This window comes from Halorubrum alkaliphilum (assembly GCF_017873815.1).
GTDB classification, from domain to species: Archaea; Halobacteriota; Halobacteria; order Halobacteriales; family Haloferacaceae; genus Halorubrum; species Halorubrum alkaliphilum.
On sequence record NZ_JAGGKQ010000007.1, the window covers coordinates 54,733 to 110,671 of the forward strand.

The window sequence follows — 55,939 nt, forward strand, 5'->3', positions numbered from 1 at the left end:
TCGAACACGCCGACGACGTCCACGGACTCGACCAGAGCATCCACCAGATGGAGAAAGCGTTCGAGAAGTTCGGCAAGCGTGATCGCGTGAACTTCTACCGCGGGGACGCCGAGCGGCTCCCCTTCGTCGACGACACGTTCGACATCGTCTGGTCGTCGGGCTCGATCGAGTACTGGCCGGACCCCGTTCAGGGGCTCGCGGAGCTACGCCGCGTCGCGAAGCCCGGCGGCCAAGTGCTCGTCGTCGGTCCCGACTACCCGCACAACCGCGTGTTCCAGCGCATCGCCGACGCGATCATGCTGTTCTACGACGAGGAGGAGGCGGACCGGATGTTCGAGGAAGCCGGCTACGAGTCGTTCGAACACCACATCCAGCAGGCGACGCCCCGGAGCCCGCGAGCGATAACGACCGTCGCACGGGTCCCTGAGTCGTAGAACGGTTCGAGCCCCCCGCCGACCGCGAGGGGCCACGTTGGTGTTATAAGAACCGCCGAGAGCCCTCGTCGATCACCCCGGGTCAACGGTCGCCCGCATCGTCGCTATCGGCTGTTCCCGGACGGAAAGCCGTATCTCAACGACGTCACCGGCCCCCGGCGTCGGCTCGTTCGTCCCGGCGACCGCGAACGACGCGGATCCCCCGACGACCCATTCGTCGTCGCTCGCAGTGTTGAACGGTCCGTTCGGACCCGGACGGAACCCCGACGCGGAGAAGAACGGTACCGGGGGCTGTCGGGCCAGCGGCTCGTCGTTCACCGACACGTGGACGGTCAGATCGTCGACCGGAACCGGGTCGCCGCCCTCGTGTGTGAGCGTGAGCTGCGTACCCTCCGCCGAGAGCGAGAACGTCGCGGTCGGCGCGGGTTCGGCCGGCGCGTCGAGCGCGGCGGTCACCACTCCGCCGGCGAGGAGGACGGTGATGGCGACGAGGAGCACGCCCGCGAGGGGTGCGACGGCTCTGGACGCCGACCGAAACCGGGTCGCGAGTCGAGACCGGATCAACACGGAACGACTGGCCCGGTATCGGTTAAAAAGGGTCGTGTCGCGCCGTCCACGTCGGATCGTGATCAGGGATCCGGTAAGCGATGGCGGGAGTGAGTCTCTCAGATCGGTGGGGGCGGGATCGTGTTTAAAAAGACCGTGAGCGGCTGCGACGACCGTTTATAAATGAACAACTGGGTGGCGTCGCCGACGCGTAGCGCCGGCTGTAAGCGAGAGCTTCGCTCTCGCTGGAGTCAGGGGGATCTGAGGCGCGGTTGCTGTGCGGGCTGAGGCTTTGGAGGTGTCCACCGTCGATCCACAGTCGTCGACTTATAAACGAATCAGCTGGGATCTGGACGCATCCCGTACGCGATCGGTTACTTACAAAAAGCCGCCAGCAACACCGCTATTTCACTTATAAACACTCACTCCGCCGTATTGCGAGACGTACTCCCGGTCTCGCTCACGGAACGGTCCGCAACGGCCCACCGTTTCGGACCGCAGAACCGACGGTAACGGTCTGCTGGGGCCGATACCGCTCACGTTCCGCCGTCGGAACCGTCGATGTCGTCGGTACCGCCGGAGTCGTCGACATCGTCGGTGAGACGTGGGAGTTCGAGCGGTTGTATTCCGTCCACCACGGCGACCCGCGGTTCGTCGATCACCGTGATCCGGTACGCTCCAGTCGGGGAGAGCGTCCGAACGACGCCGTTCTCGTCGGTCGTGCCGATGGAATCGCTGTCCCCGCCGCCGACGCTCTTCGTCACCGTAACGCCGGACACCGGATCGCCGCTCTCGGCGTCGTTGACGGTCACCGTTACCGGTCCGCCGGAGTAGCTCCGGTTCACGGTGACGTCGAACCCGTCCTCGGTGAGCGAACCGGTTTCGGTGTCGGGGAACCCGTCGAGATCCATCCACTGGTGTTCCACGAACACCCGCTCGCTTCCGCCGCTGACGAACGCTCGAAGCGTTCCGAACTCGTGGGGGACGGTGATCCGCTGGACGGACCCGGCACCGAACGCGTCGGGCTCACGAAGCGCCGCCGTCTCGGGATAGCTCGCGCTCGCGATGTCGATCGCGGCTTCACTGGAGAGGGTTCCACCGCCCCGGTCCCACCGATCCCGCCGGAACGACTCCCGGACGTACTCTCCGTCCTCGATGGTGGCGAGGACGACGGCGTTTGGCCCCGACTCGACGCGGATCTCGGTGTCGTCCGCGTCCCCGCGGACGGTCCGGACCGCCCGGTCTCGAACCGGACCCTCGTACACTTGCAGTTGGACCTGTAACTCGTCGAGGCGGCTCGGCGCGCTGAAGCCTTCCGTCTCCTCGGACAGTTCGTCGAGGACGTCCAGCCGGGCGTCGAACTCCGTCGCGACCGCGGCGATACGGACGAGTTCGTCGAGCAGCTCCCGGTCGGTGAGGTCGCCACTCGCGTGCGCATCGATCGCGGCGGTCTGGCGGCTGTCGAGGCTCACCTCGTCCTGTTCGACCTCGTTGATGGCCGCGAGGATCCGGCGCTGGCGCTCCGCGTTCGTCTCGGCCGACTCGATCCGCTGGATCGTGGTCTCGGTCCGGATCGCGGCGTCGACCTCGCCGGCCGCGAGCCCGACTGCCGTACCGAAGTTCGCGTTACGGTGATGATCCCCGGTCGTCGGGTCGATGCCCGGTGGCGTTGATAACACGCGGAACGTACGGCTCTCCGGATCGACCGATGTCGTGTCGGTCGGCCCGTCGATGGCGTTCGCGGTCGTCGAAACGTAATCGCCGTTCACCGTTCCAGCATCGTCGGCACCCGTCGCAGCGGGCGAGACGCCGCCGGCGACGGGGGCGACGAAGAGGAGAACGGCGACGACGACGACGGGGAGGGCTCTCATCATCGACCGGTTTGCCGTCGAGAAGTAAAAAGCCACCTCAATGGGGTGGTGGGTCCCGCATCACAGGAGTCGATACCGGCCGCGGGACTCCGATACGTCTCCGTTCCGGACGAGTTTCTCCAGGAGGTTGCGGGCGGCGTCCTCCGTAACGCCGTTCTCGGTCGCGTGCGCGACTATTTTGGACTCCGTCGGCACGTCCACCTTCCGGACGGCCTCACGGACCGTCTCCTTGCGAGTTCGTGAGGACCCACCGTCCGACCCGCTTCCGGCTTCGAACACCGCGTCCGCGTCGAGTCCAGACTCCTCGAGGTATTCTCTGTCGTCGATCCCCGCCTCCTCTACCGCTCGCTCGAGTTCGGCCACGTGGTCGACGGCAGCAAACGCCTCGCTATCGCCGCGCTTCTTCGCGAGCAGCGCCGAGCGCGCCTCGCGAGCCGCCGCGCGGTCGTCGGACTCGAAGAGCCGCTTGAGCTTCGCCGTCCGATGCGTCTTCCCACATCGTGAACAGCGAGCGGAGTCGTTCGTCCGAGGATCGCGGAGGAGCCACAGGTTGCCACACTCGTTACAGCCGACGACCGCGTACATACCCGCGGGTTCGGACGGCCGTATGTTGAACTCTCGGGTTCGGACGCCCCGTGTCGGCCCTCGATCGGAACTGGCGGTTGACCTCGATCAGCCCCGTGCGTCGTCACCGTCACTCGATCCGTCGTCTCCGCCGTGTGGTCCGTCACGGGCCGGGCTCGAACCGCTTCCGCCCTCCCGCGAGTCGTCGGTCTCCTCGTGGTCGGGGAACGAGATCAGGTTCTCTCGGCCGAGACGGAGTTTCTCGACGCGATCCTCGTCCGACATCGTCGAGAGCAGTTGAGACACCTTCGCGTCCGACCAGCCCGTCTCGGAGACGATGTCGGCCTGTCGCATCCGTCCGCCGTTTCGGTCGAGAAGCCGTTCGACCCGCTCCTCGTCCGAGAGGAGCGAGAGGTCCGGCTCCGTCCCGGTCCCGTCCGCATCGTCGCCGCCGTCGGCATCAAGGCCCACACCGTTCGACTCGCGAGACGACGCTACGGCCCCTCCGGCCGCCTCGTCCGTCCGGTCAGCGGATTCCCCGTCGTCCGTTCCGGTCTCGAATCGGCGATATCCGACGAGTCCCCCGGCGATGAGCAGGGCAGCGAGCACGATCGCGCCCGTGATGAGGGTCCACGGCGGCGTCGACGACGTCGGGGAGTAGACGACTACGACTCGGTCGTCATCCTCGAACACCCGCGGCCCCTCGATTATCACCGCGTTGTCCTGAAGCGGAACGTCCGTGTCGATAACCGAGTAGCCCTCGGGCGTCATGACCGTGATGGTCTGGCTCCCCTCCAGCGACTGGAGCCACGTTCCGTCGTCGGGAGTCGTGAAGGCATCACCTAATTCGAGGTTCTCGCCGTCCTGTGCGAGGAACCCGGTCCAGACGAACGTGAGTCGGAGTTCGCCGATCGCGACCGGCGGCTCTCCGTCGGTCGCGTCGGCATCGTCGTCGCGTGCGCTTTCGAGATCCATCTCGTCCGGATCCTCGATGACGACGACCTCGCGGTCGACGCCGGTTATGCCCATTTCACGGTCCACGTTCGCGCTCGCATCGGCCGCGAACCGCTCGAACAGCGCCGGATCGGGTCCGATATCGCCGTTCAAGAACCGGTCTCCGACGCTCTCGAACGGTTCCGTCCGGTTCTCGTCGTCGAACTCGTACCTGACGGCGATCTCCCACCGTGCGTCGCGGTTGGGTTGTAGATCTATCCGGACCCGCGTCTCGGAGTCCGGATCGAAGGTCTCGATCTGTGACGGCGGGTCGGCTTGTGGAACCGGATCGACGGCGGTCGAACCGGTCGCGTGGACGGGTTGCGGTTCGAGCGTCGAGGACGACGTCACGTACTGGTCCGCTTCCGGGGTGGAGGGGGCGTCTCCGCTGACGACGATTCCCGCGCCGGCGACGAGGGCGACGACGAGAAACGCGACGAGGAGGGTACGGATCGCGGGGTTCCGCATACAATGTCGGTGAACTCGGGCCCGGGCCAAAACGCTTTCCATGCCCGGTTTCGCCGACGATGAGGGCAGGCGTCCACGGATCGTAGCCGGCCGGCTCCATGTGCCGGGACGGCGGTGAGCATCCGCCGGAGAAAGCACTTATATACTCACGAGGATCCCCCGGTATGGACGCTCGAACAACCCTCCTGGCGCTCGCCGCCGCGGTCCTTCTCGCGGGTGCGGTCGGGCTCGTCGCGGCACCGGACGCGCTCGACGACCCCCGCGACACGACCGGTCCACCCGGAGACGTTGACCTCGTCGACGTCGTCGTCGAACCCGGAGATGTCCGCGGTGACACCGCGACGCTCGATCTCCTCGCCGATCTCGAACACGACGGATCGACCGTGGAGAACGTCACCGTCCGCCACCGCGCCATCGGGTCCGACTCCGGCTTGCTCGTCGACGAAACAGTCGTCGAGGTCGGCGACGTCGACCGCGGCGGCGAGATGACGATGAACGGAAGCGTCGATGTCGACCGCGACGGCGGCTATCACCTCGAAACCGTCATCTACGCCGATGGAGAGCGTCAAACGGAGCGGACGACGCGCATCGCCGGCGTGTCGGCGCTTACGCCCACGTACGCGGATTCGAACGTCGGCTTCTCCGACGGTAGCGTCTGGCCGACCATCGCAGTCTCCGTCTCGGAGGCCGGCGAGACGGAGGCGACGCTCTCGATATCGACGGCAGTAACGAACCGTGGTGACGATCTCTCCGACGGTCTCGATCTCCGAGTATTGCTCCGACAGGCCGACTCCAACGTGGTCGCCGACGAGGCGACCGAGACCGTCGGATCGGTGCGTCCCGGCCGCACCGAGACGGTGACCACGACCGTCGAGGTGCCTGACGAATACAACTACTACGTGGACGCGGCGCTGTTCGACGACGATGTCCTGATAGACGAGACGCAGGACGTCGCCAACCTCGACCCACAGGAGACCATCGACGCGAACGAGACCGTCGAGGACGTCGGCTTCGCAGTCGAGGACTTCACGCAGGACGAGGTGGCGGACGACCTCGACGACGCGCCCGTCCGCGACGTCGACGAGGACGACGCCACAGTCGACGACGATACCCCCGGATTCGGCGTCGTCGTCGCCGTGGCCGCGCTTCTCGTCGCGACGGTCGTCGCACGGAGGTATCGATGAGCGGGACCCCGCAACCGTCGGCGACCGGAGAACCGAACGAATCGACCGCTGCTATGGAGTCGAACCGACCGACCACCGACGCGACGGAAACGATCCATACCCCATGAGCGACACCACGAGTACGGAACCGACCACGGACGACGGCCAAACCGAGACGGGATCGAGCGAGGAGACGACCGGCGGGAGTCGAGTCGGATTCACGCGGCTGGATTCCGAGGACCTCCGCGGGATCCTCGACCGACTGGCGCTCGCCGCGCTGGCGCTGCTCGCGCTCATTGCGGCGTGGAGCTTCTACGGCCACGCGGGCACCGCGATCCGGACGTGGCTCGATCCGGCCTACCAGCCGATCGCCTTGGCGGCATTCAACCTGATCGTCGCGTTCCTCGCGCTCGCCGGCGTCGCCCACCAGCTATACCGGATACGGGGCAGCGACGACGGTACGCACGGGGACGGTAGCGGGACTGATGACGATAGCGAGCCACGGGCGGGGTAAGCGTCGGTCATGACGTAGCCGGACGGGTGACCGTCGGTTCGTTCCCGGGGTCACTCGTCGGGGAGGTCCTCGGTGCGTCCCGGAATCCGCTCGACCTGGCCGGCGAGCGTCGCGGCGTCTCCGGCGACGGTCGAGGCCTCGACGCCGGCCTCGTCGGCGACCACCCGGACGTGGGCTGCCAGCAGCGCGAGCGCACGCAACCCCTCACTTTCCCCGTCGCCGTCCGTTCGTTGGGCGAACGTGGTGTCGACCTCGCCGTCGCGGACGACGCCGACGTGGACCGCCTCGATCCCCTCCGCGTCGAGGAGGTCGCGGGCACGTTCGAGTTCCGTTGCGAACGTCTCGTCGTCTTCGGAATCGTGCTCGTCAGCCGCTCCGTCGGACCCGTGCTCGTCGCTCATACGTATCCTCGGTGCGAGAGCCTGAAAAGCGCGGCGTTGCGGCGAGCGTCGGAAGCCGGGAGAGAAGGGCGGGAGGAGGGAGTTATTCGGGGCGGGGGCGGGCGATGAACAGGGCCTCCTCGAGCGTGAACGGGTCGTACGTCGACTGGTGGCAGACGCAGTAGGCACCGTCCTCGGCGCTGTACCGTGCCGACTCCTCCAGCTCCTTGTAGCCGGGAATACAGCAGAAGTGCGTACAGACGTTGAGATACGCCATAAATCCCTGATCGGTCGAGGCCGCCAGCCACTCGTCGTCCTCGGCCGCCTCCTCGATCCGTTCGGAGCGGATCACGACCGCGTTGAGATCGGCGTCGGCATCCTCGGAGCGCCACGTCGCCGACGCCGGCTTTCCGACCCCGTCGTTGCCGACGTTGTTCCCCCAGGAGTCGTAGTCCTCGAAGTCGTCGATGTGGATCCTATCGCCCGCGTCGTACGTCTCGTCCTGCCAGTCGTACGTGCCCGGATTCGCTCGGAAGATGTTGTCCGACTCGAAGTTCGGGCGGACGTTCTCTTGGGACTCGATGCCGCAGTACTGGAACCACTCGCCGGCGTACGTCCGGCCGCCGAGCTCCTCCCGTGCCACCTCGATCTCGAACCCCTCGTCCTCGATGGTCTGGACCTCGGGCCAGATGCCCTGTATGAAGCCGTCGTCGTCGACCCGAACCGGGATCTGCGGGAGACCGCGGGGCGCCGGACCGCCGGTGTGCTCGATCGTCATTGCGACGGTCTGTCCGCCGCCGACGCCGCCGGCCGTCGTCAGGCTGTTCACCGTCGCGGATCCCATCGCACCGACCCCTGCGAGGGTCGCACCACCGACGACGCCCTTCACGAAGCGTCGCCGTCCGGACTCGGCCGGATACTTGTCGGACATGCTCATAGTAACAGTCGGGTGGGGCCAGTAAAAAGGGTGACGAACCATGGGACATCACGGAATACGGCGATGCCGATCCACCGCCAAGCCGAGGACTCCATCCGTACTCCTGGCCGCGAACGTCGACTCCGACGTAGCGGTCCGTGGCGCTATCGAGGTACACGACGCGCACGGCTTCGTTTCGAAAAGTTACTCGCCACCGAGGCAAGGATTCGTCCGGACGGCGGTTTTAACCGGTCACGGACGTACCGTGAATGGTATGGAGTTGCACGATCGGGCCGTACGAACCGATGTCCGTGAACTCGGTGCGCTGCTCGGGGACGTACTCGCCGCACAGACCTCTACTGAAGCCTTCCAGACGGTCGAGGATCTCCGGAACGCGGCGATAGACTACCGGCGGGGAGACGCGGCGGATCGGAGTCCCCTGCACGCGTCGGTCGACGACCTCTCGACCACTCGAGAGGGGATAGTCGCCCGGGCGTTCACGACGTATTTCGAACTCATCAACCTCGCGGAGGAGCGCGAGCGGGTTCGGGCAGTCCGGAACACGGACGCTGACGGTGCGCTACACGATTCCTTCGAGGCGACGATCGAGGAGTTCGCGGACGCCGGCGTCGACGCCGACGAACTCGAATCCCTCCTCGACGATGTGCTCATCGAGCCGACGTTCACCGCGCACCCGACGGAGGCCCGCCGCGCAACCGTGAAATCGAAGCTGCGATCCATCGCGAACCACCTCGAGGAGTTGGACGAACACCGACTCTCCGAACGCGAGCAGAACGCGGTCTGGCGCGACGTGACCGCGGAAGTGACGAGCCTCTGGGGTACTCGACAGGTCCGACAGCGCCGGCCGGAGCCGGAAGACGAGGCGCGAAACGTCCGGTGGTATCTCGAGAATACGCTGTTCGACGTCGTCGGCGACGCCTACGAGGAGTTCGAGAGAACGATCTCCGAGGAGTACGAGGACGTCGACTGTCCGAAGCTGTTCGAGTTCCGCTCGTGGGCCGGCTCCGACCGCGACGGCAACCCGTTCGTCACGCCGGAGGTCACCGACGAGACGCTGGCCGGACAGCGTTCGGTCGCGCTCGGGAAGTACCGAGAACAGTGTAAGCGTCTCTCGGCGGTGTTGAGCCAGGACGGCGAGCGATACGCGGTCAGCGATGCCTTCGCCGAGTCGCTCGCGGCCGACGCCGAGCGCTTCCCGACGGTCGTCCAGGAAGCGCGCGAGCGGTACCCGGACGAACCGTACCGACAGAAGCTCAAGCTGATGCGCGAGCGACTCGATCGCGTCGACGACGTGCGTCCCGGCGGCTACCCCGACGGCGACGCGTTCCTCGAGGACCTCGACGTCATCGCGGAGTCGCTGTCGGCGGACCGGAACGAGGTCGTCCGGGAGTCGTTCATCGACCCGCTTCGTCGGCAGGTCGACACCTTCGGGTTCGTCCTCGCGTCGCTGGACCTCCGCGATCACCGCGAGAACCACACCGAGGCGGTCGCCGAGACCGTCGGCGTCGAGGGCGTCGACTACCGCTCGATGGACGAATCGGAGCGTGAGGAGTTCCTCACGGAGGCGATCCTTCAGAACGAGCCCGTGATCGAGGTCGAGGAGCCCGGTGACGTCTCCGAGACGGCCGAGCGCGTGCTCGACCGCTTCTGCGAGTTCTCGGAGTGGCAGGCGGAGTACGGCACGCAGGCCATCGACACCTACTGTATCTCGATGACCGAGGAGCCGAGCCACGTCCTCGAAGTGCTCTTCTTGGCCGATCAGGTGGGTGTCGTGTCCTTGCCCGATCACTGCGGCGTCGACGTCGTGCCGCTGTTGGAGACCGAGTCGGCGCTCAACGGGGCCGAACGGATCCTCGGGACGCTCTTCGAGAACGACGCGTACGGCGCGGCACTCGAGGCTCGCGGGGAAGTCCAGGAGGTCATGCTCGGCTACTCCGACTCCAACAAGGAGAACGGCTTCCTCGCGGCTAACTGGGACCTCTACAAGAACCAGCGCCGACTCGCGAGTTTCTGCCGCGAGGAGGAGGTCACGCTTCGACTGTTCCACGGACGCGGCGGGTCGATCTCCCGTGGCGGCGGTCCGATGAACGAAGCGCTGCTCGCCCTCCCCAACGAGACGGTCACCGGTCAGGTGAAATTCACCGAGCAGGGCGAGGCGATAGCGGAGAAGTACGCCAACCGTCGGATCGCCGAGCGCGAACTCGAACAGATGCTCGACGCACAGATCCACGCCCGTCGTGAGGCGAAGGAGGAACCCAACGAGGAGGTTCCGGAGGCGTGGGTCGACGCGATGGAGACAATGGCTCCAGCCGCACGGACGACCTATCGTGATCTGCTGAACAGCGACGGGTTCGTCTCCTACTTCGGGCAGGCGACGCCAATCTCGGTCGTCGAGGACCTCAACCTCGGCTCCCGGCCCGCCTCGCGTTCCGGCGAGCGAACCGTAGAGGACCTCCGTGCCATCCCGTGGGTGTTCTCCTGGACGCAGACCCGGCTCATCCTCCCCGGATGGTACGCACTGGCCTCCGGGATCGACGCGTATCTCGATTCGGTCGGCGAGGAGGACGGACTGGAGACGCTTCGCGAGATGTACGAGGAGTGGCCGTTCTTCCGGACGACCCTCGATAACGCTGGACTCGCGCTCGCGAGAACCGAACCGGAGATCGCGGCGGAGTACGCGGATCTGGCGGACGACGAGCTCCGGGAGCGGTTCTTCCCCGAACTCGTCGGCGAGTACGAGCGCGGCCGCGAACTCGTTCTCGCGATCAGCGGACGTGACCAGCTCATTCGTCGCGAATGGCTCTCCGAGAGCCTCGATCGTCGGAATCCGTACGTCGACCCGCTCAACCTGCTACAGGCCGATCTCCTCGGGCGGACCCACCGAACAGACGAGGAGGAACGGACCCTCCGGCTCACTGTCAACGGGATCGCGGCCGGAATGAAGAACACCGGATAACACGCGTATTGACCCGGCTGTAGGGGTTCACACCACGAGACAAAAAACCGGCTCTCCTTGTCCCGCGTTCGTGATCCGTCTTCGATCCTTGCGCAGTCGTTCCTCAGCTCCGGTCGTTCGCTGCCCACGATCGTTCCGCTCTCGTCTTGCTCTCCCAGCCCTTCCGGTGAGCTCAGACGCCCGTCTTCACCTCGACATCGGCTCGGACGCGTCGACTCCGAGCACACCGACCGAGCATCCCGACTCCCAACACGCCCGTCCAACACGTGACTGCGCGTTCGGATCTCGAATCAATATTTGATATCGCGTTATACTATTTATATTGTTGTCGTATCCGTCTAGAGCCGCGGAGAGTATGCGCTTGACTATCCGAGGATCACTCGCAAACTGCGTTAGGTATCCCGCGAAGCCCGACGCTATGGGCGGTAAAATCGAGAAGTCCGAAAAAGCCGCTCTACGCGTAGCGTTCGAGTTCGGGGCGGTCGAGATCTTCGAGGACCTCGCTTGCGACCTCGGAGAGGAACGCCTCGCCCTCGTCGGAGACTCGGCGACCCTCACCGGCCGCCGTGGTCACGAGCCCATCCTCCTCAAGGGTCTGAAGCGACGCACGAATGAGCTTTCGGGAGCCACCGGCGTGCTCGCCGGGGCGGACGATGTAGCGGTTCGAGCCGCGCTTCTTCGAGCCGTACTCGGTCGCGAGCCGCTCGATGCCGATCGGCTCGTTCTGCGCGACCTTCCGGAGAAGGCTCGCCGACCGAACGTACCAGAAGTCGTCCTGTTCCGGGGGTAGCTCCTTGCCGGCACCGCTCTTCGCGAACTCCACCCAGTCGGGCTCGTCGATCCGGTCCTCGAGTCGTGCCGCGACCGCCTCGATCAGGGCGTCGGCGGGCACGTCGTAGATGGTCACCATTGAGTGAGAATTCACTCTAACGTCGTTTAAACCCATCGTCTTCGAGAAGCGTCGTGTGACGCGTTTTCACGGGGGAGCGGCACGCTCGCCACGAGTCGCAGTTACGCCACGTACTCGTACTTCCGCTCGTTCATCCGACCCCAACCGGTGAACACGAACTCCCCATCGGGAGCGGTGAACTCCTCAATCTCGCGATCGAGGTCCTTGTCGTACTCGTGTACGTCATGGACGTCCTCGTATTCGTCCCACGAGAGGTCATACCGTGCGTCGAGCTGTGCGTCGATATCGAGCGTCTCGATCTCCTCACGCCATCCTTCCTGAACCGTTTCGGCGTGTATCTCGGCCTGCGCGCCGGAACCGTATGAGGCGACGAGCAGCGTTTCGCCGACGAAGTCGCGGTCGCGGTCGAGAGCGTCCCGTAGCGCGCTGACACGGGCGATGTGGACGGACCCGGTGTACCAGTTGCCAACCTCCCGAGAGAGTTCGAGCGTCGGCTCCACGACGTCGTCGTACCACGCTCCGTACTGCTCGGTCGTTTTCAGCTCGTCCATGTACTCGCGGATCGCCTCCTCGTACGCCTCGCGGTCCGCGTACTCGTTCTCACGGGGCTGACGACCGATCTCGCCCGCCAAGTCGTCCTCGTACTCCGTGTCGCGGATGACGTGCCGGTACGCGAGTAGGGCCGCCTTCCGGACCATCCCCGGGAACGGAGTATGGTACGGAGCGTACGCGAAGTCGTCGAGGTGGATCTTCCCCGAGACCGACTCGTAGTCTTCGAGCGCCTCGCGCATCCGTGAAAGATACACCTGCATCGATCGCTTGCCGTCGACGCTGGGGAACTGCTGATTCGGCTTGAGAAAGTCCGTCTCGTCCATCGAGCCGTACCCCTGATGGGTCGACAGCTCGACGAGGTCAGGGTCTTCGTCGATAAGCATCGCGACCGCGCCCGCACCCTGCGTTGCCTCGCCGGGGTCACCGCGGGCGTACAGCGCCGTGTCCGTCGCGATCACGAGCGCGGCACGGTCGCGGTTGCGACCCGCCTGGATCCAGTTGTACGCGTCGTCGATCGCTTGGGTGCCCGCGACGCAGGCGAACTTACGCTCGCCCTTGTTAGCGTGGCGGAAGTCGCCGTCGTACACCTTCTCCAGACAGCCCGCGATGTACGTCGAAACCGGTTTCGAGTGGTCGAACGCGGACTCGGTGGCGACGTCGATCCGGCCGATGTCGGCCGGTTCGAGCCCCTTGCGGTCCATCAGGCGCTTCGCGGCGTTCGCGCCCATCGTGACGATGTCCTCGTACACGTCCGGGAACGAGGAGTTCTGGAGCCCGAGCCCCTTCGTGTACTTCTCCGGGTCGTCGCCCTTCTCCGGCGCGAACGTGCCGGGCAAGTCGAGCTTGAGCTTTCCGGTCCAGATCTCGACGGCGTCGATGCCGACTTCGGTCATAGGCGATTGTTCATGAGGTGGGCATATGGCTTTGTCGATGGTGGATTACGTCGATTGTTGTATCTTCTAAAGCCACCTACAGAAACCGGTTCTCGTACATTTGCCAGCACGAGAGCTAAAAGCGGCCTGTACTACACTGAGACCGCTGCAAAAGCGGAGCCGACTCAGCCACTATACACAATTTCCCGCGTTTCGACGACCTCGTTTCCGTTGTTGTCTGTCACGATCAGTCGTACGGTATACGTTTGATCGGGAGGATTTGCGGTCTGTTCGACCCGATCGGTTCCCGAAGCACTCCCACCGCCGACGTCGTTAAGAACTGTATCGACAACAGTACCGGTCTCATCTTGTAGTTCGATTTCGACTGTATCGAGGTCGTCGTCGTCATTTGTCACAACCCAATCGACATCAAACCGAGCTTGGTTACCGCTCTGGTCCGTCACGTCGAACGCATTGATCGCAGACGCTCCACCTCCGACGGTGGTGCTATCCTGATCCAGTTGCCGCTCTTCCGTGTCACTTTCATAGAGGGTGGCGACGATTTCATCGCCCTCAGAGAGTCCGCCGACGTCAGCCGAATCGACCGCCGTCGTCTCCCCATCAGTCGACTCAAACGAAACCGTTTGGCCACTTGCTGCGTTCTCGACAACGACCCATCCCGCTGCTAAACTCTGGAACTGATCGGTGGTCACATCGAAGTCGACGTCACCGGGTGCAATGTTTTCTTGGACGTTCACGCGCCCTATCGGCGCTTCCTCGATCGTCGTAACGAACTGTTTGGTCTGTCGCTCACCTGCGACCTTGTATCCGATAGTAACGCTGAACGTCTCACCAGCGACATCGACGACAGCCGCATCAAACAGATCAACTTTGTAGAACTCCGCTAGGGTAATCGTGGCCTGTTCTCCGGAATTCAGCGGGACTTCTACACCGGAAAAGTCCGTCTCGGCGTCGACATATTCCCCGGTGTCCGTGTCGTACGCTCGTTTTTCAGGGCCGCGCTGGAGATTCAGTTGGAGTCCGCTGTTCGGAATGAAAGCGTACTCCCGATCGGGAATTAAGAGAACGTTTTTATCACCGATGGCGTCGGTTTCGGACTGCACGTACAGTTCAGATCGACCCGGTCCAGAGCTATCCGCCTCATCGGACAACCCGTTGAGGGCCGGATCCTCTGGAAGGACCGTTACGTCGGTGATGCGGACTTGCTCATCGTGTTGATTCTCGACATCTAATTGAAACCCGCCTCGTTCGGTAGAGCCAGGACCATTGAACGCGACTGCCTCCTCCGGTGCGACGAGGAGCGATTGGGCACCACCACCTCCGCCAGGGGCACCAGCACCGACACTCTCGAACGAAATGGATTCCCACGTTTCGGTCCCGTCGTTGATCGCCATCTCAATATCCGAAACGTCGTCAACCTCGTAACTGACGCGACCCTCTTCATTGGTCTGCGCGGTCTCCTCGAACGAACCGTCGACCGAGATAGTGACTTGTGCGTTCCCAACAGGGTTGTTGTATCGGTCACGAACTTCCGCGACTGCGACCCCGTTCTCCGAAGAGACCTTGATGATGTACCCGTCCGATTCGTTGGTAGCGGTCGTCTCAGTTCCGAGTCCGACCTTGCCAAGCTCAAGGCGGTACGTTGCTGTACCGTTCAGTTCGACTCGAACCGTGCCGCTCGCGACGGTGACATCCTCGACATTCGCATCGTCTTCCGCAAGTCGGTCGCGCCACACCGACTCGAGATCCCCGGCTCGCTCAGTCGACACATCCGTCGGTAGCTCGAGGACGATCGGATCGCTTCCGGTCGAGTTCAGCGTCACCGAACGCCGGCTCTGCGAGAGCGCTTCCGGGTCCAGACTCGTCCGCTCGACGCCCGACTCGTCTACGCTTCCGTCCAGCGCGGTCAGCCGGATCCGGTTGTCGCCGTCCACCGCGGTCTGCCCGGTCCGGGAGAGGACCGTGTTCTCGAACTCGGCGACGACGAGCGAGTGCTCGTACACGAGGTCGGGACCGTCCCGGAACTCGTTGTATCCGGGCGAGTACCGCAGCGAGCTCGTGTTGAACGCGATCGCACCGTCCCTCGTAGTCCGGTTGTTCCAGTATGCGACGACGTTCCCTTCTCCCTCGACCGTGGCGTTCTCGACACGCAGCTCACGGGGGTCGGTCGTCGATAACTGGCCCGCGGCCGGCGGCGGGTTCAGCGCGAACGTCCGCTGTGGATACCGGGTTCCGAGTTTCAACGATGTCGAGCGGCCGGCACCGGTGCGGCTCGCGCTCAAGACCGCGTTTCGGAGGTCCAAAAACTCTCCTTCGACCTGCTGGCTGTGGTCAAACTCGATGTCGCTGTTCTCCTGTGGCACCACCTGCACCTGGTACAGCGACAGCGCCAAGATGAGGAAGCCGAACAGGATCACCGTCCCGACCACGACCGACTGACCTCGACGGTCGTGACTGAAGCTCATTGACGACGTTCGGTCGTCCGTGCTTATAAATTCCCGCGACCACGTCTCACGTCCGATAACCGGTTTCTGGCCCTCCTCGAGTTGGTCACTCGTTCGACGACCGCCGCGCCGTCACCGCCGCCGAGGCCGCGGCGACGACCCCGCCGAACCCGCCGAGTAGGACGGCCTGGGTCCAGTTGTATCCGAGAAGCGTTCCCGACAGGAGGGTGATCCCCACGAACGACACCACGACCGCGCCGAGCGTCGAGAGCAGCGACCCCCCGTCAGCGGAATCGTCGTCCATACGAAACCCACCGGCTACCAGTATATAAGTGAACACACTTGCTGAGCAAAATACATCGTATACTGCTATAGAGAATGTAGATGCCGAGCGTACCCCTCGCTCGCTACCGGGTCGTTTTTGCGCGCGGCGGTGCTCTTCGCGGACATGGCGAAACAGCCGCATCTGCTGATCGAGGAGGGCGACGTCCACGAGATCGCGATCGTCCCGGGCGATCCGGGGCGCGTCGACCGCATCGCGGACCTGTGTGACGACAGCGAGCTCGTCGCGGAGAACCGCGAGTACCGCGTCGTCAACGCGAGCTACGAGGGCGTCGACCTCACGATCTGTTCGACCGGTATCGGTTGCCCCTCCGCGGCCATCGCCGTCGAGGAGCTCTCGCGCGTCGGCGTCGAGACGTTCCTCCGGTGTGGCACCTGCGGCGCGCTCCAGGCGGACATGGAGGTCGGCGACATGGTCGTCGCGACGGGCGCGGCCAAGGAGGAGGGAACGAGCAAGCGCTACGAGTCGGCGAACTATCCCGCGGTGCCGGATTACGAGGCCCTCTCGGCGCTCGTCGACGGCGCGGAGGCGAACGACGAAGACGTCCACGTCGGGCCCATCGTCTCCGACGACGCCTTTTATAATGAGAGCGACAAGTACGTCGACGACTGGAACGACGCGAACCTCCTCGCGATCGAGATGGAGGCCGCGACCGTGTTCTCGCTGGCTCGCCGGAAGGGGCTCGCCGCGGGCGCGATCTGTACCGTCGACGGCAACCTCGTCGCGGGCTCACAGAAGGGTGCGGACTCCGACGGTGAACTCCCTGAAAAGGCGAAAAACAACGTCGAACGCGCCATTCGGATCACGCTGAACGCGGTCACGGCGCTGTAGTCGGACCACCGTCACCGATCGCAGTCGCTCGATGGTCGACAGCTCGTTAAAACTGTGTCGCGTCCGGCGTTCTCGCGTAGAGGAACCGGGCTCGATGGTCGTGGTGAGAGGATCTCCGGGCGACGGTCGCCGGAAGACGTAGTTAGTTACGGACGACGTTCGTCGCGCGGGGGCCTTTCGGCGACGACTCGATGTCGAACTCTAACTCCTGTCCCTCTTCGAGGTCCGGGCCGCCAACGTCTTCCATGTGGAAGAACACGTCATCGTCCTCGTCCAAGTCGCCGTCGTCCGTCGAAATGAAACCGTAGCCGCCAGTATCGTTGAAGAAATCAACCTTTCCGTTTGCCATTACAAACGAACGTAGGGTCGGTCCGGTGATAACCCTTCCGAGAGCCGTGGTATCACGGTGGATCCGACGAGCCGATGTTGACGAGCTCCGAGCGATCGTTTATACGGGATACCGCGGCGACTCTCTCCCGTGCGTTCCTCGTCCAGGCGATCCCGTCGGTCCGATCCGCCCGGTAGCACGGCCGACGATACCGCCGGTCCTCGCCGGATCGGGAGTGTCGTGTTTCCCGTCTTAGTCGTCGCAGTACTCACGACTCTTGCCCTCACTGCGGCGGTCGTCCCCGCTGGAACGGTCTCTCCCGCCACTCCGATCGCCGCGAGTTCGGACGCCGCCACTCCGATCGCCGCGAGTTCGGACACCGCGGGTTCGGACGTTCCACCGAACACGTTACACCCCGTGTTAACCGACTCGAACGCGTCCTCAACGGAAGATCCGGGGATCGTCGAGCTGTATCCGAACCCGGTCGCGGAAGGAAATCGTGGAGAGTACCTCGTCGTCAGGCTTCCCCCGTCCGGAAACTGGTCGCTCTCGGACGGCTACCACGAGGTCGAGGTCCCACCGGCAGCGAACGGAACCGTTGCGCTCTCGATGAAGCCGGAGCTCGCGGCGGCCCACCTCGAGGGGATCGATGTCCACGCTCTTGAGGGCCACTTCCCCCTCGCGGCTGCCGGCGACCGGATCGAGCTCCGTAACGACGACGAGGTCGTCGACGTCGTCGAGTACGGACGCGTTCGCGAGGGGCATCGCTGGCGTGCGGAATGGGGCGAGTGGCGACCGGACGGATACGAGCCCCGGTCGCCGAAACCCGTCTCGGATACGACGGTGACGCCGTTCGTCCTTCCTGACAGTCCGTCCGTGCCCGTCGATCCCCTCGAAACGGCGGAGGAGCGCGTCCTGCTCGCCGGCTACACGGTCGAGTCCGATCGAGTCGTCGACCGGCTGGTCGCCGCCCACGAGCGGGGCGTCGAGGTCCGGGTGTTGATCGAGGGAACCCCGGTGGGTGGGTTCCAGAAGGGGGGCGCAGACGCGGCCGATCGGCTCGACGAAGCGGGCATCGATGTCCGCGTCCTCGACGGCGACCCCGATCGGTTCCGATTCCATCACGCGAAGTACGCCGTCGCCGACGATCGTGCCCTCGTCCTCACGGAGAACTGGAAGCGTTCGGGGACGGGTGGCGGCTCGAACCGCGGCTGGGGAGTTCTCACCGACGACGACGCGATCGCAGCCGAGATCGCTACCCTCTTTTGGAACGACGCGACCGCCGAAGACACCCGAGACTGGGCGTCGTTTCGGGCGGACACGACGTTTCACGGACCGCCATCGGATCCTACCGACGGATCGGGCGGGAAGCGTGAGAGGCCGTATCCGTCCCGTTTCGAGCCGTCGTCTCCCGCACCCGCGGACGTGGAACTCCTCACTGCCCCCGGAAACGCCGCCGCCCGGATCGTGGCGCGGATCGACGCGGCGGACGACCGCGTGCTGGCCGTCGTCCCCCGGACCGGCGGCCCCGACGAGCGGATCGTCCGGGCGCTCCGCCGGGCCGCCGACCGCGGCGTCGACACGCATCTCCTGCTTTCCGGCGAGTGGTACGACCGCGAGGAGAACCGGGAACTGGCCGAAACGCTAGCCGACGAGCCGATCGATGTCGCCGTCGCCGACCCCCGTGGTCGGTACGGAAAGGTCCACGCCAAGGGACTCGTGATCGACGACACCGCGGTCGTGGGGAGTCTCAACTGGAACGAGCAGGCGGCGACGGAGAACCGCGAGGTGTTGCTCGCGGTCGAGAGTCCCGACGTAGCCGACTTCTACGCGCGAACGTACGCGGCCGACTGGCGCGGGGGCGGGGTCCACCTCCCCGTCGGACTCGTCGGCGGATTAGTCGCGTCGCTTGCGGGTGCGGGAGTCGTTGCGCGTCGGAGGGTGGCGTTCGCGTGACCGTGTCGGTGCTCGCGTGACCGTGTCGGTGCTCGCGTGATCGTACCGTGAGGTAGTGCTGCGAGACGGAGTCGTCCCCCGGTCGACTGCGAACGGAGTCTCGGTCGCCGACCGGGAACCGCGTCTCAGTCGTCGATCGCGATCGTCGAGGAGAGCGCCTCGTCGATCTCGGCGTCAGCCATCTTCCCAATGAGCGCCTCGATGACGGCCTCACGCCGACCTTTCACGAACTTGATCGAGCCGACGACGAGGTGGCCGCCGCCCGAGACGCCCGCCTCGGGGAGTTCCTCGTTCAGCTCCGTGACCATGTTCGGGATGTCGAGCCGAACGCCGTCGGAGCGGAGCACACAGAAGTCGGGCCCGTAACCGATCGTGATGACGGGATCGCCCGTCTCCGTCACGCGCGAGTCGTGAAGCTCCCCGGTGGTCGTCCCCGGTGCGGGATAGGTGAATCGGTGGGCGTACTCGTCGACGTCGATCCGGTAGAGGTGTGCGCCGGAGGCGAGTCGCTCGTGTTCGACGTGTTCGTCGAGGGCGTTCAGCTGGCGGTTCACGTCGCGCTCGGCGCGATCGGAGAGGAACTCTACGAGCTCGGAGTGGCGTTCGGGATCGTCGCAGCCGACGTTGAGCACGTCGTTGACGAGGGTCTTCCCCTCGGAGTAGCGCAGCCAGTGGGCGGCGTAATCGAGCGCCTCGCCGATGTCGCGGAGGTCGTCCACGTCGTAGCCGGCGTCCGCGGCCAGCGCGAGGTAGTCGTCCATCGCCTCCGCCTTCGAGCGGTCCGAGAGTCCCGCGACCGCGGGGACGTGTTCGAGCTCGTCGCCGATCGACGGGTCGATCAGTCGCGCGAGCTCGACGCACATCATTCCGGTCGTGATCCGGTAGTCCTCGCCGTGGAGGTACGGGTTGACGTGTGCGTCGAGCAGCGGAGCGACCGCCTCCGGATCCGGATGGTGGTGGTCGACGGCCGCGATCGGGATGTCGTAGTGGGTGAGGTTCTCGTAGGCGGGCACATCCTCCTCGGTCGAGCCGTTGTCGAGCATCAACAGGAGGGGCAGCTTCCGGCCGTGGCGGGCACGACCCTCCAACGCGAAGTTGAGGTCGCGCGTGACGTCCTCCATCTCGTAGTAGGGGGCCTTGCTCGGCAGTCGCTTGAACAGGTGCTGCGGAGCGTCGGGATCCTCGTAGACGTCGCGGATGAGCCGCTCCAACGCCAGCTGGACGGGGATCGCCGCACACATCCCGTCGCCGTCGGCGTGATGCCGGACGCGGAGCGGCCGGCCCGCGAGCACCGTCCGACGGAGGGTTCGGGCGAGTTCACGGAGGTCCTCGTGAATCGACTCGAACGACTCCCACTCCACGAGCGGTTCCACGTCCGCGGGCTCGGCGCGCTCGTCGAGCGCGGTCTCGAAGCGGTCCCGTGCCTCGTTTTCACGGTCGCCGTCGAGCGGCTTTAGCGAGTCGACCTCCAGTTGAATACCGCCCTCGCGGGTCTCGACGGTTCCGGCGACGTGGACCACGTCACCGACGCCGATCTCGGGGTACGCGCGGACGCCCGCCTCCTCGAAGGCGGCACACGAGAGGACGCCGGATCCGTCCGCGACGCCGAAGATCGTCGGACCGCCCGTCTGTTTCGCCTGGACGACCTCTCCCTCGACGGTGACCTCGTCGCCGGGAACGAGCCCGTGAACTCGCGAGACGGTCGGCTCGTGTTCGACGGTCTCGGTCGTGTAGGCCTCCGGCGACTCGTCGGCGAAGGCGATGTCACCGTTCTCCTTGATATCCGTGAGCCGGACGACCAGCCGGTCGCCGACCTCGTAGGATCCGTCGAGCGTCGACGAGTGGATGAGTCCGGAGACGGCGTCGGAGACGTCGACGAAGACGCCGTACTCGACGACGCCGTTGACTTCGGCGTGGTACAGCGCGTCGCTCTCGACGTCCTCGAGCGTACAGTCAGGCGCTAGGTCGTAGACGATCGCCTCGTCGGCGGTCCCCTTCGCCGTCGCGGCGTCGGGTTCGGGACTCGAATCGTCCCGCATGCCGGAATCCCCGGCGGTGTTCTCGCTCATACGGGTCGTTCGGGATCAGTAGGTGTTAAGCTTGTTATCTCCGCCTCCGCTGGGATCCTGCGGGATCAGGACCGTCTCCGAGTCCCTGCCACCGGTCCGGAACCCCTATGAGGCGACGACGAGTTACTTCTGGTATGCGACTGTTCCGGTCGGACGAGCTCCTCGGGATCGCCCGGGAGACCATGGAGTTCATCCTCGAAGCCAGCGAGGAGACCCATCCCAACGAGTACATGGGGTTTCTGCGGAGCGACGACGCCAGAAAGCTCGACATCGACCGGGAGGGACAGGTGATCACGGACGTGCTCGTCATCCCGGGCACGGAGTCGAACCCGGTGAGCGCCTCCGTCAGATCACACATGAAACCGAACGACATGCGCTCGGTCGGCTCCGTCCACTCGCACCCGAACGGAGCGCTTCGACCGAGCTCGGCCGACCTCGCCACGTTCGGCCAGGGCGAGGTACACATCATCGTCGGCGCGCCCTACGGGTGGGGCGACTGGAAGGCGTTCGACAACGAGGGGAACCAGACGACCCTCGACGTGCTCGACGTCGAGGTTCCGGACGAGCACTTCTTCCATTTCACGCAGGAGGACATCGACCGGGAGCTCGTCGAGGACGGCCACGACCGCGGCGTCATCGATCCCGACGACCACGCCCGGGAGGGTCGTGGCGGTCACGCTCGTGATGACGGCGGCAGCTGGGGCGACGAGGACGACGACTCCGGTGGCTTCCTCTCGTGGCTGCGGCGATGACTCGGGTCGTCGCGCAGGGGACGTTCGACCTCCTCCATCCGGGGCACGTCCACTACGTGGAGGACGCGGCGACGTACGGCGACGAGCTACACGCCATCGTCGCCCGGCCGTCCAACGTCACCCACAAGCCGAAACCGATCCTTGACGCCCGACAGCGACGGGACATGATCGCCGCGCTCGACGCCGTCGACGAGGCACACCTCGGCGACCCGGACGACGTGTTCGTCCCGATAACGCGGATCGACCCGGACGTCATCGTGTTGGGGTTCGACCAACACCACGACGAGGCGGAGATCGCGGCCGCCCTCGCCGACCGGGGCATCGACTGTCGAGTCGAGCGGGCGAGCGCGCGGGAGCCCCGATACGACGACGAACTGCTTTCGACCGGCGACATCGTCGATCGAGTGCTCTCGCGTCGGGAGTGACTCCGGGATCGGCACGGTAAACGGGATCGGCGGGCGAACCGGTCCGTGGCCGCGGAAGCGCGGGACATATATGGACAGATCCCTAAGCGTATCCACGTGACGATACCCGATCGGTTCCCCGCGGTCCTCGGCGCGACGGCGATGGGGGCGTACCTCCTGCTCGTCGTCGGGGCGACGACCTCGCTGGCGGACGCCGCGGCGGCCTGTACCGGCTGGCCCGCCTGTGGCAACGGCTACGCGCTCCCGACTGCGCGTGCCGGCTGGGTCGCCTTGGGCCACCGCCTTCTCGCGGCGGTCGTCGGCGCGTCTATCGCGGCGTCCGCGCTGCTCGCGTGGCGCGAGAACGCGGCCCGCCGGGTCCGTGCCGCGCTCGCGTTCGCCCTCCTCCTCTACCCGGTCCAGATCGGACTGGGTGCGCTCGTCGCCCTCGGCGGCACGTCGACGCCCGTGATCGCCTCTGTTCCCCTCCCTGCTGTCCATCTCGGGATCGGCGTGGCGATATTCGGCGGCGTTCTCGCCGCGCTCGCGTGGTGGCTGGAGGCCGCGACCGGCGACGACGACGACGTCCCGATCGATTTCGAGCCCGGTACCGACGACCTCCCGCCCGTCGAGGAGACTCCGTCGCCGACGGTGCCGACCGCGACGATCCCGCGCTTGAAGGCGACCGCCGCGGCGTATTTCCGGCTGATGAAGCCACGATTGATGTGGCTGCTCTGTCTCGTCGCCGCCGCCGCGATGGCGCTGGCCGGCGGCGCGGGCTTCACCCCGTACACGGTCGCCGCGACGCTCGTCGGCGGCGCGCTCGCCATCGGCGCGTCAGGGACGTTCAACCACGTGCTCGAACGCGACGTCGACAAGCGGATGCAACGCACAAACGACCGCCCGCTGGCGACCGACCTCGTTCCAGTCCCGCACGCGTTAGCGTTTGGAGGACTCCTGGCTGCGGTTTCGCTCGGACTGTTCTGGAGCGTGAACGCGTTGACGGCGTTCCTCGGGCTGGTCGCGATCCTGTTTTACAGTGTCGTGTACACCCTGATACTGAAGCCGAACACCGTCCAGAACACCGTTCTCGGCGGGGCTGCGGGCGCGCTCCCGGCGCTCATCGGCTGGGCGGCCGTGACGGGAACGATCGGCGGCGGCGGGCTGTTGCTCGCAACGGTCATCTTCCTGTGGACGCCAGCCCACTTTTATAACCTCGCGTTGGCGTACAGAGACGACTACGAGCGCGGCGGGTTCCCGATGATGCCCGTCGTTCACGGCGAGACGGCGACGCGCCGACACATCGTCTGGTATCTCGGCGCGACGCTCGTCGCCGCCGCGGTGCTCGCGCTCGTCGCGGAGCCACTGGGCGGACTGTACGCGGCCGTCGGCGTCGCGCTCGGCGGGGTGTTCCTGTGGGCGGTGATCCGGCTCCACTACGAGCGGACTGAGGCGGCGGCGTTCCGGGCGTTCCACGCGTCGAACGCCTATCTCGGCCTGCTGTTGTTCGCCGTCGTCCTCGACGCGCTGGTCGTCGTATGACCGCGAGCTGGACGGAGGTCGGCGGGACTGACCTCGTCGGCCGGCTCCAGGCGGCGCTTCCGTCCGCGCGGACCGCCGGCGTGCTCGCGCTGATCGGCAACTTCCAGCTGCTCGCGGTCGTCCTGTACTACGCGTTTCTCGGCTCGTTCCCGTCGACTCCGAGATACGTCTTTTACGGGCTCGTGTGGGTCAACGTGGGCGCGTACGTCCTGTATGCCGTGCCGCTGCCCGCCGGATACAACTTCCCGACCCGTCGTCGCGCGCTGGCGATCGCGACCGCCTACTTCGGGCTGTTAGCCTTCTTCGCCGGGCTGGTTGCGACCGGTGTTCCGGAGCGCGCGGTCGACGCCCGAATCGCGTGGCTTCCACTAGGCTGGGGGCCCGCGGTCGTCTACGCGAGCGAGTACCTGACGCTGGTGTTGGTGCCTGCTTACCTGATCGGCTACGCCGCGCTTGCGAAGCTCGTATACATCACCGTGTTGGAGGCGTCCGGATCGGTCGTCGCCGGCGTCGTCGGACTGCTCTCGTGTGTCTCTTGTACGTTTCCGATCATCGCGATGGTCGCTTCGGCCGTGTTCGGCGGAAGTGGGATTCTCGCGGCGACCACCCTCGACGTTTCCTACGGACTCTCGACAGCCGTGTTTCTGATCACAGTCGGACTGTTGTACTGGCGGCCGGGATTCCGGTCGTGAGAGTGTCGCCAGCGTCTCTTGGTTCAGCCACCTCTCCCGGCTGTCAATAGCTGGCTACTCTCCCGAGTCGGGTGTTTGGATGGTCGGAAGACTCCAGTTGTAGGTAACTGCCGCTATTCGTGTTATGACGACGACTCCCGCACACATCCCGGCAGCGATCCCTTCAGCAACTCCCACGCTCCCGGCGAGCCAGTACGCGACCCCGCCGAGAACTGCGCAACTCGCATAGAAGTCCTCGAAGAGAATAAACGGCGATCGGTCAAGCAGAATGTCGGCAAATGCGCCTCCCCCGACGGCGTTTATTGTGCCGATAGCAACGATACCGAAGACGGACACTCCTGCCTCGGTGGCCACGATTACGCCTGTCGTCGTGAACGCTGCCAAGCCGATAGCGTCCGAAAGAACCGTAATGGGATGTGTATCCGGCGTCGACAGAACGACACTCAGGGCGATGGCTAACCCGACACCGAGCAGCCCGAGAGCAATCTCGGTGGGTGCCTGAAGCGCGAGCGGAGTTCGCGTCACGAGCAGATCACGTGTTGCCCCGCCGGCGAACGCCATTGCCAATCCAACGATGGTGATTCCAAACAGATCGAACTCCTCACGGATCGCTTTTGCGGCGCCAACGAGCGCGAATGCGACCAGACCAATCGTATTCATCACAGCGAACGGATCACCAAATAAAAGCTGGATGATCTCCTGTCTCATTACAGTCGTTTTTGTGCGTTTCTCCTTGACTGCTGCGCACCAGTGGGTCCGGCACGACGCAGCCGAAAGCGGCCGTTCCAGTTCGTCCCCGCCCGTCCGCGAAATATCGGTTCCGCGAGGCTCCCTTTTAAGTCTCAGCGGGCCCGACATGTGGGAGTATGACACGAGTCGAGGTCGAGTACTGCGTACCGTGTGGCATGTTGAACCGCGCACAGGACGTCTCCGGAGCGGTCCTCGAACAGTTCGGCGAGGGCGTCGACGAAGTCGCCCTCGTCACCGGCGACGACGGCGTGTTTGTCGTCCGCGTCGACGACGAGGTCGTCTTCGACAAGACCGAAGACGAGTACGACGTGGACGCCATCGTCCGCGCCGTGAAACCCCACGTCGGCGCGGCGGCCTGACTGCGGCGAGACGGCCCGAAGACGGAGAAGGTTGGCCCTGTTGAACTCCGTAGCAAGTGATACTGTTCTTTCCTTGGGTCAGTACAGACGCAGTAGTGAGTGATGTCGGGAGTAGGTCTCGCAATACGTTGGAGTAGTTGTTTATAAGTGGGATAGTGGTGTTGCTGGCGGCTGTTTATAAGTAGATGGTGCTGTGGTGAGCGGCTCTACTTCTCCAGCTGTTCGTTTATAAGTGGTTGCTGGCGGATCGGCGGTGAACACTCCCAAAGCCCCAGCCGTGTGGGCGGCGTACGCTCGCTGTGCTCCTCACTCGGTCGCAGGCTCCCTCGTTGCGGTGTCGCCGGCGGCGGAGCCGCCGGCTGCCCGTGGCGCGGAGCGCCACGCTGCTTACATCGTCATCAGAACGCGTAGCGTTCTGATTGGCTCACGAGAGCTCCGCTCTCGTGAACGCCTACGCCGCCCACACGACTGCCCCTTTGAGTCCCGCCCCGCACAGCATCCGCACCTCACGCCTCCCCAGCCTCGCCGGAACGGCGCTTATAAGCGCCGTTCCGGGCTCCCTCGCACCGTCGGTTCGCGCCCTCAAAAGGGCGCGAACCGGGGCGCGCCACCGCATCGTTCATTTATAAGGGATCGTCGCAGCCGCTCACAGTCTTTTTAAAACGGTCACGTCGCTGCCGATGTGAGAGACTCACTCCCGGAACCGATCACTACGCGCTCTTCAACGAATGGTTGTTTCAGACTACAACGTATCTGACGAATTATATTTCAACAGAGCCAGAGACTGTTAATTCGCGTCGAACACCGCCCGCGCCGAGTTGCTCACGACGAGCAGGCTGCTCGCGCCCATCGCCAGCGCGGCCAGAAGCGGGTTCAACGCACCGGTGATCGCGAGCGGAATGGCGACCCCGTTGTACACGAACGCCCAGCCGAGGTTCTCTTTTAAGCGTCGGTTCGTTCCGGCGGTGATGTCGAACAGCTCGGGAATCGCCGACAGTCGATCCTCCAACAGGACGGCATCGGCCGCGTCGGCGGCCAGATCGGTTCCGCTCGCGATCGATATCCCGATGTCGGCCGCCGCGAGCGCGGGGGCGTCGTTGCTCCCGTCGCCGACCATCGCCACCTGCTCGGTCGCCCCCAGCCGCCGCACCGTCTCGGCTTTCGCCTCCGGGGGCACCTCCGCGAACACCTCGTCGATCGCGGGGTGCTCCTCGAAGCGCCGGGCGGCGGCGGTCGAGTCGCCGGTGAGTACGACCACCCGTTTCCCCCGCGCGTCGAGTTCCTCAACCAGAGTCTCCCACCCGTCCCGGACCGCGTCGCCGACGACAAGCACGCCGCGAACCGACCCGTTCCAGCCGACGTACACTGGAACGTGGCCCGCAGACTCGGCCTCCGTGCCCGCTGTGACCAGTCGGTCGGAAAGCGACCACGCCGCTCCCGCGAACAGCGACCGGTGACCGACGATAACCCGGTCGCCGCCCACCTGTCCCGCAACCCCTCGGTCGGTGACCGTCACATCGGCGACGCCGGGCACCTCGGCGACTCCGGACACATCGGCTCTCGACCCCTGCTGCGGGGTCGTTTCCGCCCGTTCGTCGACGCCGACGGCCGACTCCGTCCCGCCGTCGGTTGCGGTCTCTGACCCGGCGGTCGGGTCGACCGCGCCGACGATCGCGTCGGCGATCGGGTGTGCGGAGGCGCGTTCGAGTGTGGCCGCCCGTTCGAGAACGCGCTCCGTTGTGATCCCGTCGGCGGCCGTGGATCCGACGAGCCGCATCTCTCCGTCGGTGAGGGTGCCGGTCTTATCGAGTACGACGGTGTCGACATCGCCGGCCGACTCGAAAACCGCGTCTGAGACGACCACGATCCCGCGTCGAGCAGCGTCTCGGATCCCGGCCGCAATCGCGAGCGGAGTCGCGAGCCCGAGGGCACACGGACACGAGACGATGAGCACCGTGAGCGCGACGAGCGCGGCGGCCGTTGCCGATCCACCGGTCGCGAGCGTCGCGCCGCCGACGAGCACCGCGACGACGATCACAAGCGGGACGAAGATGGTCGCCAGTTTGTCGACGAGCCGCTGGATCCCCGACCGCGAACTCTGTATCTCCCAGAGGAGTCGGACGAGCGTGTCGAGCGTGCTCGTCGCCTCCTCGCCGACCGCGACGACGACCGGCGAGTCGGTGACGACGGTGCCGCCGCGGACCGCGTCGCCCTCGCGTTTCGTCGTCGGCAGCGACTCGCCGGTGACGAGCGCTTCGTCGACCGCGGCGGTTCCCTCCGCGACCGTCCCGTCGAACGGAACCCGCTCTCCCGGCCGAACGAGCAGCCGGTCTCCGGGCTCTATCGCCTCCGTGGGAACGGTCTCTCCCGACTCGCGTCTGGCGGTCGTCTCCGCCGCCGTCGTCAGCGCCGAGAGCGCTCCGGTCGCGCGCTCCTTGATTATCGCCTCGTAGTGGCCGCCCGCGGTGACGACGAGGATCACGGCGATGGTGACGTCGAAGTAGAGGTCAGTTCGACCGAGAAACATCGCGAGCGTGCTGTACGCGTAAGAGCTGACCGCCGCCAGCGACACTAACAGATCCATGTTCGGCTGCCCCGCCCGGAGGCTCACGTATGCTCCCCGGAGGATCGGGAACCCCGTATAAAAGAGGATGATCGAGGTAAACACCCAGATCTGAGTGAACAGGTAGAGCCCGGAGACACCGCCCAGATCGAGCAGCGGCTCGTAGCCGAAGTAGGTGGGATACAGAAAGATCACGTACCACAGCATCGCCATCATCCCGAAGAACCCGCCGCCGACGAGGAACCGGACCACATCGACGTCGTCGCCCTCGGGTGTCGGTTCCGCGCGGTCGCTCGCAGTGTAGCCCGCGACGGAGAGCGCGCTCGGCAACTCGTCGCGGTCGATCCGCTCGGGATCGTAGTCGACCCGGATCGTGTCCGTCGCGTAGCTCGCCTCCGCGGCCTCGACCCCGTTCCGTTTCCCGGCAGTCAGTTCGAGAAAGGACTCACAGGTCGCACAGTGCATTCCGTTCACGTGGAGGAAGGTCGTCTCGCCGTCGAACGACTCGCTTGGCTCCGTCCCCGGCCGTCGCTCGTCGAGATCCGCGGGGTCGTCGACGCCGTCGAGCGACCGGGCGACCGCGAGACAGCCCCGGCAGCAGAACTCGCCGTCGACGTCCGCGGCGGTGTGCGGGTCGTCCCCGTTTGGCAGGTCACAGAGGGTACAGTTCGACATGAGTGGGTGTCCGCGTTTCGCAGTTCGATGCCGGTCACGGTGTGAGCACCGTGGGTCGACTCCGCCGAATCAGACGCCGTCGTGAGGGTCGTCGCCGGTACTGCCGGATCGGAACCCTCCACCGGTGGCGACTCGGAGGCTCGCCCAGATGAGGAGGACGTTCACGCCGGCGATGACAACGAGTACGTCAGCGCGGGCGGCCGCATACGCGACGACGGGCACGAGAGCGCCCAACACGAGGAGTAACGCCCACTGTAACGGGAGTTGCATACTGGTACACGGTCACCTGATGTCATAGATAGCGGCAAGATTCTTATTACTTGGGAATGGTTCGACGGTATATGAAAGGGGGTATTCAACAGCTACCATGAGCCGAACCGAGACCGCAGAAACCGTCGTCGACGACGGTGGCGAAGAGGAGTTCGATCCGATCGGAACCTTGGCGCTCATCGGCGTCTACTTCGCGATCCTCGTGTTGGCGTGGATCTACGTCTACTACATCGAGTTCCTGAGCCGGGATCTCGTTATTGTGGGGTGATCACTGGATGCACATTCACGCCTACGAGAAGCTCTGGTTGGCGCTCTCGATCGTCCTGATACTGCTGCTCATTGGCTCCGTCACGTACGGAGCGGTCGGGCCGGGGATCGCGATGGTCTCCGACAGCGGCGGACAGATCGACGCGACCGCTCTCGACGAGGACGATCGGTTTGCCGACCCGCGCGTCGAGCAGGTCGGCGAGAACAGCTACGAGGTGTACGTCGTCGCGTTCCAGTACGGGTTCGACCCGGGAACTATCGATCCGATCGTCGTGCCGGAGAACAGCGAGGTCACCTTTTATATCACCTCTCCTGACGTGATCCACGGCTTCGAGGTCGTCGGAACGAACGCGAACACGATGGTCGTGCCCGGCGAGGTCGCCGAGATCACCGTTGAGGCGAACGAACCCCGTGAGTACGGGATCGTCTGTAACGAGTACTGCGGCGCGGGCCACCACGACATGGAGGGGACGATGGAGGTCGTCACCGAGGAGGAGTACGCCGAGTTGACCGAGGGAGGTGAGGACGCATGAGCGCCGAGCTCGAAACCGAGCCGACGTTCGTCGACAAGTTCCCGCAAGAGGCGAAGGTCGTCCGCGCCGCGTTCCTCGGCTCGTTCCTCGCGCTCACGCTGGGGGCCGCCTTCGGTATCGTCCAGACGCTCCACCGGACTGATATCCTCCGTGGACTCATCAGCTCCGGCGAGTATTACACGGTGCTTACGGCCCACGGCGTTTTCCTCGTCATCAGCTTCACCATCTTCTTCCTCGTCGGTCTGTTCACGTGGGCGGTCGTCCGGAGTCTTGACCGCCCTGTCGTCGATATCCGGATCACGTGGACGTGGTACCTCCTGATGTCAGCGGGGATCACGATGACCGGGATCGCGATCCTCGCCGGGTTCACTGACCGACTCGACATGAGCGCCGACGTGCTGTTCACGTTCTACGCCCCGCTTCAGGCGCATCCGCTCTTCTATGCTGGCCTCGTCGTGTTCATTATCGGAACGTGGCTCGCGGGCGCCGACTGGTTCCGCACGTGGCTCGCGTGGCGCGAGGAGAACCCGAACGAGCGGATCCCGCTCCAGACGTTCATGGTGTTGACGACGATGATCATGTGGTACATCGCGACGTCAGCGATCGCGGCCTCCGTGCTGGTCTTCCTGCTGCCGTGGTCGCTCGGGCTGATAGAGCAGATAAACCCGACCCTGACGCGAACGCTGTTCTGGTTCTTCGGCCATCCGGTCGTCTACTTCTGGCTGATGCCCGCGTACCTGCTGTGGTACACCGTCCTCCCGAAGATCGCCGGCGGACGGCTGTTCAGCGATCCGCTCGCGCGGGTCGTGTTCGTGTTGTTCCTGCTGCTCTCGACGCCCGTCGGGATCCACCACCAGTACCTCGACCCCGGCATCGCGGAGGGGTTCAAGTTCATCTCGATGACGAACACGATGTTCCTGTTGCTGCCCAGCCTGCTCACCGCGTTTACCGTCGTCGCGAGCGTCGAATACGGCGCACGCCAGCGGGGTGGGACCGGGCTCTTCGGCTGGCTCACGTCGTTGCCGTGGCGCGACCCCGCGTTCACCGGCATGATGCTTGCGGGCCTGATGTTCGCGGCCGGCGGCTTCTCCGGGATGGTGAACGCCGGGCTCAACATCAACTACATGATCCACAACACGATGTGGGTGCCCGGCCACTTCCATCTCACCGTCGGCACCGCGGTCGCGCTCACGTTCATGGCGGGGACGTACTGGATCTGGCCGCAGATATCGAACAAGCCGATCTACAGCAAGGCGATCGGGCTGTTCCAAGTCGTCCTCTGGTTCATCGGGATGGCGCTCATGTCGAACGCGATGCACGCGCAGGGGCTCCTCGGAGTCCCCCGTCGGACCGCCGAGCCGGAGTACTCCGGCTTCGACTACCCGATTGGTTTCGGGGGCGTGGAGGAGCTCAACGTTCAGATCGCCATCGGCGGGACGCTGCTTTTCGTCTCGACCATCCTCTTCATCGGCAACGTCGTGTTGACGATGGGGAACCCGAAAGTGTCCGGGCTGGCGGAGCCGCTGCCGCCCGCGCTCTCGGGTCCCGAGGACGCGCCGAAAGTCCTCGATAACCTGCGGCTCTGGGTGGGAATCGCGATCGTCCTCGTCGTACTCGCGTACGCACTCCCGCTGGCCGCGATCATCGACAACGGCGGACTGTTCGGCCCCGGCGTCGGGACGTATCCGCAGTGGATCGGCGCACCGCTCGTCGCGTTCGCGGACGCGGTCGCTCCGATAGCGGGAGCGATCGCCGACGCCGCGACACCGGTCTCAGGGGTGATCCGATGACCGTAGACATCACTCGCGGGGGGCTCTACGTCGCGCTCGCCGTCTTCGGCGTGATCCTCTATGAACTCCGGACCGTGTTGGATTTCGTCGGCGTCGAACTTCCGCTCATCCCGTACATGATCGGCGTGTTCGCACTTGCGGGCCTCGTCATCGCCGTCATCCAACTCAAAGGGGGGTGGCGGGAAGCGGACGAGACGGGATCGAACGGGACCGACCCGAACGACCCGGTCTGATCCGATCATGGCGACCGATCTCGGTACCGTCGACGGCCTGCCCGCCCGGTTCCACGGCGTCCGAGGTGCGGTGTATCGCGGCGTACTGGCGGGAACGCTCGTCGCGCTCGCGTACCTCGTCGTCCTCGCGGCGTACCTCTCGGTGACGAGCACCGACGTGATCGACGTAGGGCGGGCGGGCTACCCGCTCGTCTGGTTCGTGACCGGGGCGGGGGCGCTGGCGGCGATCACGGCGGTCGACGGGCGCGCGTCGAGCGGTCGACGGCGAACGTCCCCGTGGGCGGTCGGGGTCGCCGTCGGCTACGTTCTGCTGCTCGCGGCGGTCAGCGGGCTCGTCACGCTGGACGCGGCCGGGTTCGGCGGCTCCGTGACCGGCGCGCTTCCCGGCTGGGGACCCGTCGTCCTCGCCGACCTCGGGATCGTCGGGCTCGCTATCGTCCCGTTCCAGTCGGTCGGCTACGTCGTCCTCGGCGTGTTGCTCGCGAGAGCGCTCACCGTCCGATCCGGGTCACTGGCGGCGGGCGTCGTCGGGCTGTTCAGCTGTGCGGGCTGTCTGCTGCCGATCGTCGCGGCTGCCGCGTCGGCCGTCGGCGTACCGCTGTTCGAGGGCGTCGGCTCCTACCGACTGTCGACGGTCGCGTTCGTGAGTGCCGCGCTCCTGCTTGTCGGCGTGATCGTTCGCGGAGCGGGCAGCTGCCGGCGGTGAGATCGGTGTTCGTGGTGTCGTCGTTCAGTTATAAACAACCGTGCGGCCGACGGGCGGCTCTTGACTACTCTCGGTCGGCGAACGCCTCGACGACCGTTTCGATGTCGTCGGCGACGCGATCGTGATCGAGGTTCTCGCCGCGGTAGGCGCGCTCAACGACCCCGTCGGGGTTGACGAGCGTCGTGAGCACGACGTGGGTGAAGTCGTAGCCGGGGAGCCGATCGCTCCCGGTGTCGCGCTCAAACTCGAGTCCGAACTCCTCGGTGACGACGCGGTTCGCCTCGTCGGGGTCCTCGGGCCGGAGGTAGTGCCAGTTACCCGCCTCGAGGTCGACGCCGTAGATGTCGGCGTTCTCACGGAGCGCGTCGGCGTCGTCACGGTCGGGATCGAACGTGATCGGGAGGAATGCGGTCTTCTCGGTCAGCCCTCGTTCGGCGACGAGCTCCTGGACCGCACTGAGCCGACCCATGAGGATCCCGCACTCCGCCGGACACGAGGCGAAAAAGGTAGTGTACACCGCGGTTCGGTCGAGATCCTCCGTGTCGACGGTGATCCCCCCGACCGGGTCCGGAAGCGAGATCGTCGGCATCGACTGCCCGTAGGCGGGGTACGAGAGCGCGTCGCTCTCGGCGATCTGGTCCGCTTGTGGGCCGAGGACGACCCCCTCGGGCCCGTCCTCGAACAGCCGGGTGAGACACCCTGCCGTCCCCGCAGTCACGGCGGCGGCACCGCCGAGCAGCGCACGTCGGTTCATACCTGATCTCGGCACGCGATCGGAATAACCCGTCTGGTACGATCGACTGACGAGCCGCGGCGGGGAGTGCCGTGACCGCTCGGACGTTCGTCCCCTTCAGATCGGGGAGTAGTAGGGGATCGGCGGATGCGGCAGGGGGACGCCGAGCGCCGCGAGCCCGTGCTGGAGGGGGACATACCCGAGGACGACGTAGACGACCCCCAGCACCCGGTGAAAACGGAGCCTGGTCTCGCGGCTCACGGACGCAAAGAGGGTTCCCGTGAGGAACATCGCCGGAATCGTTCCGATCCCGAGCGCGGCGAGCGCGACCGCACCGCCGAGGGGATCGCCTTGGACGAACGCGTAGAGGAACGCGGGGTACAGGAGCGGACACGGCAACAGCCCGTGGGCTGCCCCGAGCCCGGCGATCCGGACATCTCCCACCCACGCGTCGACACGTGGAACGATCCGTCCGGTGACGGCCGTCGAGAGCCGGCCGAGTCCGGGGACGGTCGTGGACGGGAACTCAAGTCGCACCGCGTACCGAACTCCGATCGCGACGATAACCGCGCCGACGACGATCCCGGCTACGGCGTGGATGTCGCGCGCGACGGTCGTCGCCGTCCGGCCCGTAACGAACGCGAGGCTACCGGCGAGACCGAACAGCCCACCGATGGCGGTGTAGCTCGCCGTCCGCCCGAGATTAAAGAGAGCGTGTTGGCGAACCTGCCCGACCGTGAGATGATCCTCACGCCGACCCGACTCGCGCATCCGATCGGCATAGGTCGTCACGAGCGGGCCGCACATCCCGATACAGTGGGCACCGCCCAACAGTCCGATGAGGAGGAAGACGACGAGGCTCAACGGTTCGGACGCGTAGATGCTGCCGGACGGCTCGCAGGTCTCGACCGTCACGCAGACCGACCTCGTCGCGTCGGCGCGTTCGCGTTACGGGGTCCGAGTGTCTCCACGCGCCATGGTTCGATCCACGCCCGATTAACGCGTCTGGTGCGATCCTCTCGCGACCGTGTCGGGCGCGGACCCACCGACTCCGATCCAAGTCGACCGTGGTGGTTATCGCGGCGGGGCTCCTCCGTGCTCGTATGGAACGAACCCGGGTCATGGTAGCGTGTGACGACTGCTCGTTCGAGTCGACACACGCGAAGCTCCGGTCGGCCCGCACGACGCTGGACGACCACCGGAGCGAGACGGGTCACGCGGTCGACTGGCGGATCGAGTCGCTCTCGGGCGGCGTCGAGCGTGCCGGCGCGGCCGCCGGTGTGTGCGGAGTCCCGGGACTAGTCGACGAGGACTCCCCGCTGCTTCGACCGGACCGCTCCCGATCGGACCGCGCGGAGCCGCCGTACCCGGCCGCTCCGAAGCGTTCGGACGGGTCAGAGCACGAGGCCGATCTGGACCGCGCCGGCGACGACGAGGACCGCGCCGGCGACTCGCGTTAGCGACCGGGAGTGGCCGACGAGTCGCTTCACGCCGGCGTCGCGGCCGAGCGCAACGAGGACGGTCGTCGCGAGCAGCAGCGCGGCGAACGTCCCCGCGAGCGCGCCGAAGGAAGCGATCGCGGTCGTCGTCGGCAGCGAGAGCGACTGAACGGCGACAGCGATCACGATCGGGGAGACGCAGCCGGCCGCCGCGAGCGCGTACATCGCCCCGAACGCCCCGAATCCGGCGATACTCGTCCGACGACGCGGAAGCGGGACGTGTGTGTCGAGATCGAGGCCCGCAAGCGTCATGGTTCCGAGAAGCACCAACGCAACGCCGACGCCGCCCTCGAGAAACGGGAGCGTCGTCCGGAGCAGGTCACCGGCGAGCAGTGCCGCCCCCGCGATCACGGCGAACGTGGTGAACACACCGATGACGGCGGCTCCACCGCGGACGAGCGCCCCGGCGAGCGGCGGCCCGTTGCCGTCGGTCGCGGCGACGTAGTAGCCGACGTAGCCCGGCAACAGCGCGTACGCACACGGGGAGAAGAAGGCAGCGACGCCGACGCCCGCGGCGAACGCAATCGACCCGCCCCCGGCTCCGAACCCGAACATTCCGACCACGCTCATGCCCGGTCGATCGCGTCGCGGAGGTCGTGTTCGGCCACCGCTCCCACGCCGGCGTACACGACCGCGTTCGAGCCGTCGAGGACGGCAGTGAAGGGGACGCTTGCGGCGTCGAGCGCGGTCGAGAGGATCAGGTCATCGTCGACGCCGACCGTCCATGTCCCGTCGTGTTCGCGCCACCAGTCGACGACGGTCTCGCGCTCGACGGTCACGTCGACGACCTCGACCGTGATCGAGACGAACGTCGCGTCGACGTCGCTCTCGACCGCCCGGAGCGTCTCCATGTAGCCCGCACAGACCTCACAGGTGGTCGCGAAGAACTCGAGTACCGTCGGGGACCCGCGCTTGGGGACCTCCTCGTGGCCCGCCTCGCTGCCCGGCGCATCGAACGTCTCGATCCGCGTCGTCGGGACGGTCGTGCGGTCGTTCGTGCCGTCCCGTTCGTCTCCGGCTCTTTCGTCCTCGACCGAGCCGTTCGAGGAGGAGCCGACCGCGTGGGGACAGCCGACCGCGACCCCGCCGGCGATGACTCCCGCTCCGGCGAGCCCGGCCAACAGGTCGCGTCGTCGCATATCGGATCCTCTCTTCCCCGCCGCCTTACCGCGTGTGGTACGATCGTCTCACGACTCCGTGGGTCGTCGCTGTCGACCACGGCGGGATCGGTTCCCGTAGGTCGTCGGAGTCGTGGGGTGGTGGGGTCGAGAGGTGGGAGTCGGGCGTATCCATTCAGCGACCGGTCGTTTCAGACAAGAACAGCTCTGAGGGACAGGATTCAGCGGAGCCGTGTCGGCGTGGTGTTTATCACCACCCGCACACGATAGTGTGTATGGAAAACAATACAGTTGAATCGGAGGCAGTCACGAACGCGTCCGCGGATCGGCCCGTCCCGCTCACAGACGCGGCGGAACTCGACGCGTTCGTCGGGGACGCCGACGCCGCCCTCGTCGAGTTCTACACCGACGGCTGCGGGATCTGTGCGAGCATGGAGGCCGTTCTCGGGAATATTGCGCACGAACTCGACGTTCTCGTTGGCCTGGTGAACCCGCGGGACGATCCGCCGCTCGTCGAGCGCTTCGACGTCCGGAGCGTGCCGCTTTTCGTCCTCTTCGTCGACGGTGAGCCCGTCGCACGTCGCGCAGAGGGGTTCATCCCCGGCGAGGATCTGAGCGAGTGGGTCCTCGAACACGCCGGATAGCGACGAGTTCTCCTCCATCGGAAGCGACTCCGTACCCTCACATCCGCGTCTCGTATCGATCACGAACGTCCTCGATAGTATTGATAGAAAAGCACAATTCTTAAAATACTGTAGGTAGTATCGGTTCGTATGGGAACGCAGACCTACACCGCGAATCGATTCGACTACGACTGGGACTACTCCTCGCGAGTGTCGCTCCTGTTCGGGATATTCACTTCGGTCGCGGTGGTCGGCTGGCTCGTGAGCGTGATGTTGACCTCGATCCACCTGTTCGCGCTGCCGTCGGTGCCGGCCGACGCGCCGGTCGCGGGCAGCATCGAGGTGATCACGAGCCAGTGGGCGTACGTGTTCGGCGTCCCGCTGGCGACGCTCGGTGCCTTGTATTACCTGACGACCATCGCGATGGCGCTGTGGTGGTTCGACACTCGGCACCCGCTGATCATCAAGATCCTGACGCCGATCACGGCGAGCGGGGTGGCGTTTTCGGCGTACTTCGTCTACCTCCAACTGTTCGTCATCGGTGAGATCTGTCCGTTCTGTATGGTCTCGGCGGCCGCAACCGTGATCCTCTTCGGTCTGGAGTTGGCGGCGCTTTCGAGCAGCGACACGCCGGGGCTCTCCGAGATGAGCGGCGACCTCGGCGGCGTCCTCGGTGGAACGACTCTCGCGCTCGTCGTCTTCCCGGTCCTGATGGGGGTGGCGACGATCGTCGGGCTGTTCGCCGTCCCGATGCTTCCGCTGCCCGAAATGATCCCCTTCGCGTGATGGGGGCCTGAACGTCGTCCGAGCGCCGCCCGGACGACGTCGTTGCCGACGACGCCCACGAAACCGATCCGAAACGCGAGCGCTTTTCGCGTCCGGTTCCCTTGATCCGGACGTAGTGCTCGATGATTCCTCCACTCACACTCGTTGACGTCGGCAGCGTTCTCGACGGGGCGTCGGGATTCATTGCCTACCCGCTGGTGTTCTTGCTCGCGATGATCCCCCTGATCGAGCCGTTCGTCGTGATCCCCGTGGCGATCGGCCTCGGCTTCGACCCGGTGCTCACCGGACTCGCGGCGTTCGGCGGAAGCGTCACCGCCGTCGTCGCCATCGTTCTCGCGGGACACCGCCTCCGCGCGTGGTGGACGAACCGGTCGGGATCGACGCCGGACGACCCCGCCGAGAGCGACGAAGATTCGACCGCGGACGACTCCGATGACGGATCGAGCGGTCGATACGAGCGCGCGCGGCGGGTCGGCGAGCGCTACGGGCTCGTCGGTCTCGCGCTCGCCGGGCCCCCGCTGGCCGGACTCCACCTCATGGCGGTCGTCGGAGCCGCGATCGGCCCCGACGATCGGTCGACAATCGGCTGGCTCACGGCCGGACTCGCCGTTTGGACGGCTCTCCTCGTCGCCGGCTCCGTCGCGGGCCTCTCCGCGCTCGAATCGGTGTTCGTCGGCTGACTCGTTTCACCCCATTCGGTAGCCGTCCAGACGGTCGAGCGCGACGGACGCGGAGACGACCCCCACGCCGACCGCGACGACGGCGGCGGTCCCGGACCCAACCACCCCGATGGCGAGTCGACTGACGCCGAACCACTCCGCCAGCGCGCCGCCGACGAACCCCGAGTGTGCGAGCAGCGTCGGCAGCGAGACGACGGCGACGACGACCGAGTAGACCGCGAAGGCGATGGTGCTCGGGACGACCGCCTTCGTGCTTCGGGAGACGCTGACCGCCTCGAACCGCGGGAACGCGACCCCGATCCCCGTCGCGATCGCGCCGGTCGCGACCGAGAGAACGACGGCCGAGAGTGCGAGACTCGCGACCATCGGTAGCGAGTGCGGGCTCGCCACCCCCGTCACCACGGTCGCCACAACGGTGAGCGGCGCGACGAGCAGCGCGCCCGCGATGACGTGTCCGACGACGAGCGATCGTCCCCCGTCCGCCGCCAGCAACGTCGACGGCAACACGGCCCCCTCGTGCCCGAGGACGTTCAACGCGAACAGCGAGCCGGCGATCCACGCGCCACACAGGAGAAGCCACAACGGAAGCCCCGTCCCGATCGATCCGGTCTGGACCGCCGTCGTGATGGGCCCGGCGAGCACGATGAGCGGGTACAGCGCGAACGACAGCGACAGCGGTGACCGGCGAGCGCGCTTCCAGTCGGCGGCCACGACGCCGAGGACGGGCGCGGGGAGCAGCCCCGACAGCCGGGACGACCGTCCGGTTTCGGTCTCCCGCTCGACCGAGTGATCGATGTGAACTCCGTCGGCGTACCAGAGCCACGCCGCGAGTCGGTGGATCGCTGGGACGGCGACGACGACGAAGCCGCCGACGAACGCCACGGCTCCAACCGCCCGGAGCGGCGACGCGCCGACGCCGAGCCCAAGGACGGCGAGGTCGCCGAGCCATCCCAGCGGCGTGGGCGCGAAAACCCGGTACAGCGGGTCGAGTACGGAGACGAACGCGCCCGTGAACGCCACCCAGAAGTAGGCGACGCCGAGGAGGACGAAAAAGAGCGTCCGGAGGCGGGTGAGAAGCACCGAGCGAACCCCCGTGTTTCGCACCGCGAGCGCGAGCAGGAATCCGCCGAGGAGCCCCGTGGTGAGGATACAGACGAGCGTCGCACCGACGAACGGAACCATGAAAGGTGATCCGGCACCGATCCCGAACGCGACCGCGGCGGCGACCCCGGCCGTGAGGACGAACGCGGCCCATAAGAGCAGTTCCGCGAGCGCGAGCCCCCCGATCACCTCCCGGTGGGAAACGGTCGTCAGGAGTCCGTCGACGTTGTCCGGGCGGAGCGCGACCGCGTACGCCCGATATCCGCCGAAACCGACGACGAAGATCCACGCGTATACGGCGACCATCCCCGCCACGTCGAGAACGGTGTCCGCCTCCGATTCGGCGGCGACACCACCGAGGAGGTACGCGCCGAACACCCCAGCGAGGGAGAACGGAAGCAGGAGGAGCCCGACGAACGCGAACGCCAGCATCTGGGCGGTGTTGTCCCGGATCGAGCGCCACCGACGCCGGAGCTCGGTCCCAGCGATGAGCACGACGTGGGCACGACTCACCCCCGTCATTCGTCGCTCACACCCATCATTCGTCGCTCACACCCGTCATTCGTCGCTCACGCTCGACTCGTCGCCCGCGAGCCTCACGTCGTCGCGGTCGGCGGTCACCGAGAGGAACACGTCTTCGAGCGTCGTCCCCTCCTCCGCGGCCATACGCGCCGTGAGTTCGGCGGGAGCGCCCTCGGTGACGAGGTCGCCCTCGTAGAGCACGCCGACGACGTCGGCGAGCTCCTCGACGACCGGGAGGATGTGCGTCGAGAGGAACACCGTCTGCCCCTCCTCGGTCAACTCGGCGATCACGTCGAGGACGGTCCGGGCCGCCCGCGGGTCGAGCCCGCTCGTCGGCTCGTCGAGGAACACCACGTCGGGTCGGTGAAGGAGCGCCTGTATCAACCCGATCTTTCCCCGCATTCCCTTCGAGTAGTCGTCGATCCGCTTGTTCGCGTCGCCCGCGAGGTCGAACCGGTCGAGCCAGTCGTCGATCCGATCGGTCATCTCCTCGCGCGGGAGATTCCGCAGTCGGCCGAAGTACTCCAGCTGCTCGCGCCCGGTGAGCTCGTCGAACACCGGCGGCTCCTCGGGGAGATAGCCGATCGAAGACCGGATCGCGTCGCGGTCGGAGACGGGGTTCCCCTCGATCCACGCCTCCCCGTCGGTCGGCCGCGTCAGCGACGTCAACATCCGCATCGTGGTCGTCTTCCCGGCCCCGTTCGGGCCGAGAAAGCCGTACACCGTGCCGGACTCGACCGTGAGATCGAGCCCCTCAACGGCGGTGTCGTCGCCGAAGCGCTTCGTGAGGTCGCGGGCCTCGATGGCGTGAGGGTGCTCGGGCGGACTCCGGGGCGCGTCCATCATCGACTGATCTCCGCGGATCCCGCCCCGAACCCGTCCACCGGACCACTCGCGGCGGTCGCCTCTCGGCTCCCCACACCGACGAGTTCGCGGTAGAAGACGACCGAGAAGGCGAGGAAGAACGCGCCGAACAGCGTGGTTCCGACCACGACCCCGCCCGATCCGAGCACCGCGGGAACGAGGTCGGGGAGGGGGGCTGGCTCACCCGGGGCGGGGGCGGTGGGGAACACGAGGGAGATCACGAACGCGTACCCGCCGCCGAGAACGCCGCCGAAAACGAGCGAGACGAGGGCGTACCCCGCGATCGCCGTGAGGTTCCCCCGGACGACGTTCACGCTCCGTACGAGGCCGGACACCGCGCCCTCGCCCTCGATGACGATGGCGTGCGCGTAGAAGTGGACGGCGAACAGCGCGATGAGGAACGCGAGTCCGACGAGCGCGAGCGCCCCGACACCGGCGACGAGCAGGGGAGTACCTCCGCCCGCAACCCCGAAGGCAACGGCACCGACGACGACTGCGAGCACGACTGCGATCACGACCGCGAGCGTAACGCCGGTGATGAACAGGTACGCGATCAGCACGCTAACGTAGTTCTCGCGCGCGTGTCGCCGGAAGCGACCGATCGAGGTCCGCTCACCGCTCGCGGCCTCGTTCGTCATCCCGATGACAGCCGCATAGATCGCGGGCGTGACGAACAACAGCACCCCGGCGAACAGCACCGACACAACCGCCGAAACGATCGGGTCGAGCGAGTCGAAGAACAGTTGCGGAGTCTGGAGGACCGCAAGCAGCGCGAACGGAGCGAGTATCACGGGGTTCTCCCGGAGGATACCCGGGGCTTGGCGGAGGGACTGGAGGACGACCATGCCGGCCGTACTCGACGGGAGTATTTATAAATAGCCGCCTCCGGTAGGGTCCCTCTCTCGGGGGTTTTCAACCGGCATCCGTCGACCGTCGTCTCGGGTTCTATCTTTCTCTGCCCGCTCGTTCCGTCCCGTTCCCCCCGTACGCCTCATCGGATCGGTTCGCTGGCGACGCCGTCGATCCGGTCGAAATAGCCGCCGAACGACTCCGAAACGAGCGCCGACGCATCCCCGAGATGGCGTCTCGCGTCCTCGAGGTGCTCGGTCGCGAGCCGGTCGAATCGGACTTCACCGCCGCCAAGTGCCCGGTACGGGTTCGATCCGTCCCGGCTCCACCCCGGGGCGTCGGCGTCGTGTCGGGGCTCGACCGCGGTCGGCCGATCACGACGCGGTGCGCTTCCCGGAGCGAGTCGCCGGCACGCGATCGACGCGCCGATCGACGCGCCGGCCGCCCGGAGAGGTTCGGATGCGTTCGGAGATCCACGAGCGAGGACGGCCGCGAGGTCGACGGCGAGTACGCCCGTCAGCGCTGGGGTCACGATCCCTACGGAGTCGAGGCCGTCGTCACCGTGTCGCGCGAGGACGTCGTCGCCGGTTCGGCCGTCCGCCCGGTCGTCGGTTCGGCCGTCCGCCTCGTCGTCCGTCCCGCGGTCGGATCGGAACGTACAGAACTGTTCGACCGTCGCCGAGGCCGTCCGGATCCCGCAGGATATCCGACGTGTCGATGCCGTTTCCCGGGCGATCCGGTCGAACGACGTCGAGAGAAATCGGTCCCCCGCCAGGATCGACGGCGGAGACGGTGCGACTCCGGGTTCTGTGTCGGCGTCCTCGTGGAGGGAAAGCTCCCGCGTGAGACCGTAGGCCCGGAAGAGTTCGACGGCGACCGCCGTGTCGACGGGGTCGGTCGACTCGTCGCCGTTCCTGCTTCCCTCGCGTTCGTGTGTCGTCAGGGCGCCATACGATCGGAGGAGCAGTTCGCCGTGTAGCGTCGCCGTCGGGAGATACCGGAGCCCGATCCGGCGGATGTCCGGATGGAACTCTCGGAGGGAACGGTCGAGTTCCTGATCGAGCGCCGTCTCGCCGACCGCTGTCTCGTGGTGGTCTCGCATACTGTCGATCACGGGGATGGCCGGTCACCGTCCTGAACGATACGTCAATATTTAAATGTAGGTGTGTCGGTCGCTCCACTCTCCGTCAAGCCGTTCGGTTCAGTGGTCGGGTCGTTCGGGTCCGTCGTCGTCCTCCGTCGACCCCGCTTCATCAATCGTCATCCCGTCGCGGGCCGGCTCCGCACCGCCGACCGTCGTCCCGTCTTCGGTCGACGGCAACCGGTCGAGATATGTCTCGAGTGCGCGACGCGTTTCCCGGACGTCGAACTCCTCATAGGTGGTCAGTCGGCGCGTACGCGCACCGATCAAAAGCGAGACGAGGAGCTCCGCTTCGGTCTCCGGATCGATATCGGTGAACGTGCCGGTCTCGACACCTCGACGAAGGATCCCCGAGATCACCGCCGTGATCCGCTCGTCGACCGCGGTGTACTGGTCACGAAACAGGTCCTCGTGTGGAGCCTCGCTCCGCAACTCCAAGAGCGCGATCTGGACGTGGTAGGAGTCCTCCTCCAACTCCTCCGGGACGAGCCGATCGACGAGCGTCCGGAGTTGCTCGGCCGGATCGTCCTCCTCGACCGCGATCTCCGTCTCGAACCGGTGTAACGCGAACTCGAGGAACTCCGCGAGCAGGTCCGCCTTTCCGTCGTAGTGGTAGTACAGGAGGGATTTGCTCTTGGCGAACTCGTCGGCGATTCCCTGCATTGTCAGATCGCTATACCCCTGCGTGATCAGCGCTCGATAGGTCGCCCGCATTATTTCCGTTTTCAACGGGTCGAACTCGTGGTTCTCGGTCGCGGCGTTCTCCGTGTCGGCCTCCTCCGCCTCCTCCGTCGACACGCTAACTCTCCTCCTCGATCGTCGTAGAGGGATCCATCTCCCGGAGATCAATGCTTCCTCGGGATTAATACCATGGTATCGACGCCCACGAGCGTTCTCCAAGGACCGCCTCGTCGCTCCGCGCCTCGGGCAGTCGGACGTAGTCCGGCGACTGCCCCTTTGAGTCCTGCCCCGCGACCGAACCCCACGCCTCCCCAGCCTCGCCCTGTCGGCGACCTCGCGCGCCAACCGTAATCCCTTGTTTATAAGTAATCGTCGCTGCCGCTCAAATGTCTCTTAAATATGATCTCGTCGCCATCGATCTGAGAGATTCACTCTCGACATCGGTCACCACGCACTCTTCAGCAACCGGCCGTTCTAGGCAAAACCGCTGTCGGAAGACGTCTGAACGGGACCGTACGGACTCGACGATCGTTTATAAACGGTTCATCGGTCGACCGGGCGGGCGACCATCTCGCCCCAGCCCTCGAAGCCGTGTCGCTCGTAGAAGGCCCGTGCGCGCTCGTTAGCCGGGTCGACGTCGAGAACGACGCGGTCGAGCGGGAGGGATTGGTCGGCGGCGAGGTCGAGCGCGGCGGTCATGAGGTCGTCCGCGACCCCCGTCCCGCGGTGTTCGGGCGCGACGTAGAGTTCATTGACGACGGCCGCGTCCCAGATGAACCCCAGCCGTTCGGGGAGCAGGAAAACGTAGCCGACGACGTCGGCGTCGGCGTCCGGTTCGGCTCCGTCGGTCGCCCCATCCGTCTCGGTACCCTCATCGACGGCAACCGTCACGCACCGCTCGTCGTCCGCGACACACCGGCCGACCCACGACAGCCACGACTCGCGGTAGTTGTCGGTGAGTTTGCCCTCGTACGCGGCCGCCTTGTCGTCGCCGCCGGTGTTCGCGCCGAGTCCGCGTTCGAAGGCGACCTTACGTCGATAGAGGCCCCCGGCGTCCGTCTCGGGATCGTACGGGCGTATTTCGACCGTCATCGATCACTCGTCATCGTCGGTGACGACGGTCCGTCCGCCATCGGTCTCTCCGTCGTCGAGGACGAACTCCGCGAGCGTCGGCACGAACGTCCCGATGTCGGTCACCATCCCGACCGCCTGCGCCGAGCCGCGGTCGAGCAGTTGGGTGACTGTCGCGGGGTTGATGTCGACACAGACGGTCTTCGTCGTCGATGGCAGGCAGTTCCCGACCGCGACGGAGTGGAGCAGCGTCGCGAGCATCAACACGATGTCGGCGTCGTGGGCCTGCTCGCGGATGGCGTTCTGTGCCTCGACGGCGTCGGTGATCGTGTCCGGGAGCGGGCCGTCGTCGCGGATGGAGCCGGCGAGCACGGTGTCGACGTCGTTCTCGACACACTGGTACATCACGCCCTCGGTCACCTTTCCCTGCTCGACGGCAGCCTCGATACCGCCCGCGCGAATGACCTCCGAGATGGTCCAGATGTGGTGTTTGTGTCCCTTTCGCGGGTGTTCGAGCGTTTCCACGTCCATTCCCAAGGAGGTGCCGTACAGCGAGCGTTCGAGATCGTGGGTCGCGAACCCGTTGCCCGCCGACAGCGAGTCGACGTAGCCGGCGTCGACCAGTCGCGCCAGCGCCTCGCCCGCCCCGGAGTGGACCACCGCTGGCCCGGCGACGACCATCACGTTCCCGCCGGTCGATTTTACCTCGCGCAGCTCCGCTGCGACCTCGCGGATCGTCGACTCGGAGGGGCGCTCCGAGGAGACGCCGCCCTGCATGAACCCGAACGCGCCGCCGCCGCTCCGGGGACGCTCTGGCGGGTTCACCCGGATCCCTGATTGGTCGGTCGCGACGAGATCACCCTCATCGACCGCGTTGAGAACCTTCGTGTACGCGCGGGGACCGTTGGCCGGACCGCCGTTCGGACCGGTCTCCGGTTCGGGGTCCACCACGAGCGCACAGTCCATTTCGATGCGTTCGACGTCGATCCACTCGCCGTCGTACAACACCTCAGTCGGGTGGTTCGTCGTCGAGTAGAAGTTCGGCGGCACGACCTTGTCGGCGGGCGCGGCCACGAGCTCCACGTCGGAGGGGTTCTCCAGCACCGCGCCGTTCTGGTGAAGCTCGTGGAGGATCGCTCGGAGGGTCTCCTCATCGTCCGCGGAGACCGCCATCCGACAGTACGATTCGGCCTCCTCGTGGGTTCCCACGTCGAACTGCTCGACGTCGAAGGAGCCGCCCAGATCCATCACCGCGCCGAAACAGCGCTGCATCGTCCCGCTGTCGATGATGTGTCCCTCGATCTCGACGGTGCGCGAGTGGCTCATATCCGTCAGTGACCCCGCGCGGAGAAACCGGTTTCCCCTGCGGCGGACGTTGCTGTCGGGAGACGGATCGAAGCGCGAGGGGTCCGGCCGCCTCAGACGAGTCCGAACGCGCCGAGGATCTGGTTGCCGAAGATCATCGCTATCAGTCCGAACAGCATGATCAGCCCCGAGGACACCGTGATGGTCCGGACGGCGGCGTGTCTGTCGCCGAGCGGAAGCCGGCTCATCACCGCCTCGGCGGCCATCCGTAAGATTCGGCCGCCGTCCAGCGGGAACGCGGGGAGGCAGTTGAACAGCGCGAGCTGGATGTTGATCCAGCCGGTCCAGAAGAGCAGGTTCGCGAGCAGGAACGCCCCACCGCCCAACACTGCGAGGCCGCCGTCGAGGACGAAGAAGTTGGTGAGCTCGCCGGTGAACCCCGCGAAATTAAAGGGGAGCCCGAACAGGCTGCCGAGTGGGAGGATCAGCGTCACGAACACTAACCCCAGCGGGGAGTCGACGAGCCCGGCGAAGCCGGGGTTGACGTCGGCGAGCGCCCCCTCGCCACCGTCGCCGCCGAGCAGTTCGAGGTACGCGCCCGCCGGGTACTCGCTGGCTCCGAAGTCGTCGAGCGCGAGCCCGCCGGTTCCAGGGAAGACGTTGACGCCGATGAAGCCGCCCTCGCGGTTCGGATGCGGATCGAGTTCAACGTCGTAGGTGACACGCTCCTGCTCGGTCGTGTACGCCACCACCTCGACGGTCGATCCGGGCTCACGGTCGGCGAGGACCGTCGAAAGCCCGTCGGCGTCGTCGAGCACTCCGTCGTCGTCATCGAGGACTCTGTCGCCGTCGATCTCGACGACAGTCAACGGCTCGCCGAACGCCGCGCCCGCCTCGTGGAGCGGGCCGTCCTCTTGGACGCCGACGACGTACGCGCCGATCGCCATCTCGACGCCGTCGGTAGCATCGCCCAGACCGTCCTCGACCCCGGCGGCCTCGGTCGTCACCGTCGCCTGCTCGGCGTCGCCGACGGCACGGAAGAACTCGGCCTCGGTCCGGACCGGCTCGCCGTTCACCGACGTGATCGTCGCCGGCTCGTCGGTGATCGTGAGCCCGAGCGCGTTGCCGCCGGCCGAGCCGATCGCCTGGAGCTCCCGTGCGACCTCGGCGGTTCGCTCCCCGTCGCCGTCGTCGACGACGATATCGACATCGGCGTCGGCATCGCGGATCACCGACTCGAACTCGCTCGCCGACTCGACGGGCTGGCCCGCGACCTCGATCAGCCGGTCTCCCTCGGCGATGTCGGCGGCGGCCGCCGGCGACCCGGGGTTCACTTCGCCGACGGCGTAGCCGGGCGCGACCGACATCGCGCCGACGACGGGGCCGAAAAGCAGCGCGAAGACGACGATCGTCAGGAGCGTGTTCGCGGTGACGCCCGCGGCGAACATCCGGGCACGTGCCCCGCGTGAGACCTCCTGTGTCGCCTCCTGATCCGGCTCGACGAACGCGCCGACGGGGATCAACGCGAAGAGGACGAGCCCCATCGACTCGATGTCGATCCCCTCGACGCGGCACAGTAGGCCGTGTGCGCCCTCGTGGACCACCATCGCGATCGCGAGGCCGGCGACGATCTCTCCGGCGACCGAGAGCGGCAGGAACTCGTTGACGCCGGGGATGATGAGGAAGTTCTGCGGCTGTTGGACGGGAGAGGGCTGTGCCGCCGTCAGCGCCGAGATGCCGCTGGTGACGATCAGGACGAACGACCCGAGCATCGCGACTAATGCGCCGCCGAGACCGACGTTCGCGACGACCCGCCAGAACCGCTTCGGTCCGGAGAGGCGGTCGAGGAACGCTCGTCCTCGGAGGGTGTGTATCGTCGTCAACGGACCGGAAACCCGAACGGAGTCGGGGAGGTATCCCCGGTTCCGGAGCCACATGGTGACGGCCGCGTACGCGAGGATCCCCGTTAGGATCCACAGCAGGGTACTCATTACGAGTTCGTCCGTGTCCGTCGGGTGTAAGGCGTTCGGTTCCGGGAACTCGATCGAGACGTCGGCGAACACGTACCGCGTGATCGGTCAACCCGAGCGTGCGGCGTGATCGGTTAGCCGGAGCGTGGAACCCCTCGAACTACAACACCCAAGTACCCCCCTCCCCAACAGCCGACCATGATCGCACTCGTCGATTTCGTCACGCGGCTTCTCGGTGATGTCGGTCGGTTCATCCAGATATTTACGGACAACCTGCTGCTCGGCCCGGTCGACCCCCTGACCGCGGTGCTCGCGGTCGCTGGACAGCTCATCCTCGGGGTGGCGGTCGTCGTCCTCGGCTACGCCGCCGTCGGCGCGCTCCTGAACGAGCTCGGCGTGACGCTCCCGTCGCTCGGCGGGCGCGGTCGGCGCGACTGAACGCGGATCGGCTCGTCCCGGGCGAGTACACAACGGTCGCCGGTTCAGTCGTCTCCGGTCGCCGGTTCAGCCGTAGCCGTCGTGGAGCCGTCCATCCCGGTTCCGTCCCGCCGGGACGAACCGCTCGTCGGATCGGTGTCACCGGACGACCCCTCAGGAACCTCGAACTCGTCGAGCGCGGCCGACAGCTCGTCCGACTGATCCGAGAGCGTGTGGATCCGACGGGTTACCTCGGAAACGGTCGCGGTTTGCTCCTCGGCGGCCGCGGCAGCGTTCTCGGCCTCGGTCGTCGTCCGTCGGCTAACGGTTGCGACATCGTCGACCATGTCGACGACCTCTTGGGTCGTTCGTGCTTGGTCGTCGGTCGCGTCGCTTATCTCTTGAACCGTCTCGTCGACCGTCGTCACGTCCTCGACGACGCCCTCAAACTCCCGCAGGGTCGATTCGATCGTTCGAACGCTCTCGGAGACCTGCGACTCCATCGCCTCGACGTCGGCGGCCGTTCCGGCGGACGCCGACTGTACCTCGTCGATGCGCCCCGAGATCTCGGCCGCCGACTCGCGGGTCTCCTCCGCGAGCGACTTCACCTCGTCGGCGACGACGGCGAACCCGGCTCCCGCCTCGCCGGCCCGGGCCGCCTCGATGGAGGCATTGAGCGCCAGCAGGTTCGTCTCCTCGGCGATCTCGTCGATCACGGCGGCGATCTCGTCGATCTCCTCGACGCGGTCGACGAGGTCGGCGACCGCCGTCGCGGTCTCGGCGATCCGCGTTTCGAGCGTCTCCAGCTCCTCGATCGCCTCCGTGGCCTCCTCACGACCTGCCCGTCCCCGGTCGGCCGCGTTCCGGGCGGTTCCAGCGGCGTCGTCGGCGGACGCCGCGATCTCCTCGACGGTCGCCGACAGCGTGCTCATCTCCTCGGACACCGCCTCCAGGTCCGCCGTCTGTTCGGCCGCACCGTCGGAGATCTCGCTCACCGAACGGGCGACCTCTGCGCTCGCGTCGTCGACCTCGTCCATGCTCGCGCGAACGTCGCCGCTCGTCTCGGCGACCTCGCCGGTGAACGTCTCGACCTCGCCGACCGTTCCGCCGAGGGCCGCGATCAGCCGGTTGTAGTCGTCGACGAGCGCCTCGTAGCGCCCCTCCTCGATCGAGAGCGCCTCCTCGTCTATCGTCGCGGTGAGATCCCCGTCCCGTGCCCGGTTGGTGGCGTCCCCGAAGGCGTCCACGAGCGTCTCCAGCTCCGTCGTGTACGCCTCCATGTTCGTCGCCATCTCCGAGAGGGAGTCGCCGAACGCACCGGGAACCTCCTCATCGAGCACCGGATCGTCGAACTCCTGTGCGGCGAGCGACTCGGCCTGTGCCGACACGGTCGCGAGGTACCGCTGGACTGCCGCGAACGACTCGGAGAGACTTCCGACCTCGTCGGGGCGCTCGCTACCCGACACCGTCTCCCCCCGGACCTCTCCCGCGGCGATCGCGTCCGCGCTCGCCTCCAACTCCCGTATCGGGCCGGTGAAGTCGCGTCTGACGATGAGAAGCGTGTTGTAGATCGCAACGATCGCCCCGAGAAACAGCGCCGCGGAGACGACGTAGAGGGCGGGTCCCGACAGCAGGAGCACCGTGAGAAAGATACCGACGGTGGCGAGAAACTGGAGCCCGACGGCTGCGATGACTTTTCGCTCTATCGATCCGGAGACGCCCATGAGATCCATCGTCCACCGAAGGACCCCCTCGTATCGATCCCGTATGGTGGAGCGTTGCCGGCGCGTATTGGTCATACGTCGGCATCGACGGAACGGGGTTATGAACTTCGCCCCGAGGTTATCAGGATCGATTCTCGATTCCCGAGCGCCGGGAACGCGGCGTGGGGCTCAGGAGCGCGGTCAGTGGGTTACAAGAGCCCTTCGACCGCCTCTGCCGCGAGGTCGACGCTCGCCTCCAGATCCGGGCCGAGCGGGGACCCGACGACGAGGCCGTCGGCGTGGTCGGCGACGGCGGCGGCGCGCTCGCGGACGGTTTCGGGAGTCCCCGCCATACAGAACGCGTCGATCATCGCCGGCGTCACGCGCTCGAAGGCCGCGGAGAACTCGCCGGCGGAGACGTGCTCGCCGATCGCTTCGGCGGTGTCGGAGTCGATTCCGTGACGGTCGAGGACGGGCGGGGCCGCGCCGGCCGTAATGAAGGCGACCGGGGGACGAGCGGCCTCGCGGGCGGCCGTCTCGTCCGCGGCGATCGACACCGCGGCGTACGCGATCAGATCGAACTCTCCCCGGCTTTCGGGCCGCTCCGAGAGGCCGTCGTCGACCTGCTCGCGGGCCCACGCGAGGTCCTTCGGGTGCGAGCCGTTATACAGGAGACCGTCCGCGTGTTTCGCCGCCATCCGACACATATGCGGCCCCTCACCGCCGACGTGGATCGGGATGCCCGCGCCCTGCGGGGGTTCGTAGTTGAGTCCGGCCTCGCTGGCGTCGAAGCTCCCGTCGTGGTCGACGCGCTCGCCCGCCCACAGCTTCTGGGCGGTCTTGAACGCCTCCAACACGGAGCGAAGCCCGCGTTCGTCCTCAAGGCCGAGGTTCCGGAGCGTCGAAGGGTCGCCGGGGCCGAGCCCGAAGACGGCCCGCCCCTCGGACAGTTCGTCCACGGTCGCGACCTTCGAGGCGAGCGTCACCGGGTGTGTCTCGTAGGGGTTGGCGACGCCCGGCCCGAGCCGGACCGAATCCGTCGCGGTCGCGAGTTGCGAGAGGAACGTCCACGGGTCGCGGTTGTTGTAGTGACACGTCGAGTAGACGGCGTCGTAGCCGGCCTCCTCGGCGCGGACGCCGAGGTCGACGAGGCGGTGCAAGTCGTGTTCGGGGGTGAGTTCGATTCCGAGCATGGTTATCCGTCGAATGTCCACTGCCGGAGCGCCTGCCGGACGAAGTCGCCGTCGACCTCGCGGAAGTGGTTGTCCGAGCCCTCGTGGTCGCCGAACGCCCAGTCGCGGACGACGACGACCGGAGTTCCCCCGTCGCCCTCGCCAGCGACGAGGTTGGCCGCGGAGGCCAACTCGTCGATCACGTTCTGGACGGTGACGCCCATCTCGCGGCCGTCGCGGTCGCGCTCGCCGCGCCAGTCCCGGCTCGCGGGGATCCCGGCCCAGCCGATAGCGACGCCCCGTTGCCCGTGTCTAAACGGGCGGCCGCACGTGTCGCTGACGACGACGCGATCGGCCCGGAGCCCGTTCCGGATGCGCTCCGCGCTCTCCGATGGGTGCTCCGGGAGCAGCAGCAGGTCCCCGCCGGGGACGTTCGACCGGTCGATGCCGGCGTTGACACCGATGTGGCCGAAACGGGTCGCCGTCAGCAGGAACGGAGCCTCCATGATCAGCTCCGTCGACTCCTCAATGACGGCCTGCGCGAACCGCGGGTCCTTCTTCTCGTCCGCGATGTCGGCGAGCCGGTCGGCTATCTCGTTCGCGCGCGGACTCGGCGGGAAGTCGTCGAGGTCGTAGGTGCGACCCTCCGCCTTGGAGACGACGGTGCTGGCGACGACGACGACGTCGTCCTCGCGGAGGTCGACGCGCTCGTCGATCATGGGCGCGAGGTCGTCTCCCTCCCGTATTTCCGGGAGATCCGGGACGGCGAACAGCTCCATACGTATCCCTGCGGCGCGACGACGAAAAACCCCGCCGGTACCGGGCCGGTTTGACGGTATCCGACGGGGACGGAACCGGGAGAGGCGACGGAGTATAAACGGACGGCCGAGCCCCGAGGATCACCACGAGTGAGTCGCCGTGTATCGAATCGGTCCGATATTGATAAATAATTTTACATAAGAACGTTTATGCTGTTCGGTGGCCTTTAGAACCTGATCATGACTTCACAACAACCAGAGAACGATACATCTAGTATAGTAGATGGTATCGTCAGTCGTCGTCAGCTCCTCGCGGTGGGTGGGGTTGTCGCAATCGGCGGACTAAGTGGCTGTGTGAGTCGAGTCGCTGCGAGGACCACGAACATCGGAGCCTCGCCCGCTGCCATGTTTGGAGGGGTTCGAGGAGATGGACTGATCCCCGGCACAGCGAGAGAGACCATCAAGTTCTCCCCCACTGTTCGCGTCGAAGAGCGGTTCATCTCAGGTGATGTCGAGCTCGAAGCATGGATGACGAACACGACGATGGCCGTCGAAGCGGAGAATTACAGATCCGTCCGGTCGAACCCGAATCGTGGTGAAGCGGGTGCTGTCGACGACGGTTTTGACGACGAGGACGACGATGTCATCTCCCCCGCAAACGATTACAACTCCGTCCGGTCGAACAAACGGCGTAGTGCGTTTGCCCCTGCTGACGACGAGGACGACGAAGATGACGGAGATGACGAAGATGAGGCACACAGTGACTCGATTCGACGCTTACAACGGCTCACTGGTGCGAGCGAGGACGAGATACGTGAACTGTACGAGTACCTCGAAGGAGAACCCGTCTTGGGCGAACGGTGTGTCATCACACTCCCCGACGCACGGGCACCCCGAGGTGGGCCGAGCATCGAGTCGCTGATTACTCCAAAGCGAGTTATCGATTTCGTCACTGGTCGAGCGGACGGCGACGGGAACGTCTACTCGTGGGGAAGCAACCACAAGACTGCCGCGGCGGTAGCGGACGAAGACGACGAAGACGCCGATGACGAGGACGGATCGTGTGAGCAACACTCCTCTGGAGGAGGTCTGTCGGCGGAACAGTCGGTGTACTGCTGGGGAGGCAACACATCTCAAACCAACATTTCCGGACCGACTCACACGTACGGTTCTCTCGACGTGCTCACGTCCGACTCTGGGGTTGTCGTCATAAACGTGACAAACCGCCCTCCAGCGGCGTCCGATACGAAGTCGATGGTTGGTGTGAGTTCAGACGGACGGCCAACTGATGTCGATTCGCTGGACGAGTGGGGGCGTGAGTCCGGTCCTGCTTCATCCACGTCAGTGATCGTTTGTCAGGTCCTCGTACAGCCGGTCGGGTGCCCGTGCCCGTTCCCGGCGTTGTTACACGTCCAGCGACACACGAACAACAACCAGTACGTCTACTCGTGTGGGTGGGTGATCGATGAGTCCTGCCTCTACGAGAACTCGGTTACAGCGTTGGCAGGGGGTGGTGGAGGGAACGTACGCATTCAGGACATCACGCTGTCTCGCTCCGGGGAGGTCAGTGGGGACGAGATTCTGCGCCTGTTGCCGGACGACGTTTCACCGGTCGGGGCACAGCTGTTCTTTGGACACCTCGAAGACGCCGTCATCACAGGGAGTCTTCTCGACGACGAGCTCGTAGAGGAGGTCGCTGGAGCCGTCTCGTCGGACGGTGACGTGTACTGTTCGTGTCATCCGCTCGACGGTCACTGCCTACACCTCGTGGACGACGGAAACACGTCTGACACGGTGAAATTTAAGGCAGGGGCCGAGCTCTCGAAAAGCGTGAACTGAGCCGTCCCGCTTCAGCGACTCTCTCGTTGCTCCACCTTGTTCAACTCGATCAGCAGCCGGAAAATCGCTTTCACCAGATTGGCGTCGACGTCGAACTGCTCGGCGTTCGTGCCCGCGCGGTCCATCACGCGCTCCTCTTGGCTTTCGTCGGTCGTCGGCAGGTCCCGTTCCGCTTTGACGGCCGCGACCGTGTCGGCGACGTAGGTTCGGCGGGCGATCAGTTCGACTATCTCGCGGTCGATGTCCTCGATCTCCTCGCGGAGTTCGTCGAGGCTCATCTCCTCGGGGTTGGGTGTGTTAGTGCTCATGGGTTTCTCCGACGGTCGCGCCGTCGTTCCGCGTGGTCGTTCGTCGCAGCGTTCCGGGTCGGTCCGCCCACCGGTCCGCGAGCGCGTCGAGGTCGGCGTCGGGATCGTCGGGGGCCGCGACCGCGACGACGCTCGGACCGGTTCCCGACAGCGACACGCCCGACGCCAGCGGCATCGCCTCGACCGCGGGGTCGGTGTCGAAACCGAGCGCGGCCGAGAACGCGAGTCCGTTAACGCTCATCGCTTCTCCGTACTGCCCGTCGGCGGCGAGGTCGGCGACGAGATCGGCCATCGACGCCACGTCGCCACAGCGGTCGACGTCGGCGTCGGCGCTGTAGGCGCGCTCGGGTGGGGTCCAAACGAGAACGTCCCAGTCGACGGCCTCTCGCGACCGGAGCCGATCGTCGTCGTTGTCGGTGAGACAGACGCCGCCGAGCATCGACGCGGTCGCGTCGTCGAACGCGCCGGTGACGGTGACGCCGGCGTCGCGTGCGGCACACACGCCGAGTCGACAGGCTTCGAGGCGGGTGACGTCCGGGTCAGCGTCTCCGCCTCCGGTGTCGTTCGCGTCGTCGCCGTTCGCCTCATCACCGACCCGGAGGCCGAGCGCGTCACAGGTCGCGAGGACAGCTGCGTTGGCGGCTGCGCTGGAGCTTTTCAGTCCCGCAGCGAGCGGTACGTCGCTGTCGGTACGGACCGTCCCGCCTTCGCCGTCACCCCACCGCTCAATGGCAAGCGCGACGCAACGCTCGATCAGCGTTGTGTCGGCGTCAGGGTCCTCGGCGATCGTTCCCGAAACGTCTTCACGATCGGGATCGAGCCGGACGGTCGCGCGGGTCTCGACGTCGATCCCGAACGCCGCACCCGTCCCGGTCGCAAGCGCGTTCAACACGGTGCCCGCGCCGAGCGCGGCTGCCCGTCCCTCCATGTACTCCATCGGGGCCGGGCGTGAACAAAGGGTTAGCGATCGCGGCGAGTCTCTTGGGACGGACCGCCGTCCGATGGTTCGCTCCTCCGTTCCGCCCATCCCGTGCCGAACGCGGTCCTTTTCAGGGAGGCGAGCGGACGGATCGGCATGTCAGCACCGTCACGCAGCGACGTGCCGCCGACGTCGATCGGCATCGACCTCCGCGAGGAGGGGGTCGTCGTCGAGTACCTCGACGGTCGGACCACGCTGTATCGGGGGGTTCCGGAGTCGGTCGAGGGCTCTCTCACCGCGGGCCCCGGCAAGGAGACGCACGTCCTCGTCACGGACCCGACCGAGACGGAGGGCGTCATGACCTACGTGAACGACTACAAGACCGACGAGGCGATCCTCGAGGACTCCGGCGTGGGGCGGGTGACGGTCGAGGACGGGGAGACAGACGAGGTGTTCCCGGGCGTCGTCGTCGGCCGAAACGGGCAGCGAAACGAGGTGATCGCCGATCCCGAGATCGCGGGTGGGCGCGTGTTCGTCTTCGTCGAGGACGGCTGGAGCGAGGGGAGCTTCGAGATCGTCGAGGGACCGGAGGAGGGTCTCGACGCCTACCGGTAATGAGCCATCACGCCCCATCGGATGCGGAGTGACATCCATTCCAATGGACACGGATTCGGACGATCTCTTCCGGATCGCTCATCGTGGGTGTCATGACCAGTATCCGGAGAACACGATCGCCGCGGTCGAGGCGGCCGCGCCACACGTCGATGCCGTCGAAGTCGACCTCCGTGCCTGCGGAACCGGCGAGCTCGTCGTGTTCCACGACGAGACGCTTGACCGCGTCACAAGCGGGACGGGACGGATCGACGAAACGCCGCTCGCAGCGATCCGTGAACTCGACGTGTTGGGATCTGGCGAACCGATACCGACACTACGCGAACTGCTCGATGCGATGTCAGCGCTGTCGGAGCCCCCAACCCTCAACGTCGAACTCAAATCATCCGGGATCGCTCCGACGGCGGTCAGTGAGTGCGCCGACACTGATCTGGACGTGTTGTATTCGTCGTTTCACGGGTCGGTCCTGCGTGAGATCCGAACTGCCGGTCCCGACGCCCCGATCGCGGTGGTGTTCAGTGAGCGTCCTGATACGGCGCTCGAACTTGCGGACGAGATTGACGCCGTCGCCGTCCACCCG

55 protein-coding genes and 1 pseudogene (2 of these 56 running past the window's edge) are annotated in these 55,939 nt (G+C 66.1%); 24 read left to right on the plus strand and 32 right to left on the minus strand.

Translation table 11 applies throughout. The features are described from left to right. On the plus strand, nucleotides 1–434 hold the 3' portion of the coding sequence (locus J2751_RS06680) for a methyltransferase domain-containing protein (protein ID WP_209484399.1). The gene continues 190 nt to the left of window position 1, outside the view; 434 of the gene's 624 nt are visible here — the last part of the coding sequence; the start codon falls outside the window, past its left edge; the stop codon is at nucleotides 432–434. Between the two features lie 72 nt (nucleotides 435–506). Here J2751_RS06680 and J2751_RS06685 read toward each other — a convergent pair whose 3' ends face one another. The 4 genes from J2751_RS06685 to J2751_RS06700 form a co-directional block, all read right to left on the minus strand. Continuing rightward, on the minus strand, nucleotides 507–1,001 hold the full coding sequence (locus J2751_RS06685) for a type IV pilin N-terminal domain-containing protein (RefSeq protein ID WP_321168621.1): 495 nt from the start codon (nucleotides 999–1,001) through the stop codon (nucleotides 507–509). Nucleotides 1,002–1,516: 515 nt separating this feature from the next. Next, on the minus strand, nucleotides 1,517–2,851 hold the full coding sequence (locus J2751_RS06690; protein ID WP_209484401.1) for a DUF7096 domain-containing protein: 1,335 nt from the start codon (nucleotides 2,849–2,851) through the stop codon (nucleotides 1,517–1,519). 60 nt (nucleotides 2,852–2,911) lie between these two features. After that, nucleotides 2,912–3,436: a DUF5817 domain-containing protein gene (locus J2751_RS06695; protein ID WP_209484403.1), complete on the minus strand. Its 525-nt coding sequence runs from the start codon at nucleotides 3,434–3,436 to the stop codon at nucleotides 2,912–2,914. An 87-nt stretch (nucleotides 3,437–3,523) separates the two neighbouring features. Beyond that, a complete protein-coding gene (locus tag J2751_RS06700; protein WP_209484404.1) occupies nucleotides 3,524–4,876 on the minus strand; it encodes a helix-turn-helix transcriptional regulator in 1,353 nt (450 codons plus the stop codon). A gap of 164 nt (nucleotides 4,877–5,040) precedes the next feature. Here J2751_RS06700 and J2751_RS06705 point away from each other — a divergent pair, with 164 nt between their 5' ends. Further along, complete coding sequence (locus J2751_RS06705; RefSeq protein ID WP_209484406.1) at nucleotides 5,041–6,060, plus strand: DUF7490 domain-containing protein; 1,020 nt, start codon at nucleotides 5,041–5,043, stop codon at nucleotides 6,058–6,060. A 103-nt stretch (nucleotides 6,061–6,163) separates the two neighbouring features. Next, nucleotides 6,164–6,553, plus strand: coding sequence for a hypothetical protein (locus J2751_RS06710; protein WP_321168622.1), 390 nt, complete (start codon nucleotides 6,164–6,166; stop codon nucleotides 6,551–6,553). A 50-nt stretch (nucleotides 6,554–6,603) separates the two neighbouring features. Here the strand turns inward: J2751_RS06710 and J2751_RS06715 are convergent, their stop codons facing one another. Further along, nucleotides 6,604–6,954 (minus strand): hypothetical protein, encoded by a 351-nt coding sequence (locus J2751_RS06715; RefSeq protein ID WP_209484408.1) that lies wholly within the window; start codon nucleotides 6,952–6,954, stop codon nucleotides 6,604–6,606. A gap of 82 nt (nucleotides 6,955–7,036) precedes the next feature. Next, nucleotides 7,037–7,870, minus strand: coding sequence for a ubiquinol-cytochrome c reductase iron-sulfur subunit (locus J2751_RS06720; protein WP_209484410.1), 834 nt, complete (start codon nucleotides 7,868–7,870; stop codon nucleotides 7,037–7,039). A gap of 253 nt (nucleotides 7,871–8,123) precedes the next feature. On the opposite strand from J2751_RS06720, the gene ppc reads away from it, so the two are divergent. Then, complete coding sequence (gene ppc, locus J2751_RS06725; protein WP_209484412.1) at nucleotides 8,124–10,826, plus strand: phosphoenolpyruvate carboxylase; 2,703 nt, start codon at nucleotides 8,124–8,126, stop codon at nucleotides 10,824–10,826. A gap of 454 nt (nucleotides 10,827–11,280) precedes the next feature. Here the strand turns inward: ppc and J2751_RS06730 are convergent, their stop codons facing one another. The 4 genes from J2751_RS06730 to J2751_RS06745 all read right to left on the minus strand — a co-directional run bounded on the left by J2751_RS06730 (nucleotide 11,281) and on the right by J2751_RS06745 (nucleotide 15,929). Beyond that, nucleotides 11,281–11,736, minus strand: a complete 456-nt coding sequence (locus J2751_RS06730; protein WP_209484414.1) for a 30S ribosomal protein S19e — start codon at nucleotides 11,734–11,736, stop codon at nucleotides 11,281–11,283. A 101-nt stretch (nucleotides 11,737–11,837) separates the two neighbouring features. Next, on the minus strand, nucleotides 11,838–13,181 hold the full coding sequence (hmgB, locus tag J2751_RS06735; RefSeq protein ID WP_209484415.1) for a hydroxymethylglutaryl-CoA synthase: 1,344 nt from the start codon (nucleotides 13,179–13,181) through the stop codon (nucleotides 11,838–11,840). Between the two features lie 164 nt (nucleotides 13,182–13,345). Then, entirely contained in the window at nucleotides 13,346–15,646 is a 2,301-nt protein-coding gene (locus J2751_RS06740) for an Ig-like domain-containing protein (protein ID WP_209484418.1), read from the minus strand. A gap of 85 nt (nucleotides 15,647–15,731) precedes the next feature. Then, nucleotides 15,732–15,929 (minus strand): hypothetical protein, encoded by a 198-nt coding sequence (locus tag J2751_RS06745; RefSeq protein WP_209484420.1) that lies wholly within the window; start codon nucleotides 15,927–15,929, stop codon nucleotides 15,732–15,734. Nucleotides 15,930–16,073: 144 nt separating this feature from the next. Here J2751_RS06745 and J2751_RS06750 point away from each other — a divergent pair, with 144 nt between their 5' ends. Then, the gene (locus tag J2751_RS06750; RefSeq protein WP_209484422.1) at nucleotides 16,074–16,799 is read left to right on the plus strand and encodes a nucleoside phosphorylase; all 726 of its coding nucleotides are present in this window, start codon (nucleotides 16,074–16,076) and stop codon (nucleotides 16,797–16,799) included. A gap of 142 nt (nucleotides 16,800–16,941) precedes the next feature. On the opposite strand, the gene J2751_RS06755 is transcribed toward J2751_RS06750, so the two are convergent. Further along, a complete protein-coding gene (locus J2751_RS06755; protein WP_209484424.1) occupies nucleotides 16,942–17,148 on the minus strand; it encodes a cold-shock protein in 207 nt (68 codons plus the stop codon). Between the two features lie 309 nt (nucleotides 17,149–17,457). On the opposite strand from J2751_RS06755, the gene J2751_RS06760 reads away from it, so the two are divergent. Then, a complete protein-coding gene (locus tag J2751_RS06760) occupies nucleotides 17,458–19,083 on the plus strand; it encodes a phospholipase D-like domain-containing protein (protein WP_394357373.1) in 1,626 nt (541 codons plus the stop codon). Nucleotides 19,084–19,208: 125 nt separating this feature from the next. On the opposite strand, the gene J2751_RS06765 is transcribed toward J2751_RS06760, so the two are convergent. Continuing rightward, entirely contained in the window at nucleotides 19,209–21,152 is a 1,944-nt protein-coding gene (locus tag J2751_RS06765; RefSeq protein ID WP_209484426.1) for a DHH family phosphoesterase, read from the minus strand. A 134-nt stretch (nucleotides 21,153–21,286) separates the two neighbouring features. Here J2751_RS06765 and J2751_RS06770 point away from each other — a divergent pair. From J2751_RS06770 to J2751_RS06785, 4 genes and pseudogenes are all read left to right on the plus strand, one after another. Next, a pseudogene (locus tag J2751_RS06770) lies at nucleotides 21,287–21,760 on the plus strand (Mov34/MPN/PAD-1 family protein); the annotation flags it as partial. 140 nt (nucleotides 21,761–21,900) lie between these two features. Next, nucleotides 21,901–22,329, plus strand: coding sequence for an adenylyltransferase/cytidyltransferase family protein (locus J2751_RS06775; protein ID WP_209484428.1), 429 nt, complete (start codon nucleotides 21,901–21,903; stop codon nucleotides 22,327–22,329). A gap of 96 nt (nucleotides 22,330–22,425) precedes the next feature. Then, nucleotides 22,426–23,850 (plus strand): heme o synthase, encoded by a 1,425-nt coding sequence (locus tag J2751_RS06780; protein WP_209484430.1) that lies wholly within the window; start codon nucleotides 22,426–22,428, stop codon nucleotides 23,848–23,850. After that, nucleotides 23,847–24,542 (plus strand): DUF7546 family protein, encoded by a 696-nt coding sequence (locus J2751_RS06785; RefSeq protein ID WP_245202656.1) that lies wholly within the window; start codon nucleotides 23,847–23,849, stop codon nucleotides 24,540–24,542. Before J2751_RS06780 ends, J2751_RS06785 begins: the two co-directional genes overlap by 4 nt. 54 nt (nucleotides 24,543–24,596) lie before the next feature. On the opposite strand, the gene J2751_RS06790 is transcribed toward J2751_RS06785, so the two are convergent. After that, entirely contained in the window at nucleotides 24,597–25,250 is a 654-nt protein-coding gene (locus tag J2751_RS06790; protein ID WP_209484432.1) for a trimeric intracellular cation channel family protein, read from the minus strand. 158 nt (nucleotides 25,251–25,408) lie between these two features. Here J2751_RS06790 and J2751_RS06795 point away from each other — a divergent pair, with 158 nt between their 5' ends. Then, nucleotides 25,409–25,651 carry a SelT/SelW/SelH family protein gene (locus J2751_RS06795; RefSeq protein WP_209484434.1) on the plus strand — a complete coding sequence of 81 codons (243 nt, stop codon included), beginning with the start codon at nucleotides 25,409–25,411 and terminating at the stop codon, nucleotides 25,649–25,651. A 787-nt stretch (nucleotides 25,652–26,438) separates the two neighbouring features. On the opposite strand, the gene J2751_RS06800 is transcribed toward J2751_RS06795, so the two are convergent. Both J2751_RS06800 and J2751_RS06805 read right to left on the minus strand, forming a co-directional pair. Further along, complete coding sequence (locus J2751_RS06800) at nucleotides 26,439–28,889, minus strand: heavy metal translocating P-type ATPase (RefSeq protein ID WP_209484436.1); 2,451 nt, start codon at nucleotides 28,887–28,889, stop codon at nucleotides 26,439–26,441. Nucleotides 28,890–28,958: 69 nt separating this feature from the next. Next, a complete protein-coding gene (locus J2751_RS06805) occupies nucleotides 28,959–29,159 on the minus strand; it encodes a hypothetical protein (protein WP_209484439.1) in 201 nt (66 codons plus the stop codon). A gap of 97 nt (nucleotides 29,160–29,256) precedes the next feature. On the opposite strand from J2751_RS06805, the gene J2751_RS06810 reads away from it, so the two are divergent. From J2751_RS06810 to J2751_RS06830, 5 genes are read left to right on the plus strand one after another with little or no spacing between them, the layout of a single operon-like run. Continuing rightward, nucleotides 29,257–29,427: a hypothetical protein gene (locus J2751_RS06810; RefSeq protein WP_209484441.1), complete on the plus strand. Its 171-nt coding sequence runs from the start codon at nucleotides 29,257–29,259 to the stop codon at nucleotides 29,425–29,427. Between the two features lie 7 nt (nucleotides 29,428–29,434). Then, the gene (locus J2751_RS06815) at nucleotides 29,435–29,959 is read left to right on the plus strand and encodes a cytochrome c oxidase subunit II (RefSeq protein WP_209484443.1); all 525 of its coding nucleotides are present in this window, start codon (nucleotides 29,435–29,437) and stop codon (nucleotides 29,957–29,959) included. Beyond that, a complete protein-coding gene (locus J2751_RS06820) occupies nucleotides 29,956–31,749 on the plus strand; it encodes a b(o/a)3-type cytochrome-c oxidase subunit 1 (RefSeq protein ID WP_209484445.1) in 1,794 nt (597 codons plus the stop codon). Before J2751_RS06815 ends, J2751_RS06820 begins: the two co-directional genes overlap by 4 nt. Further along, on the plus strand, nucleotides 31,746–31,982 hold the full coding sequence (locus tag J2751_RS06825) for a CbaC protein (protein WP_209484447.1): 237 nt from the start codon (nucleotides 31,746–31,748) through the stop codon (nucleotides 31,980–31,982). The genes J2751_RS06820 and J2751_RS06825 overlap by 4 nt, the downstream gene beginning before the upstream one ends. 7 nt (nucleotides 31,983–31,989) lie before the next feature. Then, the gene (locus tag J2751_RS06830; protein ID WP_209484449.1) at nucleotides 31,990–32,688 is read left to right on the plus strand and encodes a DUF7546 family protein; all 699 of its coding nucleotides are present in this window, start codon (nucleotides 31,990–31,992) and stop codon (nucleotides 32,686–32,688) included. Between the two features lie 64 nt (nucleotides 32,689–32,752). Here the strand turns inward: J2751_RS06830 and J2751_RS06835 are convergent, their stop codons facing one another. Then, on the minus strand, nucleotides 32,753–33,442 hold the full coding sequence (locus J2751_RS06835; RefSeq protein WP_209484451.1) for an SCO family protein: 690 nt from the start codon (nucleotides 33,440–33,442) through the stop codon (nucleotides 32,753–32,755). Nucleotides 33,443–33,538: 96 nt separating this feature from the next. After that, nucleotides 33,539–34,336, minus strand: a complete 798-nt coding sequence (locus J2751_RS06840; RefSeq protein ID WP_209484453.1) for a sulfite exporter TauE/SafE family protein — start codon at nucleotides 34,334–34,336, stop codon at nucleotides 33,539–33,541. A 188-nt stretch (nucleotides 34,337–34,524) separates the two neighbouring features. Between J2751_RS06840 and J2751_RS15770 the strand changes: the two genes are divergently transcribed. Continuing rightward, nucleotides 34,525–34,881: a DUF7542 family protein gene (locus J2751_RS15770; protein WP_321168627.1), complete on the plus strand. Its 357-nt coding sequence runs from the start codon at nucleotides 34,525–34,527 to the stop codon at nucleotides 34,879–34,881. Here J2751_RS15770 and J2751_RS06850 read toward each other — a convergent pair. Then, complete coding sequence (locus tag J2751_RS06850; RefSeq protein ID WP_209484454.1) at nucleotides 34,816–35,490, minus strand: cytochrome c biogenesis protein CcdA; 675 nt, start codon at nucleotides 35,488–35,490, stop codon at nucleotides 34,816–34,818. The genes J2751_RS15770 and J2751_RS06850 overlap by 66 nt on opposite strands. Continuing rightward, entirely contained in the window at nucleotides 35,487–36,059 is a 573-nt protein-coding gene (locus J2751_RS06855; RefSeq protein WP_209484456.1) for a TlpA family protein disulfide reductase, read from the minus strand. Before J2751_RS06855 ends, J2751_RS06850 begins: the two co-directional genes overlap by 4 nt. A gap of 254 nt (nucleotides 36,060–36,313) precedes the next feature. On the opposite strand from J2751_RS06855, the gene J2751_RS06860 reads away from it, so the two are divergent. The 3 genes from J2751_RS06860 (at nucleotide 36,314) to J2751_RS06870 (ending at nucleotide 38,127) form a co-directional block, all read left to right on the plus strand. After that, complete coding sequence (locus tag J2751_RS06860; RefSeq protein ID WP_209484457.1) at nucleotides 36,314–36,682, plus strand: thioredoxin family protein; 369 nt, start codon at nucleotides 36,314–36,316, stop codon at nucleotides 36,680–36,682. A gap of 129 nt (nucleotides 36,683–36,811) precedes the next feature. After that, nucleotides 36,812–37,447, plus strand: coding sequence for a vitamin K epoxide reductase family protein (locus J2751_RS06865; RefSeq protein WP_209484459.1), 636 nt, complete (start codon nucleotides 36,812–36,814; stop codon nucleotides 37,445–37,447). Nucleotides 37,448–37,569: 122 nt separating this feature from the next. Continuing rightward, the gene (locus tag J2751_RS06870; RefSeq protein ID WP_209484461.1) at nucleotides 37,570–38,127 is read left to right on the plus strand and encodes a small multi-drug export protein; all 558 of its coding nucleotides are present in this window, start codon (nucleotides 37,570–37,572) and stop codon (nucleotides 38,125–38,127) included. 6 nt (nucleotides 38,128–38,133) lie between these two features. On the opposite strand, the gene J2751_RS06875 is transcribed toward J2751_RS06870, so the two are convergent. The 8 genes from J2751_RS06875 to J2751_RS06910 form a co-directional block, all read right to left on the minus strand. Then, nucleotides 38,134–39,750, minus strand: a complete 1,617-nt coding sequence (locus J2751_RS06875) for a hypothetical protein (RefSeq protein WP_209484463.1) — start codon at nucleotides 39,748–39,750, stop codon at nucleotides 38,134–38,136. A gap of 36 nt (nucleotides 39,751–39,786) precedes the next feature. Continuing rightward, nucleotides 39,787–40,596, minus strand: coding sequence for an ABC transporter ATP-binding protein (locus J2751_RS06880; protein WP_245202657.1), 810 nt, complete (start codon nucleotides 40,594–40,596; stop codon nucleotides 39,787–39,789). Then, nucleotides 40,593–41,459 carry a DUF7847 domain-containing protein gene (locus J2751_RS06885; protein ID WP_209484465.1) on the minus strand — a complete coding sequence of 289 codons (867 nt, stop codon included), beginning with the start codon at nucleotides 41,457–41,459 and terminating at the stop codon, nucleotides 40,593–40,595. The genes J2751_RS06880 and J2751_RS06885 overlap by 4 nt, the downstream gene beginning before the upstream one ends. Nucleotides 41,460–41,605: 146 nt before the next feature. Further along, nucleotides 41,606–42,565, minus strand: coding sequence for a hypothetical protein (locus tag J2751_RS06890; protein ID WP_209484467.1), 960 nt, complete (start codon nucleotides 42,563–42,565; stop codon nucleotides 41,606–41,608). Nucleotides 42,566–42,664: 99 nt separating this feature from the next. Continuing rightward, nucleotides 42,665–43,402, minus strand: coding sequence for a TetR/AcrR family transcriptional regulator (locus J2751_RS06895; RefSeq protein ID WP_321168629.1), 738 nt, complete (start codon nucleotides 43,400–43,402; stop codon nucleotides 42,665–42,667). A gap of 426 nt (nucleotides 43,403–43,828) precedes the next feature. Then, on the minus strand, nucleotides 43,829–44,377 hold the full coding sequence (locus tag J2751_RS06900) for a GNAT family N-acetyltransferase (protein ID WP_209484469.1): 549 nt from the start codon (nucleotides 44,375–44,377) through the stop codon (nucleotides 43,829–43,831). A gap of 3 nt (nucleotides 44,378–44,380) precedes the next feature. After that, nucleotides 44,381–45,682 (minus strand): ornithine cyclodeaminase, encoded by a 1,302-nt coding sequence (locus J2751_RS06905; protein WP_209484471.1) that lies wholly within the window; start codon nucleotides 45,680–45,682, stop codon nucleotides 44,381–44,383. A gap of 92 nt (nucleotides 45,683–45,774) precedes the next feature. Then, nucleotides 45,775–47,652, minus strand: coding sequence for a site-2 protease family protein (locus tag J2751_RS06910; protein WP_209484473.1), 1,878 nt, complete (start codon nucleotides 47,650–47,652; stop codon nucleotides 45,775–45,777). Nucleotides 47,653–47,829: 177 nt separating this feature from the next. On the opposite strand from J2751_RS06910, the gene J2751_RS06915 reads away from it, so the two are divergent. Then, complete coding sequence (locus J2751_RS06915) at nucleotides 47,830–48,069, plus strand: hypothetical protein (protein ID WP_209484475.1); 240 nt, start codon at nucleotides 47,830–47,832, stop codon at nucleotides 48,067–48,069. A 44-nt stretch (nucleotides 48,070–48,113) separates the two neighbouring features. Here J2751_RS06915 and J2751_RS06920 read toward each other — a convergent pair whose 3' ends face one another. The 3 genes from J2751_RS06920 to J2751_RS06930 form a co-directional block, all read right to left on the minus strand. Continuing rightward, the gene (locus tag J2751_RS06920) at nucleotides 48,114–49,781 is read right to left on the minus strand and encodes a methyl-accepting chemotaxis protein (protein WP_209484549.1); all 1,668 of its coding nucleotides are present in this window, start codon (nucleotides 49,779–49,781) and stop codon (nucleotides 48,114–48,116) included. A gap of 179 nt (nucleotides 49,782–49,960) precedes the next feature. Beyond that, nucleotides 49,961–50,944: a 5,10-methylenetetrahydromethanopterin reductase gene (locus tag J2751_RS06925; RefSeq protein ID WP_209484476.1), complete on the minus strand. Its 984-nt coding sequence runs from the start codon at nucleotides 50,942–50,944 to the stop codon at nucleotides 49,961–49,963. 2 nt (nucleotides 50,945–50,946) lie between these two features. Then, nucleotides 50,947–51,702 (minus strand): coenzyme F420-0:L-glutamate ligase, encoded by a 756-nt coding sequence (locus J2751_RS06930; protein WP_209484478.1) that lies wholly within the window; start codon nucleotides 51,700–51,702, stop codon nucleotides 50,947–50,949. A 333-nt stretch (nucleotides 51,703–52,035) separates the two neighbouring features. Here J2751_RS06930 and J2751_RS06935 point away from each other — a divergent pair, with 333 nt between their 5' ends. Continuing rightward, nucleotides 52,036–53,520 carry a hypothetical protein gene (locus J2751_RS06935; protein WP_209484480.1) on the plus strand — a complete coding sequence of 495 codons (1,485 nt, stop codon included), beginning with the start codon at nucleotides 52,036–52,038 and terminating at the stop codon, nucleotides 53,518–53,520. An 11-nt stretch (nucleotides 53,521–53,531) separates the two neighbouring features. Here the strand turns inward: J2751_RS06935 and J2751_RS06940 are convergent, their stop codons facing one another. Together J2751_RS06940 and J2751_RS06945 are read right to left on the minus strand one after the other, a co-directional pair. Further along, entirely contained in the window at nucleotides 53,532–53,828 is a 297-nt protein-coding gene (locus J2751_RS06940; RefSeq protein WP_209484482.1) for a chorismate mutase, read from the minus strand. Continuing rightward, nucleotides 53,818–54,756 (minus strand): shikimate kinase, encoded by a 939-nt coding sequence (locus J2751_RS06945; protein ID WP_209484484.1) that lies wholly within the window; start codon nucleotides 54,754–54,756, stop codon nucleotides 53,818–53,820. The genes J2751_RS06940 and J2751_RS06945 overlap by 11 nt, the downstream gene beginning before the upstream one ends. Nucleotides 54,757–54,903: 147 nt before the next feature. Between J2751_RS06945 and J2751_RS06950 the strand changes: the two genes are divergently transcribed. Then, nucleotides 54,904–55,362 carry a DUF5796 family protein gene (locus J2751_RS06950; RefSeq protein ID WP_209484486.1) on the plus strand — a complete coding sequence of 153 codons (459 nt, stop codon included), beginning with the start codon at nucleotides 54,904–54,906 and terminating at the stop codon, nucleotides 55,360–55,362. Nucleotides 55,363–55,405: 43 nt separating this feature from the next. Beyond that, on the plus strand, nucleotides 55,406–55,939 hold the 5' portion of the coding sequence (locus tag J2751_RS06955) for a glycerophosphodiester phosphodiesterase (RefSeq protein ID WP_209484488.1). Its footprint extends 249 nt past the window's final position; 534 of the gene's 783 nt are visible here — the first part of the coding sequence; its start codon is at nucleotides 55,406–55,408; the stop codon falls past the right edge of the window.

Coding starts and splice junctions, on each gene's coding strand:
- J2751_RS06690 (WP_209484401.1), bottom strand. CDS start 2,851: ATGAGAGCCCTCCCCGTCGTCGTCGTCGCCGTTCTCCTCTTCGTCGCC.
- J2751_RS06695 (WP_209484403.1), bottom strand. CDS start 3,436: ATGTACGCGGTCGTCGGCTGTAACGAGTGTGGCAACCTGTGGCTCCTC.
- J2751_RS06700 (WP_209484404.1), bottom strand. CDS start 4,876: ATGCGGAACCCCGCGATCCGTACCCTCCTCGTCGCGTTTCTCGTCGTC.
- J2751_RS06705 (WP_209484406.1), top strand. CDS start 5,041: ATGGACGCTCGAACAACCCTCCTGGCGCTCGCCGCCGCGGTCCTTCTC.
- J2751_RS06710 (WP_321168622.1), top strand. CDS start 6,164: ATGAGCGACACCACGAGTACGGAACCGACCACGGACGACGGCCAAACC.
- J2751_RS06715 (WP_209484408.1), bottom strand. CDS start 6,954: ATGAGCGACGAGCACGGGTCCGACGGAGCGGCTGACGAGCACGATTCC.
- J2751_RS06720 (WP_209484410.1), bottom strand. CDS start 7,870: ATGAGCATGTCCGACAAGTATCCGGCCGAGTCCGGACGGCGACGCTTC.
- ppc (WP_209484412.1), top strand. CDS start 8,124: ATGGAGTTGCACGATCGGGCCGTACGAACCGATGTCCGTGAACTCGGT.
- J2751_RS06730 (WP_209484414.1), bottom strand. CDS start 11,736: ATGGTGACCATCTACGACGTGCCCGCCGACGCCCTGATCGAGGCGGTC.
- hmgB (WP_209484415.1), bottom strand. CDS start 13,181: ATGACCGAAGTCGGCATCGACGCCGTCGAGATCTGGACCGGAAAGCTC.
- J2751_RS06740 (WP_209484418.1), bottom strand. CDS start 15,646: ATGAGCTTCAGTCACGACCGTCGAGGTCAGTCGGTCGTGGTCGGGACG.
- J2751_RS06745 (WP_209484420.1), bottom strand. CDS start 15,929: ATGGACGACGATTCCGCTGACGGGGGGTCGCTGCTCTCGACGCTCGGC.
- J2751_RS06750 (WP_209484422.1), top strand. CDS start 16,074: ATGGCGAAACAGCCGCATCTGCTGATCGAGGAGGGCGACGTCCACGAG.
- J2751_RS06755 (WP_209484424.1), bottom strand. CDS start 17,148: ATGGCAAACGGAAAGGTTGATTTCTTCAACGATACTGGCGGCTACGGT.
- J2751_RS06765 (WP_209484426.1), bottom strand. CDS start 21,152: ATGAGCGAGAACACCGCCGGGGATTCCGGCATGCGGGACGATTCGAGT.
- J2751_RS06775 (WP_209484428.1), top strand. CDS start 21,901: ATGACTCGGGTCGTCGCGCAGGGGACGTTCGACCTCCTCCATCCGGGG.
- J2751_RS06785 (WP_245202656.1), top strand. CDS start 23,847: ATGACCGCGAGCTGGACGGAGGTCGGCGGGACTGACCTCGTCGGCCGG.
- J2751_RS06790 (WP_209484432.1), bottom strand. CDS start 25,250: ATGAGACAGGAGATCATCCAGCTTTTATTTGGTGATCCGTTCGCTGTG.
- J2751_RS06795 (WP_209484434.1), top strand. CDS start 25,409: ATGACACGAGTCGAGGTCGAGTACTGCGTACCGTGTGGCATGTTGAAC.
- J2751_RS06800 (WP_209484436.1), bottom strand. CDS start 28,889: ATGTCGAACTGTACCCTCTGTGACCTGCCAAACGGGGACGACCCGCAC.
- J2751_RS06805 (WP_209484439.1), bottom strand. CDS start 29,159: ATGCAACTCCCGTTACAGTGGGCGTTACTCCTCGTGTTGGGCGCTCTC.
- J2751_RS06810 (WP_209484441.1), top strand. CDS start 29,257: ATGAGCCGAACCGAGACCGCAGAAACCGTCGTCGACGACGGTGGCGAA.
- J2751_RS06815 (WP_209484443.1), top strand. CDS start 29,435: ATGCACATTCACGCCTACGAGAAGCTCTGGTTGGCGCTCTCGATCGTC.
- J2751_RS06820 (WP_209484445.1), top strand. CDS start 29,956: ATGAGCGCCGAGCTCGAAACCGAGCCGACGTTCGTCGACAAGTTCCCG.
- J2751_RS06825 (WP_209484447.1), top strand. CDS start 31,746: ATGACCGTAGACATCACTCGCGGGGGGCTCTACGTCGCGCTCGCCGTC.
- J2751_RS06830 (WP_209484449.1), top strand. CDS start 31,990: ATGGCGACCGATCTCGGTACCGTCGACGGCCTGCCCGCCCGGTTCCAC.
- J2751_RS06835 (WP_209484451.1), bottom strand. CDS start 33,442: ATGAACCGACGTGCGCTGCTCGGCGGTGCCGCCGCCGTGACTGCGGGG.
- J2751_RS15770 (WP_321168627.1), top strand. CDS start 34,525: ATGGAACGAACCCGGGTCATGGTAGCGTGTGACGACTGCTCGTTCGAG.
- J2751_RS06850 (WP_209484454.1), bottom strand. CDS start 35,490: ATGAGCGTGGTCGGAATGTTCGGGTTCGGAGCCGGGGGCGGGTCGATT.
- J2751_RS06855 (WP_209484456.1), bottom strand. CDS start 36,059: ATGCGACGACGCGACCTGTTGGCCGGGCTCGCCGGAGCGGGAGTCATC.
- J2751_RS06860 (WP_209484457.1), top strand. CDS start 36,314: ATGGAAAACAATACAGTTGAATCGGAGGCAGTCACGAACGCGTCCGCG.
- J2751_RS06865 (WP_209484459.1), top strand. CDS start 36,812: ATGGGAACGCAGACCTACACCGCGAATCGATTCGACTACGACTGGGAC.
- J2751_RS06870 (WP_209484461.1), top strand. CDS start 37,570: ATGATTCCTCCACTCACACTCGTTGACGTCGGCAGCGTTCTCGACGGG.
- J2751_RS06875 (WP_209484463.1), bottom strand. CDS start 39,750: ATGACGGGGGTGAGTCGTGCCCACGTCGTGCTCATCGCTGGGACCGAG.
- J2751_RS06880 (WP_245202657.1), bottom strand. CDS start 40,596: ATGATGGACGCGCCCCGGAGTCCGCCCGAGCACCCTCACGCCATCGAG.
- J2751_RS06885 (WP_209484465.1), bottom strand. CDS start 41,459: ATGGTCGTCCTCCAGTCCCTCCGCCAAGCCCCGGGTATCCTCCGGGAG.
- J2751_RS06890 (WP_209484467.1), bottom strand. CDS start 42,565: ATGCGAGACCACCACGAGACAGCGGTCGGCGAGACGGCGCTCGATCAG.
- J2751_RS06900 (WP_209484469.1), bottom strand. CDS start 44,377: ATGACGGTCGAAATACGCCCGTACGATCCCGAGACGGACGCCGGGGGC.
- J2751_RS06905 (WP_209484471.1), bottom strand. CDS start 45,682: ATGAGCCACTCGCGCACCGTCGAGATCGAGGGACACATCATCGACAGC.
- J2751_RS06910 (WP_209484473.1), bottom strand. CDS start 47,652: ATGAGTACCCTGCTGTGGATCCTAACGGGGATCCTCGCGTACGCGGCC.
- J2751_RS06915 (WP_209484475.1), top strand. CDS start 47,830: ATGATCGCACTCGTCGATTTCGTCACGCGGCTTCTCGGTGATGTCGGT.
- J2751_RS06920 (WP_209484549.1), bottom strand. CDS start 49,781: ATGGATCTCATGGGCGTCTCCGGATCGATAGAGCGAAAAGTCATCGCA.
- J2751_RS06925 (WP_209484476.1), bottom strand. CDS start 50,944: ATGCTCGGAATCGAACTCACCCCCGAACACGACTTGCACCGCCTCGTC.
- J2751_RS06930 (WP_209484478.1), bottom strand. CDS start 51,702: ATGGAGCTGTTCGCCGTCCCGGATCTCCCGGAAATACGGGAGGGAGAC.
- J2751_RS06940 (WP_209484482.1), bottom strand. CDS start 53,828: ATGAGCACTAACACACCCAACCCCGAGGAGATGAGCCTCGACGAACTC.
- J2751_RS06945 (WP_209484484.1), bottom strand. CDS start 54,756: ATGGAGGGACGGGCAGCCGCGCTCGGCGCGGGCACCGTGTTGAACGCG.
- J2751_RS06950 (WP_209484486.1), top strand. CDS start 54,904: ATGTCAGCACCGTCACGCAGCGACGTGCCGCCGACGTCGATCGGCATC.